General features: G+C 73.5%; 38 protein-coding genes and 5 tRNA genes (1 of these 43 running past the window's edge). 34 read left to right on the top strand and 9 right to left on the bottom strand.

All coding sequences use genetic code 11. The features are described from left to right. A partial coding sequence (locus tag SM793_RS15930; RefSeq protein WP_320438835.1) for a nitrate- and nitrite sensing domain-containing protein occupies window positions 1–4,020 on the bottom strand: 4,020 nt, incomplete at its 3' end. Window positions 4,021–4,650: 630 nt separating this feature from the next. On the opposite strand from SM793_RS15930, the gene SM793_RS15925 reads away from it, so the two are divergent. The 8 genes from SM793_RS15925 (at window position 4,651) to SM793_RS15890 (ending at window position 8,170) form a co-directional block, all read left to right on the top strand. Continuing rightward, a complete protein-coding gene (locus SM793_RS15925; RefSeq protein WP_320438834.1) occupies window positions 4,651–4,872 on the top strand; it encodes a hypothetical protein in 222 nt (73 codons plus the stop codon). Between the two features lie 229 nt (window positions 4,873–5,101). Beyond that, entirely contained in the window at window positions 5,102–5,902 is an 801-nt protein-coding gene (locus SM793_RS15920; RefSeq protein WP_320438833.1) for a fumarylacetoacetate hydrolase family protein, read from the top strand. Then, window positions 5,895–7,400 (top strand): glutamate--tRNA ligase, encoded by a 1,506-nt coding sequence (gene gltX / locus SM793_RS15915; protein ID WP_320438832.1) that lies wholly within the window; start codon window positions 5,895–5,897, stop codon window positions 7,398–7,400. The genes SM793_RS15920 and gltX overlap by 8 nt, the downstream gene beginning before the upstream one ends. Window positions 7,401–7,663: 263 nt before the next feature. After that, window positions 7,664–7,735, top strand: a tRNA-Gln gene (locus SM793_RS15910). Window positions 7,736–7,775: 40 nt separating this feature from the next. Next, a tRNA-Glu gene (locus tag SM793_RS15905) sits at window positions 7,776–7,848 on the top strand. A gap of 27 nt (window positions 7,849–7,875) precedes the next feature. After that, a tRNA-Glu gene (locus SM793_RS15900) sits at window positions 7,876–7,948 on the top strand. A 26-nt stretch (window positions 7,949–7,974) separates the two neighbouring features. After that, window positions 7,975–8,047 (top strand) — tRNA-Glu (locus SM793_RS15895). Between the two features lie 48 nt (window positions 8,048–8,095). Beyond that, window positions 8,096–8,170, top strand: a tRNA-Gln gene (locus SM793_RS15890). A 197-nt stretch (window positions 8,171–8,367) separates the two neighbouring features. Here the strand turns inward: SM793_RS15890 and SM793_RS15885 are convergent. After that, window positions 8,368–9,081, bottom strand: coding sequence for an IclR family transcriptional regulator (locus SM793_RS15885; protein ID WP_030306825.1), 714 nt, complete (start codon window positions 9,079–9,081; stop codon window positions 8,368–8,370). A 231-nt stretch (window positions 9,082–9,312) separates the two neighbouring features. On the opposite strand from SM793_RS15885, the gene leuC reads away from it, so the two are divergent. The 4 genes from leuC (at window position 9,313) to SM793_RS15865 (ending at window position 12,736) form a co-directional block, all read left to right on the top strand. Beyond that, a complete protein-coding gene (leuC, locus tag SM793_RS15880) occupies window positions 9,313–10,734 on the top strand; it encodes a 3-isopropylmalate dehydratase large subunit (RefSeq protein WP_320438831.1) in 1,422 nt (473 codons plus the stop codon). Window positions 10,735–10,739: 5 nt separating this feature from the next. Then, window positions 10,740–11,336 carry a 3-isopropylmalate dehydratase small subunit gene (leuD, locus tag SM793_RS15875; RefSeq protein WP_320438830.1) on the top strand — a complete coding sequence of 199 codons (597 nt, stop codon included), beginning with the start codon at window positions 10,740–10,742 and terminating at the stop codon, window positions 11,334–11,336. Window positions 11,337–11,520: 184 nt separating this feature from the next. Then, window positions 11,521–11,868 (top strand): hypothetical protein, encoded by a 348-nt coding sequence (locus tag SM793_RS36430; protein WP_375979800.1) that lies wholly within the window; start codon window positions 11,521–11,523, stop codon window positions 11,866–11,868. Between the two features lie 133 nt (window positions 11,869–12,001). Next, window positions 12,002–12,736, top strand: a complete 735-nt coding sequence (locus SM793_RS15865) for an HU family DNA-binding protein (RefSeq protein WP_320438829.1) — start codon at window positions 12,002–12,004, stop codon at window positions 12,734–12,736. Window positions 12,737–12,897: 161 nt separating this feature from the next. Here the strand turns inward: SM793_RS15865 and SM793_RS15860 are convergent, their stop codons facing one another. Together SM793_RS15860 and cofC are read right to left on the bottom strand one after the other, a co-directional pair. Further along, window positions 12,898–13,119 (bottom strand): hypothetical protein, encoded by a 222-nt coding sequence (locus tag SM793_RS15860; protein WP_320438828.1) that lies wholly within the window; start codon window positions 13,117–13,119, stop codon window positions 12,898–12,900. Between the two features lie 42 nt (window positions 13,120–13,161). Continuing rightward, window positions 13,162–13,881, bottom strand: coding sequence for a 2-phospho-L-lactate guanylyltransferase (gene cofC / locus SM793_RS15855; protein ID WP_320438827.1), 720 nt, complete (start codon window positions 13,879–13,881; stop codon window positions 13,162–13,164). A gap of 212 nt (window positions 13,882–14,093) precedes the next feature. On the opposite strand from cofC, the gene SM793_RS15850 reads away from it, so the two are divergent. The 3 genes from SM793_RS15850 (at window position 14,094) to SM793_RS15840 (ending at window position 17,170) form a co-directional block, all read left to right on the top strand. Further along, on the top strand, window positions 14,094–14,918 hold the full coding sequence (locus tag SM793_RS15850; RefSeq protein ID WP_320438826.1) for a lysophospholipid acyltransferase family protein: 825 nt from the start codon (window positions 14,094–14,096) through the stop codon (window positions 14,916–14,918). After that, window positions 14,915–15,916, top strand: coding sequence for an NAD(P)H-dependent glycerol-3-phosphate dehydrogenase (locus SM793_RS15845; protein WP_320438825.1), 1,002 nt, complete (start codon window positions 14,915–14,917; stop codon window positions 15,914–15,916). Before SM793_RS15850 ends, SM793_RS15845 begins: the two co-directional genes overlap by 4 nt. Window positions 15,917–16,027: 111 nt before the next feature. Then, window positions 16,028–17,170 (top strand): D-alanine--D-alanine ligase family protein, encoded by a 1,143-nt coding sequence (locus SM793_RS15840; protein WP_320438824.1) that lies wholly within the window; start codon window positions 16,028–16,030, stop codon window positions 17,168–17,170. A 100-nt stretch (window positions 17,171–17,270) separates the two neighbouring features. Here the strand turns inward: SM793_RS15840 and SM793_RS15835 are convergent, their stop codons facing one another. Together SM793_RS15835 and SM793_RS15830 are read right to left on the bottom strand one after the other, a co-directional pair. Continuing rightward, window positions 17,271–17,783, bottom strand: coding sequence for a DUF3515 domain-containing protein (locus SM793_RS15835; RefSeq protein WP_320438823.1), 513 nt, complete (start codon window positions 17,781–17,783; stop codon window positions 17,271–17,273). A 20-nt stretch (window positions 17,784–17,803) separates the two neighbouring features. Further along, window positions 17,804–18,037 (bottom strand): Lrp/AsnC ligand binding domain-containing protein, encoded by a 234-nt coding sequence (locus SM793_RS15830; RefSeq protein ID WP_320438822.1) that lies wholly within the window; start codon window positions 18,035–18,037, stop codon window positions 17,804–17,806. Between the two features lie 215 nt (window positions 18,038–18,252). Here SM793_RS15830 and SM793_RS15825 point away from each other — a divergent pair, with 215 nt between their 5' ends. The 3 genes from SM793_RS15825 (at window position 18,253) to thiD (ending at window position 21,231) form a co-directional block, all read left to right on the top strand. Continuing rightward, window positions 18,253–19,218, top strand: a complete 966-nt coding sequence (locus SM793_RS15825; protein WP_320438821.1) for a thiamine-phosphate kinase — start codon at window positions 18,253–18,255, stop codon at window positions 19,216–19,218. Between the two features lie 171 nt (window positions 19,219–19,389). After that, window positions 19,390–20,415: a 6-phosphofructokinase gene (locus SM793_RS15820; RefSeq protein WP_320438820.1), complete on the top strand. Its 1,026-nt coding sequence runs from the start codon at window positions 19,390–19,392 to the stop codon at window positions 20,413–20,415. An 18-nt stretch (window positions 20,416–20,433) separates the two neighbouring features. After that, the gene (thiD, locus tag SM793_RS15815; RefSeq protein WP_320438819.1) at window positions 20,434–21,231 is read left to right on the top strand and encodes a bifunctional hydroxymethylpyrimidine kinase/phosphomethylpyrimidine kinase; all 798 of its coding nucleotides are present in this window, start codon (window positions 20,434–20,436) and stop codon (window positions 21,229–21,231) included. A 184-nt stretch (window positions 21,232–21,415) separates the two neighbouring features. On the opposite strand, the gene rpmB is transcribed toward thiD, so the two are convergent. After that, window positions 21,416–21,601, bottom strand: coding sequence for a 50S ribosomal protein L28 (gene rpmB / locus SM793_RS15810; protein WP_073813963.1), 186 nt, complete (start codon window positions 21,599–21,601; stop codon window positions 21,416–21,418). Between the two features lie 283 nt (window positions 21,602–21,884). Here rpmB and SM793_RS15805 point away from each other — a divergent pair, with 283 nt between their 5' ends. From SM793_RS15805 to mutM, 10 genes are all read left to right on the top strand, one after another. Continuing rightward, the gene (locus SM793_RS15805; RefSeq protein WP_320438818.1) at window positions 21,885–23,516 is read left to right on the top strand and encodes a DAK2 domain-containing protein; all 1,632 of its coding nucleotides are present in this window, start codon (window positions 21,885–21,887) and stop codon (window positions 23,514–23,516) included. Between the two features lie 80 nt (window positions 23,517–23,596). After that, the gene (recG, locus tag SM793_RS15800; RefSeq protein ID WP_320438817.1) at window positions 23,597–25,828 is read left to right on the top strand and encodes an ATP-dependent DNA helicase RecG; all 2,232 of its coding nucleotides are present in this window, start codon (window positions 23,597–23,599) and stop codon (window positions 25,826–25,828) included. A gap of 138 nt (window positions 25,829–25,966) precedes the next feature. Then, a complete protein-coding gene (locus SM793_RS15795; protein ID WP_045941252.1) occupies window positions 25,967–26,500 on the top strand; it encodes a hypothetical protein in 534 nt (177 codons plus the stop codon). Between the two features lie 114 nt (window positions 26,501–26,614). Continuing rightward, window positions 26,615–27,199 (top strand): 16S rRNA (guanine(966)-N(2))-methyltransferase RsmD, encoded by a 585-nt coding sequence (rsmD, locus tag SM793_RS15790; RefSeq protein ID WP_320438816.1) that lies wholly within the window; start codon window positions 26,615–26,617, stop codon window positions 27,197–27,199. Between the two features lie 52 nt (window positions 27,200–27,251). Beyond that, on the top strand, window positions 27,252–27,743 hold the full coding sequence (coaD, locus tag SM793_RS15785) for a pantetheine-phosphate adenylyltransferase (protein ID WP_320438815.1): 492 nt from the start codon (window positions 27,252–27,254) through the stop codon (window positions 27,741–27,743). A 227-nt stretch (window positions 27,744–27,970) separates the two neighbouring features. Continuing rightward, window positions 27,971–29,185, top strand: coding sequence for an ATP synthase F0 subunit B (locus tag SM793_RS15780; protein ID WP_320438814.1), 1,215 nt, complete (start codon window positions 27,971–27,973; stop codon window positions 29,183–29,185). A 170-nt stretch (window positions 29,186–29,355) separates the two neighbouring features. Continuing rightward, on the top strand, window positions 29,356–30,000 hold the full coding sequence (locus tag SM793_RS15775; RefSeq protein WP_320438813.1) for a DUF177 domain-containing protein: 645 nt from the start codon (window positions 29,356–29,358) through the stop codon (window positions 29,998–30,000). Between the two features lie 2 nt (window positions 30,001–30,002). Beyond that, window positions 30,003–30,176, top strand: coding sequence for a 50S ribosomal protein L32 (gene rpmF / locus SM793_RS15770; protein WP_030056747.1), 174 nt, complete (start codon window positions 30,003–30,005; stop codon window positions 30,174–30,176). Window positions 30,177–30,196: 20 nt separating this feature from the next. After that, window positions 30,197–30,985 (top strand): ribonuclease III, encoded by a 789-nt coding sequence (rnc, locus tag SM793_RS15765; RefSeq protein ID WP_320438812.1) that lies wholly within the window; start codon window positions 30,197–30,199, stop codon window positions 30,983–30,985. A gap of 57 nt (window positions 30,986–31,042) precedes the next feature. Beyond that, window positions 31,043–31,936 carry a bifunctional DNA-formamidopyrimidine glycosylase/DNA-(apurinic or apyrimidinic site) lyase gene (gene mutM / locus SM793_RS15760; protein ID WP_320438811.1) on the top strand — a complete coding sequence of 298 codons (894 nt, stop codon included), beginning with the start codon at window positions 31,043–31,045 and terminating at the stop codon, window positions 31,934–31,936. Between the two features lie 35 nt (window positions 31,937–31,971). Here mutM and SM793_RS15755 read toward each other — a convergent pair whose 3' ends face one another. Further along, the gene (locus tag SM793_RS15755) at window positions 31,972–32,895 is read right to left on the bottom strand and encodes a hypothetical protein (RefSeq protein WP_320438810.1); all 924 of its coding nucleotides are present in this window, start codon (window positions 32,893–32,895) and stop codon (window positions 31,972–31,974) included. Between the two features lie 306 nt (window positions 32,896–33,201). Between SM793_RS15755 and SM793_RS15750 the strand changes: the two genes are divergently transcribed. The 5 genes from SM793_RS15750 (at window position 33,202) to ftsY (ending at window position 40,866) form a co-directional block, all read left to right on the top strand. Then, a complete protein-coding gene (locus SM793_RS15750; RefSeq protein WP_320438809.1) occupies window positions 33,202–34,554 on the top strand; it encodes a hypothetical protein in 1,353 nt (450 codons plus the stop codon). Between the two features lie 139 nt (window positions 34,555–34,693). Next, window positions 34,694–34,993 carry an acylphosphatase gene (locus SM793_RS15745; protein WP_320438808.1) on the top strand — a complete coding sequence of 100 codons (300 nt, stop codon included), beginning with the start codon at window positions 34,694–34,696 and terminating at the stop codon, window positions 34,991–34,993. 413 nt (window positions 34,994–35,406) lie between these two features. Next, the gene (locus tag SM793_RS15740) at window positions 35,407–35,610 is read left to right on the top strand and encodes a hypothetical protein (protein WP_320438807.1); all 204 of its coding nucleotides are present in this window, start codon (window positions 35,407–35,409) and stop codon (window positions 35,608–35,610) included. A gap of 196 nt (window positions 35,611–35,806) precedes the next feature. Next, window positions 35,807–39,370 carry a chromosome segregation protein SMC gene (smc, locus tag SM793_RS15735; protein WP_320438806.1) on the top strand — a complete coding sequence of 1,188 codons (3,564 nt, stop codon included), beginning with the start codon at window positions 35,807–35,809 and terminating at the stop codon, window positions 39,368–39,370. A 293-nt stretch (window positions 39,371–39,663) separates the two neighbouring features. Further along, a complete protein-coding gene (gene ftsY, locus SM793_RS15730) occupies window positions 39,664–40,866 on the top strand; it encodes a signal recognition particle-docking protein FtsY (protein WP_320438805.1) in 1,203 nt (400 codons plus the stop codon). Window positions 40,867–41,110: 244 nt separating this feature from the next. On the opposite strand, the gene SM793_RS15725 is transcribed toward ftsY, so the two are convergent. Further along, on the bottom strand, window positions 41,111–41,782 hold the full coding sequence (locus SM793_RS15725) for a bifunctional DNA primase/polymerase (protein ID WP_320438804.1): 672 nt from the start codon (window positions 41,780–41,782) through the stop codon (window positions 41,111–41,113). A gap of 577 nt (window positions 41,783–42,359) precedes the next feature. Here SM793_RS15725 and SM793_RS15720 point away from each other — a divergent pair. Beyond that, a protein-coding gene (locus tag SM793_RS15720; RefSeq protein ID WP_320438803.1) for a hypothetical protein crosses the window boundary here: on the top strand, window positions 42,360–43,093 show its 5' portion. It continues 721 nt past the right edge of the window; 734 of the gene's 1,455 nt are visible here — the first part of the coding sequence; its start codon is at window positions 42,360–42,362; its stop codon lies beyond the right edge, outside the window.

Raw genomic sequence — 43,093 nt, 5'->3', positions numbered from 1 at the left:
ATCTGCGGCGTTGCCGTCGTTCCGGCCCCCGAAACTGTCGAACCCGGGCTGCTGGGGACCATGGTGGGATCCGGCCGGGTCGGCCGGCTGCTGGCCCGCGGCCTGCTCGGCACCGGCCCGGCGGCCCTGCTGGATGCCGCGGCGCAGGTTGGTGAGACGGCCGCGGACCTCCTCGGGCGCGCGGGACACCTGCGGGCCCGTCAGCGGGGACGACTCGGCGGTTCCGGAGACCAGGTTGGCCTGCGGGGTGCGCCGGGGGAGACCCGACATGGTGACCCCGCTGGTCGAGGGCTCGCGGACCTGCTCGGCCCGGCGCCAGCGCTCGTCGTTGGCGGACGGGCGCCACGGGGCCTCGCCGGGCTGCTGCTGGCCCGGGGCCTGCTGCTGGGCCTGCGGGGGCGCCTGCTGCTCGGGCCGCGACTGCGGAGCCTGGGCCTGCGGGACCTGCTGCTGAGCCTGCTGCTGGGGTGCCGGCCGCTGGGCGTGCGGCTGCTGGGCCTGCGGAGCCCGCTGCTGCTGCGGGGCCTGGGCCTGCTGCTGCGGCTGCCGCTGCTGCGGTGCCTGCTGCTGCGGGCCCTGCGGCCGGCCCTGGGGGGCCTGCCGCTGACCCTCCTGCGACGGCGGGAAGCCCGGGGCCGTGGTCCCGGGACGGCGCGGCTGGTACGCCTGCTCGCCCGGGCGGCCCTCCTCGCGGTACCAGCCCTGCTCGGCCGGCGCCCCGCCCTCGGACGGGCCGGACGGCAGCGCCATCGGCTCCTGCCGCGCGGGCGGCTGCTGGACCTGCGGCTGCTGGACCTGCTGCTGCGGGGCCTGCGGCTGCTGGACGTTCCGCTCCGGACGGACCGGGGTCGGCACGCTCGGCAGCACCGGCTCGACCAGGCCGAGGCCCAGCGGGTCGCGCGGGTCGATGTCACTGGCCTCGAACCGGGGCCGGGCGAACTGCTGGGTGCTCTCCATCGAGGTGTCGGCCGCCGGCAGCGGCTGGGGCTGCTGGGCCTGCGGCAGCGGCTGCTGCCGGCCCGGCTGCGGACGGCTGCCCTGGGCGGGCTGCTGCGGACGGCCGCCCTGACCCTGCTGCGGGCCCTGGGGACCCTGCGGCGGCCGGCCCTGCGGACCGGGACGGCCCTGGCCGGGGCGCTGGCGCTGCGGCAGCCCGTCCTGCGGACGCTCGCCCGGGCGGGCACCCTGCGGTGCCGGCGCGCCGGGGCGGCCCGTCTGGTCGGCCCAGCCGTGCTGCGGCTGCTCGCCGCCGCGGGCGGCGGGGGCGGCGGGGGCGCCGGCGCCCTGCGGGCGCTCCTGGCCGGGGCGGCGTGCCCCGGGACCGCTCTGCTGCGGGCCGCCCTGCTGAGGACCGCTCTGCTGAGGACCGCTCTGCTGCGGGCCGTTCTGCTGCGGGCCGTTCTGCTGGGGACCCTGGGGACCGCCGGGCTGCCGGTCGCGCCGGGGCAGACCACCGGGGGCGCCCTGCTGCGGGTCCTGACGGCCCGGGGAGCGCTGCGGGAGGCCGCCCTGCTGGTTCGGGGCGCCCTGCTGCGGCGGGGCCTGCCGGCCCGGAGCCGGTCGGCCCTGGCCGCCCTGGCCGCCCTGCCGGTTCGGGCCCTGCTGGTTGGGCGCCTGCGGGTTCGGGCCCTGCTGGTTGGGGCCCTGCGGGTTCGGCGTGCCCGGACGACCGGCCTGCGCCGGGTTCTCCCGCAGCGACTGGCCGATCTGGCGGGTCGGCAGACCGCCGGCGGGGGCGCCGGGGGCACCCTGGCCGCCGGACGGGCCGGGGCCGCCCTGGCCGAGCTGCGGCCGGCCCTGCGGGGCACCGCCCGCCGGAGCCTGGCCGAGCGCGGCCCGGTCGCCGGCGCGGCCGCCCTGGCCGGCCGGCATCTGGCGCTGCTGGCGCGGCGTCGGGGCGACCCCGCGCTGCTGCTTGGGCGGCTGGCCGCCGCCGGGGCGACCGGCGCCGCGACGGTCGGCGGAGTTGGTGACGTCCACCGGGAGCATGACCAGCGCGGTGGTGCCACCGGAGTCGCTGGGACGCAGCTGGATGCGGATGCCGTGTCGCAGGGACAGGCGGCCGACCACGAAGAGGCCCATGCGGCGGGAGACGGAGACGTCCACCGTCGGCGGGTTGGCGAGGCGCTCGTTGATCTCGGCGAGGTCGTCCGGGCTCAGACCGATACCGGTGTCGTGGATCTCGACCAGCACCCGGCCGTCCGGCAGGGCGTGGCCGGTGACCCGGACGCGGGTCTGCGGGCTGGAGAACGAGGTGGCGTTCTCCAGCAGCTCGGCGAGAAGGTGGACGAGGTCGTTGACGACGCGGCCGGCGACCTCGGCCGACGGCACGGCGGCGAGTTCGATGCGCTCGTACTGCTCCACCTCGGAGGCGGCGGCGCGGAGCACGTCGACCAGCGGGACGGGGCGGGTCCAGCGGCGGCCCGGGTCCTCACCGGCGAGGACGAGGAGGTTTTCGCCGTTGCGGCGCATACGGGTCGCGAGGTGGTCCAGCTTGAAGAGGTTGGCCAGCTGGTCCGGGTCCGCCTCGCGGCTCTCCAGCTCGGAGATGAGCGACAGCTGGCGCTGGATGAGGCCCTGGCTGCGGCGCGAGAGGTTGGTGAACATCGCGTTGATGTTGCCGCGGAGGAGGGCCTGCTCGGCGGCGAGGCGGACGGCCTCGCTGTGCACCATGTCGAAGGCGTGGGCCACGTGGCCGATCTCGTCCGTGGAGTCGACGCCGACCGGTTCGACGGCGACGTCGACGTCGTGCGGGTCGGTCTCGGAGAGCGTCTTGACCAGCTCGGGCAGTCGCCGCTCGGCGACGTCCTCGGCCGCGGACTGGAGCCGGGTCAGCGAGCGCACCATCGAGCGGGCGATCAGACCGGCGCCACCGAGGGCGACGAGCAGCACGAGTGCCACGGCGGCACCGATGATCAGGGCCTCGGTGTCGGCCTGGGACTGGAGCTCCTGGGCCTTTCCGTCGAGGTCCTCGATGAGCTTGGACTCGATCCGGCGCTCGGCGGCGATCTTGGCGGTGGACTGCTCGTACCAGTCCTTGTAGCTGACGACCTCGCTCTGGTGGATACCGCTCTGCTGCAGGATCGAGCGCGCGTAGCGGTCGGCCGCGGCGACGACCGAGTTGTAGCTCAGCTGGCCGCGCAGGTTGTCCAGGTCGTGCGAGGTGTAGATGTTGTTGAAGCCGGTCAGCGCGTTGTCGTAGGACGACTTCAACCGGATGCCGAAGGACTCGTCGCTCAGGCTGAGGTCCGGGCCGGCCGGGTTGGCGAGCGCGGCGCTGATCAGCGCGCGCTGCTGCGAGGTGGAGTTCTTGGCGAGCGAGAACTGCTGCAGGGCGCGGGTCGCGCGGACCAGCTCGCGGTTGTTGGACGCGAGCGCGATGTCCTGGGTGATCGACAGCAGGTCGCGGATGATCACGTCGTAGGCGGTGATCGTCGCCTGGATGTTCTGGTTGTTCTGGTACGGGTTGCCACGCGCGTCGGAGACCGAGTTCAGGTCCTTGCGGATCTGGAAGAGCAGGGCCTTGCCGCCGGAGAGCTCGAGGTTCTCGAACTTGTCCGCGGACGCGGTGAAGGTGCGGCTGAGGTCGTCGGTGACCTTGCGGGCGGCGACGATGTCGTCGTCCAGCGGCGCGTTGGGCTTGTTGGTCATCGGACCCGCGCTGACGTCCCGCTCGCTCTGCAGGGCGTTGGCGAGGTCGGTCGCCTTCTTGGCCAGGTCGGAGAGGTTGGCCATCTGGGCCAACTGCTGCGAGGTCTCGAGCGAGGTCTGGATGCGCAGGCCACCGAGGACCAGCGCGACCATGACCGGGAGCGCGAGCAGGGCGATCAGCTTGCTGCGGATCCGCCAGTTGCGCATGGCGAGCCGGCTCATGCCCTTGGCCCGGCGGCGGGTCAGCGAGGACCGGAGCTTGCCCCGGGCCGACGTCCGCTCCGCGCCCTCGTCCTCCGGCCGTCCGATCACGTCGGGCGTCGGTTCGGCCGGACCGCCGGGGGCCGCCGCCGGCTGGGGGGCTGCCACCGGCTCACGCGACTCAGGGTCACCCGCGCCGCCGCTACCCCTTTTGAAACGTCCCTGCACTGGCGTCGCAACCTCTGGACCGGGCGTCCCGCCGCGTCGCCGCAGCCTGGACGGTGTGGAGTTTCCATCCGCACCCCGGCCGGTCCGGGAGAGCGGGTCACCGGGGTGGAGTACTCCCTACCCACGGTCCGTGGCATTCCAGCACAGCCGGGGAATCCCAACAAGGGCGAGCGGGGCACATCGGACGGCACTACCCACCGCGCGCGGAATCTCACGGTCTGTACGGCAACCGGACCCGAATACCGCCTTTTTCGGACACTCGTCAGATACATGCCAACCAGACCCGAGATCAACCGGATGCACGGCGCTTCGGGTATGACCGATATATCCGATATGCCGGTAAAAACTGATGCAGCGACATGTCGGATATCGGCGATATGTTCCGTGATTTGTGATGAAACTCACAGATGAATGTGTAGCTTTGGTCACGGTCCCTGTGGAAAGAGATCCGTAACCTTTGCGGTATCCGGAGCACGGCCCCGATTCAGCCTGCCCAGAATCCTCCCGAATCACTCAGGCCGGGGCCGATCGAGGTCGGTCGCCCGGCCACGACCTTGAGGTGCTGACGAGATGTCCCAGGCGAAGAAGGCCGCCGAGTCCACGCTGTCCGCCACGTCCACCGCGAACCCGCGCCGGACGACGCTGGCCTCGGTCGAGGACTTCGGCCAGATCCCCGGCGCCCGCAGGCCCGAGGCCGCCGCGACCTACCCGACCGACCTGCCGACCTCCACCGCCAACCCGCGCCGCACCCGGCTGATGGTCGCTCCGGTGGTGAACGTCCCGCAGGACTGAAGCGTTCCGCATACGCCCTGACGGGCCCCGCCACCCCGGTGGCGGGGCCCGTCGCGTCCCCGGGCGTCCCGGCCGGCGTCCGGACACCCCGGGCCGGTGGAGGGGCCGGGCCGGAGCCCGCGCGATAGCCTGGGCGGCGATTGAACGGGGCCGGGCCCGAAGCGGGACCGGCCTCCACCAGCGCCCGGGCGCGCCCCGGGCGGCCGACGACGCGAGGGGTGCCCGAGCCGTGCGCATTGCCAGGTTTTCCGTCCGGGAAGGGAGTCCTGCCGCCGGCAGCGTCTCCTTCGGTGTGGTCGAGGGGGACCCGGCGCGGCCCGAGTCGCTGGTGGTCCACGGGCTGGCGGGCCACCCGTTCGGCCAGCCCCGGCCGAGCGGTGAGAGCTACCGCTTCCAGGACGTCCGGCTGCTGAGCCCGATCCTGCCCAACAAGATCGTCGCGGTCGGCCGCAACTACGCCGCGCACGCCGCCGAGCTGGGCAACGCCGTCCCGGACGTCCCGCTCACCTTCTTCAAGCCCTCCACCTCGGTGATCGGGCCGACCGAGAGCATCGCCTACCCGCCGTTCTCCTCGGACGTCCAGCACGAGGCGGAACTGGCCGTGGTGATCGGCCGGATGTGCCGCGAGGTGCCGCTGGAGCGGGTCCCCGAGGTGATCCTCGGCTACACCTGCGCCAACGACGTCACCGCCCGCGACGTCCAGCAGCGCGAGGGCCAGTGGGCCCGCGCCAAGGGCTTCGACACCGCCTGCCCGCTCGGCCCCTGGATCGAGACCGACCTCGACCCCTCGGACCTCGCCGTCACCTGCACGGTCAACGGCGAGCTCCGGCAGACCGGCCGCACCTCCCTGATGGTCCGCTCGGTCGCCGAGCTGATCGTCCACATCTCCGAGGCCATGACGCTGCTGCCCGGCGACGTCGTCCTCACCGGCACCCCCGCCGGGGTGGGCCCGATCCAGGTCGGCGACGAGGTCGCGGTCACCGTCGAGGGCATCGGCACCCTCGCCAACAAGGTGGTCAAGCGTGGCTAGCGAGCCCGCCGGACCGGCCGTCCGGGTGCGCTTCTGCCCCTCCCCGACCGGCAACCCGCACGTGGGCCTGGTCCGCACCGCCCTGTTCAACTGGGCCTTCGCCCGCCACCACGGCGGCACCCTGGTCCTCCGGATCGAGGACACCGACGCCGCCCGCGACTCCGAGGAGTCCTACGGGCAGCTGCTCGACGCGATGCGCTGGCTCGGCCTGGACTGGGACGAGGGCCCGGAGGTGGGCGGCCCGCACGCGCCGTACCGGCAGTCGCAGCGGCTGGACGTCTACGCCGACATCGCCCGCAGGCTGCACGAGGCGGGCCACGCCTACCACTGCTACTGCTCCACCGAGGAGCTGGACGCCCGCCGCGAGGCCGCCCGCGCGGCCGGGAAGCCGTCCGGCTACGACGGCCGCTGCCGTGACCTGACGGACGACCAGGTGGCCGTCCACCGGCTGGAGCGACGGGAGCCGGTGCTGCGCTTCCGGATGCCGGACACCACGATCACCTTCGACGACCTGGTCCGCGGCACCCTGTCCTTCGAGCCCGGGAACGTGCCCGACTACGGCATCGTCCGGGCCGGCGGCGCACCGCTCTACACCCTGGTCAACCCGGTGGACGACGCCCTGATGGGCATCACCCACGTCCTGCGCGGCGAGGACCTGCTCTCCTCCACCCCCCGCCAGATCGCGCTCTACGCCGCGCTCGCCGACATCGGCGTGGGCGACGGCGGCACCCCGAGGTTCGGCCACCTGCCCTACGTCATGGGCGAGGGCAACAAGAAGCTCTCCAAGCGGGACCCGCAGGCCTCGCTCAACCTCTACCGGGAGCGCGGCTTCATCCCCGAGGGGCTGCTCAACTACCTCTCGCTGCTGGGCTGGTCGCTGGCCGAGGACCGCGACGTCTTCACCGTGGACGAGCTGGTGGCGGCCTTCGACGTCACCAGGGTGAACGCCAACCCGGCCCGCTTCGACCTGAAGAAGTGCGAGGCGGTCAACGCCGAGCACGTGCGCCGGCTGGCCCCGGAGGACTTCGTCCGCCGGTTGGTGCCCCACCTCCAGGGGGCCGGCCTGCTGCCGGCCGAGCCGACCGCCGAGCAGCTGGAGCTGCTGGCCGCGGTCGCGCCGCTCACCCAGGAGCGGATGGTCGTGCTGGGCGAGATCGTGGCGATGGCCGGCTTCCTGTTCGTCGCCCCGGAGGACTTCGCGCTCGACCCGGACGACGCCGCCAAGGTGCTCACCGCGGACACCCGACCGGTGCTGGAGGCCGGGATCCGGGCCCTGGCGGCGCTCGACGGGTTCACCGCCGAGCCGATCCAGGCCGCGCTGCGCGAGGCGCTGGTGGAGGGGCTGGGCATCAAGCCGAAGTTCGCCTTCACCCCGCTGCGGGTGGCCGTGAGCGGCCGCCGGATCTCCCCGCCGCTCTTCGAGTCGATGGAGCTGCTCGGCCGCGCCGAGACGCTGCGCCGGTTGAACGCGGCCCTGGCCGGCCTGCCCGGGGCCTGACCGCGGCACCGCTCCGACCGGCCGCCGGACATCGGCGGCACCCCGCGGGCCCGGCCTCGGCGCCGGGCCCGCGGCGCCCCCGGAGGTCACCGGACGGCCCCCTTCCCGCTGCCTGGGGTTATCGATTTTGGAGCCGGGGCGGACGTCGGGTAATGTTCTTTCTGCGCCGCCCGGGAGGGCAACGACGCGGGAGTCAAAGCCCCCGCCGGAGCCGAGCGGGAGGCGCGAGCCCGAGAGGATCCCCGACAGGGGTTCAACTCTGGTGGGGTATGGTGTAATTGGCAGCACGAGTGATTCTGGTTCATTTAGTCTAGGTTCGAGTCCTGGTACCCCAGCGCAGTACCCCGCGGTCCAGACCGCGACAAGTGAAGACAAGCCCCCGTTGTGTAGCGGCCTAGCACGCTGCCCTCTCACGGCAGTAGCGCCGGTTCGAATCCGGTCGGGGGTACTGGTCCCGCAAGGGACCGCCTGGAAAGCCCCCGTTGTGTAGCGGCCTAGCACGCTGCCCTCTCACGGCAGTAGCGCCGGTTCGAATCCGGTCGGGGGTACTGGTTCCGCGAGGAATCGCCAGGATGCCCCCGTTGTGTAGCGGCCTAGCACGCTGCCCTCTCACGGCAGTAGCGCCGGTTCGAATCCGGTCGGGGGTACTGAAGCAGGAAGCCGATGGGGTAGCTCATCGGCTGATTGCTTTGTTTTGGGGTATGGTGTAATTGGCAGCACGAGTGATTCTGGTTCATTTAGTCTAGGTTCGAGTCCTGGTACCCCAGCCAGAAAAGAAAGGCCCCGGCCCCCGGGGTCTTTTTTGATTTACCGGACCATCCGGAATTCATCCGGAATCCATCGGGAGCCCCCGTCCGAAGGGCCCCGCTCGACCACGAGCGGGGCCCTTCACGGTTTCTCGGTGGGGGAGAGTGCGGGGGAGTGGGGGGAGGCGGGGAAGGCGTGGGGGCGGGCGGGGGCGGGCGGGTCAGCTGCGGCGCAGCGCCTCGGTGAGGCGGTTGGCGGCCTCGATGATGGCCTGGGCGTGCAGTCGCCCGGGGTGGCGGGTCAGGCGCTCGATCGGCCCCGAGACCGAGACGGCGGCCACGACGCGGTTGGAGGGCCCGCGGACCGGCGCGGAGACGGAGGCGACGCCCGGCTCCCGCTCGCCGATCGACTGGGCCCAGCCGCGCCGCCGGACCCCGCTCAGCGCGGTGGCGGTGAACCGGGCGCCCTGGAGGCCGCGGTGCAGCCGCTCGGGCTCCTCCCAGGCCAGCAGGACCTGGGCGGCCGAGCCGGCCTTCATCGGCAGGGTGCTGCCGACCGGGACGGTGTCCCGCAGACCGGAGAGCCGCTCGGCGGCCGCGACGCAGATCCGCATCTCGCCCTGGCGGCGGTAGAGCTGTGCGCTCTCGCCGGTGACGTCGCGCAGGTGGGTCAGGACCGGGCCCGCGGTGGCGAGCAGCCGGTCCTCGCCCGCCGCGGCGGAGAGTTCGGACAGGCGCGGGCCGAGGATGAAGCGGCCCTGCATGTCCCTGGTGACCAGACGGTGGTGTTCGAGTGCGACGGCGAGTCTGTGGGCCGTGGGGCGCGCCAGACCGGTGGCGGCGACCAGCCCCGCCAACGTGGCGGGGCCCGACTCCAGTGCGCTCAGCACCAGAGCGGCCTTGTCGAGCACGCCGACGCCGCTAGAGTTGTCCATGCGCTAAGACTGCAGTCTCATTCCGCGAGACGCAAGTTCAATCTTCTGCGAAAAGCGCCACTCTGGATGCAGCAGCCCGGGAGACATCCAGGATGCGACCCCGCCGAGGTGTCCGCATCGTGGACACCGATCCGGTGTGCAGGTCGCTCGTCGCGGACCGGACCGGCCCGCGGCAGCTTCGACCTCGACGACACGAGAAGGCCGGCAACGCGGCCGGCTGGAGGGAATCCGATGGGACGGACACTCGCAGAGAAGGTCTGGGACGACCACGTCGTGCGGCGCGCGGAGGGCGAGCCCGACCTGCTCTTCATCGACCTGCACCTGCTCCACGAGGTGACCAGCCCGCAGGCCTTCGACGGCCTCCGGCTGGCCGGCCGCACGGTCCGCCGCACCGATCTCACGATCGCCACCGAGGACCACAACACCCCGACCCTGGACATCGACAAGCCGATCGCCGACCCGGTCTCCAGGGTCCAACTGGAGACCCTGCGCAAGAACGCGGCCGAGTTCGGCGTCCGGATCCACTCCCTCGGCGACATCGAGCAGGGCGTCGTGCACGTCGTCGGCCCCCAGCTGGGCCTCACCCAGCCCGGCACCACCGTGGTCTGCGGCGATTCCCACACCTCCACCCACGGCGCGTTCGGCGCGCTGGCGTTCGGCATCGGCACCAGCCAGGTCGAGCACGTGCTCGCCACCCAGACGCTGCCGCTGGCCCCGTTCCGGACCATGGCGATCACCGTCGAGGGCGAACTGCCCGAGGGCGTCACCGCCAAGGACCTGATCCTGGCGATCATCACCCGGATCGGCACCGGCGGCGGCCAGGGCTACGTCCTGGAGTACCGGGGTTCGGCGATCCGCGGCCTCTCCATGGAGGCCCGGATGACCATCTGCAACATGTCCATCGAGGCGGGCGCCCGGGCCGGCATGATCGCCCCGGACGAGACCACCTTCGCCTACCTCAAGGACCGCCCGCACGCCCCGCGGGGCGAGGACTGGGACGCCGCCGTCGAGTACTGGCGGACCCTGGGCACCGACGAGGACGCGGTCTTCGACCACGAGATCTTCATCGACGCCGCCGAGCTGACCCCCTTCGTCACCTGGGGCACCAACCCCGGCCAGGGCGCCCCGCTCGGCGCCTCGGTGCCGGACCCGGCCTCCTTCGCCGACCCGCAGGAGCGGACCGCCGCCGAGAACGCCCTCGCCTACATGGGACTGGAGGCCGGTACCCCGCTGCGCGAGGTCGCCGTCGACGCGGTCTTCGTCGGCTCCTGCACCAACGGCCGGATCGAGGACCTGCGCGCCGCCGCCGACCTGCTGCGCGGCCGCCGGATCGCCGACGGCGTGCGGATGCTGGTCGTCCCGGGTTCCGTCCGGGTCGCCCTCCAGGCCGTCGAGGAGGGCCTGGACAAGGTGTTCACCGCGGCCGGCGCCGAATGGCGGCACGCGGGCTGCTCGATGTGCCTGGGGATGAACCCGGACCAGCTCGCCCCCGGCGAGCGCTGCGCCTCGACCTCGAACCGCAACTTCGAGGGCCGCCAGGGCAAGGGCGGCCGCACCCATCTGGTCTCGCCCCAGGTCGCCGCCGCGACCGCCGTCCTGGGCCGCCTCGCGGCCCCCGCCGATCTGGTGGCCGACGCCGCCGTGGAGGTCTGAGCAGCATGGAGAAGTTCACCACCCACACCGGGCGGGCCGTGCCGCTGCGCCGCAGCAACGTCGACACGGACCAGATCATCCCCGCCCACTGGCTGAAGAAGGTCACCCGTTCCGGTTTCGAGGACGGCCTGTTCGAGGCCTGGCGCCGGGACGAGTCGTTCATCCTCAACCGGCCCGAGCGGCAGGGCGCCACCGTCCTGGTGGCCGGCCCCGAGTTCGGCACCGGCTCCTCCCGCGAGCACGCCGTCTGGGCCCTGCAGAACTACGGTTTCCACGCCGTGATCTCCTCGCGCTTCGCCGACATCTTCCGTGGCAACTCGCTGAAGAACGGCCTGCTCACCGTGGTCCTCCCGCAGGAGACCGTGGAACGGCTCTGGCAGCTGACCGAGGCGGACCCGACGGCGCCCGTCACCGTCGACCTGGAAGCCCGCGAGGTGCGGGCCGAGGGCATCACCGCGCCGTTCGAACTGGACGACAATCTCCGTTGGCGGCTGCTCAACGGGCTGGACGACATCAGCATCACGCTGCGGAACGAGGCCGACATCGCGGCCTTCGAGAAGGGCCGGCCGTCGTTCAAGCCGCGCACCCTGCCGGCGGCCTGACCTCCCGTTCTGAACAAGCATTCTGACGAACCGCCGGATGGCCCGCCTCCCCCCTCGGGGGGGCGGGCCATCCGCCGTTCCGGGGCGGGAGTTGTGCCCGTCCGCGGGCCCCGGATTGGCGATTCGGTTTTGCGGCGGAGGGCCCCGCGCATGCACAACTGCGCGTAGATGGCACAATCAGAGCATGCACCGGCACCATGAACCTCCGTACGCGGGCGGCGAACCCGCGTCACCGGAGTCCACGGGCCGGGGATCCGAACGCCGAATTGACGATCGGCCGGACGCCGCCACCTCACCTGCTGAGGGGCCGGACGACCCGGAAGTCGCAGCGCTCTTCGCGCTTGTGGCCGAGCGGTTGAAGCAAGCTCACGACCGCGTGCATGCGCTGAACGTGTCTGCCGATGCAAAGACCGCTCTCACCCGTCAACTGCTGATCGTCACCGAGGCCGCCAAGCGCGATCTTCCGGAGGCGGCGCGGCGGTTGAGTCGCTTTGTGCAGGACCTCGACGAGGGGCGCCCGCCCGTCGTCTGAGGTCGCCGACGCGCAAATCCATTGCGACACTAGGGTGATTCGCGCGTTTGGTAATTGAAAGTCCGCAGATACATACCTAACGTGCGAAATGAACGGATGGAATCATCCGGCGCCCGTTTCTGAAGGGGAAGACGTGAACAAGGCTCAGCTTGTCGAAGCGGTGGCCGAGCAGCTGGGCGGTCGCAAGGCTGCCGCAGAGGCCGTCGACGCAGTACTCGACACCATGGTGCGCGCCGTCGTGGCCGGCGACCGTGTTTCGGTCACCGGTTTCGGCACCTTTGAGAAGGTGGAGCGCTCCGCGCGCTTCGCCCGTAACCCGCAGACCGGCGAGAAGGTCAAGGTCAAGAAGACCTCGGTGCCGCGCTTCCGTCCGGGCCAGGGTTTCAAGGACCTGGTCAGCGGCGCCAAGAAGCTGCCGAAGGAAGGCCCCTCGGTGAAGAAGGCGCCCAAGGGCTCCCTCACCCCGGGCAAGAGCGGTGTCGCCGCCACCCCGGCCGCCAAGCGTGCCGCCACCAAGCGCGCCGCCACGGCCGCTGCCGCCGCCGCTGCCGCCACCCCGGCGAAGAAGGCCGCCGCCAAGAAGACGGCCACCAAGGCGACCGCCACCAAGGCCGCCGCCAACAAGACGGCCGCGACCAAGAAGACGGCCGCCGCCAAGAAGGCGACCACCACCGCCGCCGCGAAGAAGACCACCGCGACCGCGACCAAGAAGACGGCCGCGACCGCCAAGAAGGCGACCACCGCCGCCGCCGCGAAGAAGACCACCGCGACCGCGACCAAGAAGACGGCCGCCGCCGCCAAGAAGACGGCACCGGCGAAGAAGACCACCACCCGCAAGACCACCGCGCGCAAGACCACCGCCAAGTAGTCGGTGCGCGTCGTCGTCGGACGACCTTCGCGAGCCGTGGCGCCGCCCTCCTCCGGGAATTCCCGGCGGGGTGGTGCCACGGCTTATCGCTTTTCCGGAATTACTCCCCGCGGTCGCGGCTCCCGGTGGCTCCGCGACTCCTGAGCGCGCCGCCGGCCCGGTCAGCCGGCGGCCGGGTCCGGGAAGGTCTGCAGCGTCAGGAAGACCACCCGCCGGGCGTCGCCGGCGCCCTCGGTGCGGATCCGCACCCGCTGGCCCGGGCGCAGCAGCCGCAGCCCGCCGGCGTCGAAGGCGGCGGTGTCGAACGGCACCGGGGTCCCGTCGTCGAGCAGCACGGAGCCGGCCCGGGTGGCGGGGTCGAAGGTGAACGCGGTGGCCTGCATGCCAGCAGCATAGCGAGGGGCACCGACAGCCCCGGTGGTGTGTCAGCCGGGCAGCGGTGCGTCGGACGGCCCCTGTCGCGGCAGGTATCCGAGCCGGACGGCCAGGGCGCGGGTGTGCGGTCCGACGCCGAGCGCCAGCGCCTCGGCCAGGTCCTCGCCGGTGTCGACGTCGCGGCGGACCGACTCCACGCCGGACAGCCGCAGTTCGCGGGCGCCGCCGGCCGCGTGCCGGGCCCGCGAGCCGTCCCCGAACGCGGGGTCGAGCGGACTGCCCGGGGCGCAGGCCAGCAGAGTGGTGCCCAGCCCGGGCGCGTCCGGCAGGAAGGCCCGGCCGGTCGCCGGGACGGCGGCCAGCACCCGGCCCAGCTCGGCCGGGCGCAGGGCCGGCAGGTCCGCCGAGAGCGCGGCCAGCGGCGCGTGGGGTGCGAGGGCCAGCGCCGCCGCCGCGCCGTGCGCCAGTGCCTCGTTGAGGCCGCCGCCGGGCTCGTCGTCGACCACCAGGGCGCCGAGCGCGGCCAGCCGCGCCCCGGCCCCGGCGTCCCGGGTGACCACCAGCACCCGGCCGGTCCCCGGAGCGGCCAGCGCGGCCGTGACGGTGTCGAGGGCGAACGAGAGTGCGAGGTCGGGGCGGTGCGGGCCGGCGAACGGGGCCAGCCGGGACTTGGCCCCGGCGAGCCGTTTGAGCGGCAGTACCAGCGACCAGTCGGCGGCGGGTGCGGCGGGCGCGACGGGGCTGCCGGGGCGTACGGTGTCCTGGGTCATCGGCGTCATTGTGACGCCGGTCCCGGAGCCCTCGCCAGGCCGTCCGAACTGTGCGGACGTGCGTTTGATCACGCCCGCCGGACGTCCGGGCGGGGTCGCTCGACAGCCGGTGAGCGGTCGGGCGACACTGTTCCGCGCCCGCGCCCCGAGAGGCGGCGGAAGCGAGATCGACCGCGGCACCCCACGTGCCGCACGAATGAGGAGGACCTGGGGTGGCCCGCCGCTCGTACGCCAGCTTCGGCAACGCCGACTACGGCTTCTGGTACCGCTTCGCGGCCGTGCTGGTGAAGCCGGTGAACACCGCGCTGGTCAAGCCCGACTGGCGAGGCTGGGAGCACCTGCCGAAGCGGGGCGGCTTCATCACCGCGGTCAACCACAACTCGATCATCGACCCCGTGGTGTACGCGCACTGGCAGTACAACAGCGGGCGGCCGCCGCGGATCCTCGGCAAGTCCTCGCTGTTCTCGATCCCCTTCATCGGGTTCATGCTCCGCAAGACCGGCCAGATCCCGGTGTTCCGCGAGTCGACCGACGCGGCGCAGGCCTTCCGGTCCGCCATCGACGCGGTCAACAGCGGCCAGTGCGTGCAGTTCTACCCGGAGGGAACGCTCACCCGGGACCCGGGCCTGTGGCCGATGACCGGCAAGAGCGGGGTCGCCCGGGTGGCGCTGATGACCGGCGCGCCGGTGATCCCGGTGGCCCACTGGGGCGCGCACGAGATCATCCCGCCGTACGGCCGGGGCAGCGGGGGACGGAGCAGGTTCAACCTGTTCCCGCGCCACCGGGTGACCGTGGCGGCCGGGCCGGCCGTCGACCTGAGCAAGTACCAGGGCCAGGAACTCACCGCCCAGGTCCTCAGGGACGCCACCGAGGACATCATGACCGCGATCACCGCCGTGCTGGCCGACATCCGGGGCGAGGAACCGCCCGCGGAGCGGTACGACATGCGGGAGGCGGCCCGGCTCCGGGCCGCCGCCGCGGCCCGCCGCGGGAGCGGCGGCCGTGGCAACGACCAGGCAGGGGAGGAAGTCAAGTGACCCGCTGCGCCGTGTTCGGCACCGGTTCCTGGGGTACCGCGTTCGCGATGATCCTCGCGGACGCCGGCTGTGAGGTGACCCTCTGGGGCCGCCGCCAGGAGTTGGCGGACGCCGTCAACGCCACCCACACCAACCCGGACTACCTGCCCGGGGTCCGGCTGCCGGACGGCGTCCGGGCCACCACCGACCCCGCCGAGGCGCTGGCCGGCGCGGACTTCGCGGTGCTGGTGGTGCCCTCGCAGACGCTGCGCGAGAACCTCGCCGCCTGGGCGCCGCTGCTGGAGCCGCAGACCGTCCTGGTCAGTCTGATGAAGGGCATCGAACTCGGCACCGCGAAGCGGATGAGCGAGGTCGTCGCCGAGGTCGCCGCGGTCGGCCAGGAGCGGATCGCCGTGGTCAGCGGGCCCAATCTGGCCCGGGAGATCGCCAACCGGCAGCCCGCCGCGAGCGTGGTCGCCTGCACCGACGAGGCGGTCGCCAAGCGGCTCCAGGCGGCCTGCCACACGCCGTACTTCCGGCCGTACACCAACACCGACGTGATCGGCTGCGAGCTGGGCGGGGCGGTCAAGAACGTGATCGGCCTGGCGGTCGGCATGGCCGACGGCATGGGCCTCGGCGACAACACCAAGGCGACCCTGATCACCCGGGGGCTCGCCGAGACCACCCGGCTCGGGCTGGCGCTCGGCGCCGACCCGTACACCTTCGCGGGCCTGGCCGGCATGGGCGACCTGGTGGCCACCTGCTCCTCCCCGCTCTCGCGCAACCACACCTTCGGCACCAACCTGGGCCGGGGCATGTCGCTGGCCGAGACCATCGCGGCCACCCGGCAGACCGCGGAGGGCGTCAAGTCCTGCGAATCGGTGCTCGACCTGGCCCGGCGCAACGGTGTCGACATGCCGATCGTCGAGGCGGTGGTGGACGTCGTGCACAACGGGCGCCCCACCCAGGAGGCACTGCGGGCGCTGATGTCCCGTTCGGCCAAGCCCGAACGGCGCTGACGGCCCGGTCCGGCCGGGCGCCGCTCGGGCTCCGGCCCGGGCCCGGCCGGCTCGGGCCGGCCGGGTCGGTCACTGTCCCGAAACCAGCCTCGGGGTACCCTCTGTCGCGATATGAGCATCGAACAGACCTCCCAGAACCCGTCCGCGAAGCCGCGGGTCGCCGTCGTGTTCGGCGGCCGCAGCTCCGAGCACGCCATCTCGGTCTCCACCGCGGGCAGCGTGCTGAGGGCGATCGACCGCGACAAGTACGAGGTGCTGCCGATCGGCATCACCCACGAGGGCCGCTGGGCGCTGGCCAGCGACGAGCCGGCCCGGATGGCGATCACCGACGGCCGGCTGCCGGACGTCGACCACGTCGCCGAGTCCACCGAGGGCCGGGTCGCGCTGCCGGTCGACCCCGGCAGCCGCGAGGTGGTCTGGAGCGAGCCCGGCGCCGCCCCCAAGGCGCTCGGTGAGGTGGACGTGGTCTTCCCGCTGCTGCACGGCCCGTGGGGCGAGGACGGCACGCTCCAGGGCCTGCTGGAACTCTCCGGCGTGCCGTACGTCGGCAACGGCGTGCTGGCCAGCGCGGCGGGCATGGACAAGGAGTTCACCAAGCGCCTGCTGGCCTCGCACGGCCTCGGCGTCGGGCGGTACACCGTGGTCCGGCCGCGCGAGTGGGAGACCGAGGAGGGCCGGGCCGCCGTCCGCGAGCGCGTCGCGGGACTCGGCCTGCCGCTGTTCGTGAAGCCCTGCCGGGCCGGCTCCAGCATCGGCATCAGCAAGGTCAAGGACCTCTCCGACCTCGATGCCGCGATCGAGGAGGCGCGCCGCCACGACCCCAAGCTGATCATCGAGGCGGGTGTCTCCGGCCGCGAGCTGGAGTGCGCGGTGCTGGAGTTCGAGGACGGCCCGCGGGCGAGCGTCCCGGCCGAGGTCCTGGTCGGCGGCGGCTACGAGTTCTACGACTTCGAGGCCAAGTACATCGACTCCTCCGAGGTCCGGATCCCGGCCGAGCTCACCGCCGAGCAGACCGCCGAGATCCGCCGCCGGGCGATCGAGGCCTTCGAGGCGCTCGGCTGCGAGGGTCTGGCCCGGGTGGACTTCTTCCTGCTCGACGACGGCAGCTGGATGGTCAACGAGGTCAACACCATGCCCGGCTTCACCCCGATCTCGGCCTACCCGAAGATGTGGGAGGCCAGCGGGATGTCGTACCCGGAGCTGGTCGACCGGCTGCTGCAGGCGGCGCTGCGCCGCTCGACCGGCCTGCGGTAACCCGCGCCGGCGGCGTGACGGGGCGGTCCCGGGAACCGGGCCGCCCCGCTCGCGTGCCGGTCGGGCCGGGCCGGGTCAGGTCGGCTCGGGTCGGGCCGGTTCAGGGGATGGTGACGGCGACCACGGGGGAGAGCGCGGCGACCACGTCCATCGGGTTGGCGAACGAGCCGTCGGGAACGGTGAGCTCCACATAGGCCTTGCGCATCGTGGTGGTGTAGCGGTAACCGCCGTCCCCCAGCTGCTGCGGCCACCAGGTCACGTCGTCGATCGTCGGCGCGATGTCCGTGGCGGCCGGGCCGTTCAGGGCCTCGGGCCGGTCCACGCCGCAGCGCAGCACCACCTTCGGCGAGCTGGCCCAGGCGGCCACGAACGGCGAGGCGGGGGCCGGGTCCTTGCGCGGGTGGCCGTACAGCTCCTGGGGGAGCGCGTCGGCGAGGGCCCGGCAGTAGCCGGCGGCCTTGGGGGCCGGGTCCGGCGTCTCGATCTTCTCGGGCGTGCTCCAGCTGCCGACCAGCACCACGACGGTGCAGGTGAGCGCGGTCGGCACCGCCAGCCACCGAACGGGGGCCGGCAGTGCCGCCAGGAAGCGGGGGGCGCGGAGTTCTCGGGTCACCCGCCGATGGTATGCGGGTCTTACAGGTGGACCACGGGACAGGTCAGGGTGCGGGTGATGCCCTCGACCTGCTGGACCTTGGCGACGACCAGACGGCCGAGGTCGTCCACGGTGTCGGCCTCGGCCCGGACGATCACGTCGTACGGGCCGGTGACGTCCTCGGCCTGGAGGACACCGGGGATCTTGGCGATGGACCCGGCGACGGCGCTGGCCTTGCCGACCTCGGTCTGAATCAGGATGTAGGCCTGTACCACGGGGACCTCCGGGCGGCTGGGTACGGGGATCGCGGCCGTGCCGGCCCGGTCGGGTGTCGGGTGGCGAACGGGCTCACGGCAGACTGATCACCACGCTACCCTCCGGCGGGCCGGGTAGGGGAGACCTCTGCGTCCTCGGAGGGCGTACGCTGCGCGCGAGGCGGCGTGGCCGCAGGACGTAGGCGCCCGACCGGGCGCGACCGGGAGGACGGCAGATGCAGGGGACCGTGGGCGAGCTCGGCGAGTTCGGACTCATCAGGGAGCTGACCGCCCGGGTGCCGCTCACCGACGCGGTCGACCTCGGCCCGGGCGACGACGCCGCCGTGGTGAAGGCCCCGGACGGCCGGGTGGTGGCGACCACCGATGTGCTCATCGAGAACCGGCACTTCCGCCGGGACTGGTCCACCGCGTACGACGTGGGCCGCAAGGCCGCCGCGCAGAACCTCGCCGACGTGGCCGCGATGGGCGCGGTCCCGACCGCGATCCTGCTCGGCCTGGTCGCGCCGGCGGACCTGCCGACCACCTGGGCCACCGAGCTGATGGACGGACTGCGCGACGAGTGCCAGGTGGCCGGCGCGACGGTGGTCGGCGGTGACGTGGTGCGCGGGGACACCATCATGCTGGCCATCACGGCGCTCGGGGACCTCCAGGGGCGCGCGCCGGTGACGCGCGCCGGTGCCCAGGTGGGCGACGTGGTCGCGGTCACCGGCTGGCTCGGCTGGTCGGCGGCGGGCCTGACGGTGCTGCAGCGGGGCTTCCGCTCGCCGCGGGCGTTCGTCGAGGCCCACCGCCGCCCCGAACCGCCGTACCACGCGGGGCCGTCCGGCGCGGAGCTCGGCGCCACCGCGATGATCGACGTGAGTGACGGGCTGGTGGCCGACCTCGGGCATGTGGCGCTGGCGAGCGGGGTGGACATCGACCTGCGGGCGGCGGACTTCGACGTGCCCGCGCAGATGGCGGACATCGGCCAGGCGGTCGGGGTCGACCCCATGGTGTGGGTGCTGGCCGGGGGAGAGGACCACGCGATCGTGGCGACCTTCCCGCGCGGGGTCCAACTGCCCGCCCGCTGGCGGGTGGTGGGCGAGGTCGTCGGCCGCTCGCGGGCGGCCAGGGGCGGCCGGGTGACGGTGGACGGCGAGGCCTGGGACCGGGTCGGCGGCTGGGACCACTTCTCGGAGTGACCGGGCGTACGACGGGGGCGCGCGACGAGGGCGCGCGACCCTCCCGGGTGCCCGCGCGAACCCGTCCCCGACGGGCTGTGTGCGTAGGCTTGGCCCACAGCCGGCCACCCGTCCTACGATGAGTGGTCTGGACCACTGTGGTCTGAACCATTTGGAGCGGGAGGCACCGGCATGCGCATCGGAGTCCTGACCAGCGGCGGCGACTGTCCCGGCCTGAACGCGGTGATCCGCTCCGTGGTGCACCGTGGCACCGATGTGCACGGCGACGAGATCGTCGGCATCGAGGACGGCTTCCTCGGACTGATCGAGGGCCGCACCCGCCCGGTCTCGCACGACGACGTCACCGGTCTGCTCACCCTCGGCGGCACCGTCCTCGGCTCGGCCCGGGTGCAGCGCGAGCGGATCGCCTGGGCGGTGGAGAACGCCAAGACCCTCGCCCGGGACATCGGCATCGACGCGCTGATCGCGATCGGCGGCGAGGGCACCCTCACCGCCGCCGGACTGTTCAGCGAGGCCGGACTGCCGGTGGTCGGCGTCCCGAAGACCATCGACAACGACATCGACGCCACCGACGTCACCTTCGGCTTCGACACCGCCGTGCACGTCGCGACCGAGGCGATCGACCGGCTCAAGACCACCGCCGAATCGCACCAGCGGGTGATGGTCGTCGAGCTGATGGGACGCCACACCGGCTGGATCACCCTCACCGCCGGCATGGCGGGCGGTGCGCACGGAATCCTGATCCCCGAGCGGCCGTTCGACATCGAGGGTGTGGCCCGGATGGTGGAGGACCGCTTCGCCCGGGGCAAGAAGTTCGCCATCATCGCGGTCGCCGAGGGGGCCTCCCCGACGCCCGGCACCATGCGCTTCGACCACGGCGGGCTCGACCGGTTCGGGCACCGCACCTTCGGCGGGATCGGCAACCGCCTCGCCCACGAGCTGGAGGACCTGCTCGGCAAGGAGGCCCGCCCGGTCATCCTCGGCCACGTCCAGCGCGGCGGCACCCCGACCGCCCGCGACCGCGTCCTCGCCACCCGCTTCGGCTGGCACGCCGTGGAGGCCGTCCACCGGGGCACGTTCGGCCACTTCACCGCACTGCGCCGGGGCGACATCCGGATGGTGCCGATCGCCGACGCGGTGACCCGGCTCAAGACCGTCCCCGAGGAGCGCTGGACCGAGTCGGAGGCCGTGCTCTGACCGCGTAGGTTGGGGGCCATGTCCTCCACCGCACCCCCCCGCGTGCTCACCGTCGCCGGCTCCGACTCCGGCGGCGGCGCCGGCATCCAGGCCGACCTCAAGGCGATGCTCGCCCTCGGCGTCCACGGCATGAGCGTCGTCACCGCCGTCACCGCGCAGAACTCGCTCGGCGTCCAGGGCTACTGGGAGCTGCCCGCCGAGGCCGTCCGGGCCCAGTTCCGCAGTGTGGTCGACGACATCGGCGTCCAGGCCGTGAAGACCGGCATGCTCGCCTCGATCGAGTTGGTCGAGACCGTCTCCGAACTGCTGACCGGTGTCGGCGCCCCGGTCGTGGTGGACCCGGTGGGCGTCTCCAAGCACGGCGACGCGCTGCTCGCCGCCGAGGCCGTCGCCACTGTCCGGGAGCGGCTGCTGCCGGTCGCCACCCTCGCCACACCCAACCTGCACGAGGTGACGCAGCTCACCGGCCGGACGGTCGAGGGCGAGGGGCAGATGCTGGACGCCGCCAAGGCGCTGCTCGACCTCGGGCCGCGCTGGGTGCTGGTCAAGGGCGGTCACCTGGCCGGAGAGGCGGCCGACCTGCTGTACGGGGGCGCGGGGGAGGAGTACTGGTACCGGGCGCCGCGCTACGACAACCGGCACACCCACGGCACCGGCTGCACCCTGGCCAGCGCGATCGCCTCGGGCCTGGCCAAGGGCGAGGAGCTGCCGGCGGCGGTGGCCTCGGCCAAGGAGTACATCACCGGCGCGATCGCCGGCGGCTTCGCGCTCGGCGCCGGGATCGGCCCGGTGGACCACGCCTGGCGGTGGCGCTAGGCGCTGCCCCCGGAGGTGTCTCCGGTCACGCCTCCGGAGGTGTGTCCGGAGGTGTGTCCGGACATGCCTGTGGGCGGGCCCGAGGGCCCGCCCACAGAAGGTCGGTTGGATACCGGAACAACAGAAAGCCGGTTCACCCGGGGATGAACCGACTCACTGGAGGACCGGCATACCGGTCTGCGCGTCAGCGCGAGACCTTACCGGCCTTGATGCACGAGGTGCAGACATTGAGCCGCTTCGGCGTCCGCCCAACCACAGCGCGCACCGTCTGGATGTTGGGGTTCCAGCGACGGGGGGTACGGCGGTGCGAGTGGGAGATGCTGTTGCCGAAGCCCGGCCCCTTGCCGCAGACGTCGCAGTTGGCAGCCACAGGAGTCACTCCAAGACTTCAGATCATTTACGTGAGACAACCCGCCGGACCAGCGGAGCACTCACGTGAACCGAACCGGACCAAGGGGAGAGCCCGGAATTGTTCCAGGCAACCGGAAGAGCATACAACGCTTGCTTCCGTTCGACGAAACTACCATGACCGGCCGGGTGATCGCTCCGGCCGCCGTGTCGGCCGCCGCCGTCCGGGCCCCGATAACCTGCCCGTACCACCCCTCGCCGTTCACCCTCAGGCCATCACGGCGTCCCACTCCGGAGGAGACCTGGTGCTGCACACGCTCGACGCCCCGGCCGTGCGCAGTTGGTGCCAACTGGCGCTGCGGGCGCTCGGCCAGGCCCGCGAGGAGATCGACGCACTCAACGTCTATCCCGTCCCGGACGGCGACACCGGCACCAACCTGTACCTGACCGTGGAGTCGGCCGCCGCCGCCGTCGAGAGCCGCTTCGCCGAACCGGGCCCCGGCCCGGCACCGAGCCTGGCGGAGACCGTCCGGGCGATGGCCCGCGGCGCGCTCGTCGGCGCCCGGGGCAACTCCGGGGTGATCCTCGCCCAGTGGCTGCGCGGCACCGCCGAGGCCCTCGCCGGGGGCGGCGGCGCCGACCAACTGCGGGCCGCCCTCCAACGGGCCGCCGACTCCGCCTACCAGGCGGTCGCCGAACCGGTGGAGGGCACCCTGCTGACCGTCGCCCGGATCGCCGCCGGGGAGGCCGCCCGGGCCGGCGGCGGTCTCGGCCAGGTCGCCGAGGCCGCCCACCGGGCCGCCAGGGAGGCCCTGCGGCACACACCCGAACAGCTCCCCGTCCTGGCCGAGAACGGCGTGGTGGACGCCGGCGGCCGGGGCCTGGTCGCCGTCCTCGGGGCGCTCGCCGACGCCGTCGCCGGCCACCAGCCGATGGGCCCGGTCGCGCTGCGCGACGACCTCCGGCCGGTGGAGAGCTGCCGGCTCCAGGTGCGCCCGCCCGGGCCCGGCCACCCCGCCTTCGAGGTGATCTACCTGCTGGACGCGCCCGACGAGGCACTGCCCGCGCTGCGCGAACGGCTCGCCGGGCTCGGGGACTCGCTGGTGGTCGGCGGTGGCGACGGCCTGTGGAACGTGCACGTCCACGTCGACGACGCGGGCGCCGCCGTCGAGGCCGGGGTCGGGGCCGGGCGCCCGCACCAGATCCGGATCACCCACTTCGCCGAGGCCGCCGCCCGCTCCGGCGCCGCCGCCGGCCGGGGCGAGACCGAGTGGCGGGCCCGCGCGGTGCTCTCGGTGGTCTCCGGCGCGGGCCTCGCCGAACTCTGCGAACAGGCCGGCGCGGTCGTGCTGCACGCCGAGCCCGGCCGCCCGCCGGCCAGCGCCGAACTCACCGCCGCCGTGCGCCGCGCCGCCGCCCGCGAGGTGGTGCTGCTGCTCAACGACCCCGAGCTGCGGGCCGCCGCCGGGGCCGCCGCCGACCAGCTGCGCGAGGAGGGGGTGCGGATCGCGGTGCTGCCCACCCGCTCGCCGGTCCAGGGGCTGGCCGCGCTCGCCGTGCACGAGTCCGGCCGGCGCTTCGACGAGGACGTGGTCGCGATGACCTCGGCGGCCGGTGCCACCCGGTACGCCGAACTGGCCGTCGCCGAGGGCGAGTCCTGGACCATGGCCGGGGTCTGCCAGGCCGGCGACGTGCTGGGGCTGATCGACGGGGACGTCGCGGTGATCGGCGCCGGACTGGCCGAGGTCGGCGCCAGCGTGCTGGACCGGATGCTCGGCGGCGGCGGCGAGCTGGTCACCCTGATCCTCGGCGAGGGCGCCCCCGGGGGCCTCGCCGAACAGCTGGCCGCCCACGCCCGGCACAGCCGCCCCGAGGTGGACGCGGTGGTCTTCCACGGCGGCCAGGAGTCGGCGCCGCTGCTCATCGGCGTCGAGTGAGCCGGGTGAGTGTCGGGTGAGTCGGGTGAGCGGGCCGTGTGCGGGCCGCGCTGTCGGTCCGGTGGTGTAGACAAGGGCTGATGGGCGCTCTCGATGAACCACTGACCAAGCTCGTCGGCGACCGGACCGCCAAGGTGCTCGCCGACAGCCTCAAGCTGCACACGGTCGGGGACCTGCTGCACCACTATCCGCGCCGCTACGTCGAGCGGGGCCAGCTCACCAGTCTGGACGAGCTGGAGGTCGACGAGCACGTCACCGTGCTGGCCCGGATCGACAAGGTCACCCTGATCCCGTTCCGCGGCCGCAAGGGCGACCGGCTGGAGGTGGTGGTCACCGACGGCCGCAGCCGCCTCACGCTGGTCTTCTTCAACCAGGGCTGGCGGCAGAAGGAGCTGCGACCGGGCACGCAGGGCCTGTTCGCGGGCAAGGTCGGGGTGTTCAACCGGGCCCGCCAGCTGGCCTCCCCCGACTACCAGCTGCTCGACGACGCGGACGGCGACGGCGCCGCCGCCCGGTTCGCCGGCCGGCTGATCCCGGTCTACCCGGCCAGCGCCCAGATGCCCAGCTGGAAGCTCGCGCTCTGCGTGGAGACGGCGCTCACCAAGCACGTGTCCGACGTCGGCGAGCCGCTGCCCGCCGAACTCCGCGACCGGCACGGCCTGATCGGGCTGCCCGAGGCGCTCGAACTGATCCACCGCCCGCCGAGCCAGGCCGACCGCGAACGCGCCCAGGACCGGCTCCGCTGGGACGAGGCCTTCGTGCTCCAGGTCGCCCTCGCCCGGCGCCGGGCCGCCGACTCCGCCCTGCCCGCCAAGCCGCGGGTGGCCCGCCCCGGCGGCCTGCTGGACGCCTTCGACGCCCGGCTGCCGTTCACCCTCACCGAGGGGCAGCACAAGGTCTCCGCCGAGATCGCCGCCGACCTGGCCGACGAGCACCCCATGCACCGGCTGCTCCAGGGCGAGGTCGGTTCCGGGAAGACCCTGGTGGCGCTGCGGGCCATGCTGGCCGTGGTCGACGCGGGCGGGCAGGCGGTGCTGCTCGCGCCCACCGAGGTGCTGGCCCAGCAGCACCACCGGTCGATCGTCGGGATGATGGGCGACCTCGCCGAGGGCGGCCTGCTCGGCGGCTCCGACCTGGGCACCCGGGTGGCGCTGCTCACCGGGTCGATGGGCGTGCCGGCCCGGCGGCAGGCGCTGCTCGACATGGCCTGCGGGGACGCCGGCATCGCGATCGGCACCCACGCCCTGATCGAGGACAAGGTGCAGTTCCAGGACCTCGGCCTGGTCGTGGTCGACGAGCAGCACCGGTTCGGCGTCGAGCAGCGGGACGCGCTGCGGGCCAAGGGCGAGCAGCCGCCGCACCTGCTGGTGATGACGGCCACCCCGATCCCGCGCACGGTCGCGATGACCGTCTTCGGGGACTTGGAGACCTCGGTCCTGGACCAGCTGCCGGCCGGGCGCTCGCCGATCTCCACCCATGTGGTGCCGGCCGTCGAGAAGCCCAACTTCCTGGCCCGGGCCTGGGAGCGGGTCCGCGAGGAGGTGGCCAAGGGCCACCAGGCGTACGTGGTCTGCCCCCGGATCGGCGACGAGGAGCCGGAGCCGGCGAAGGGCGCGAAGCGCAAGCGGCGGCTGGCGGACCTCGAGGAGCTGCTCGACGACGCGCCGGACGAGGGCGCGGCCGCCGACGGCGACCGGCGGCCCCCGCTGTCCGTGGTGGAGACCACCGCGAAGCTGGTGGCGGGCCCGCTGGCCGGGCTGCGGGTGGAGATCCTGCACGGCCGGCTGGCGCCGGAGGCCAAGGACGAGGTGATGCGCCGGTTCGCCGCCGGCGAGGTGGACGTCCTGGTCGCCACCACGGTGATCGAGGTCGGGGTGAACGTGCCGAACGCGACCGCGATGGTGATCATGGACGCGGACCGGTTCGGCGTCTCCCAGCTGCACCAGCTGCGCGGCCGGGTCGGGCGCGGCTCCGCCCCCGGACTCTGCCTGCTGGTCACCGACATGGCGGCGGCGAGCCCCGCCCGGGCCCGGCTGGACGCGGTGGCGGACACCCTGGACGGCTTCCGGCTGTCCCGGATCGACCTCGAACAGCGCCGCGAGGGCGATGTGCTGGGCCAGGCGCAGTCCGGGGTGAAGTCCTCGCTCAAGGTGCTCTCGGTGCTGGAGGACGAGGAGGTCATCGTGACCGCCCGGGCCGAGGCCACCCGGCTGGTCGCCGAGGACCCGGACCTCACCGCCCATCCGGACCTGCGCACGGCCCTGGCCAGCCTGCTGGACGAGGACCGCGCGGCCTACATGGAGAAGGGCTGACCGGCGTGGAGAAGGGCTGACGGGCCTGCCCGCGGGGCCCGCGGCCGGGCCCGATTGTCAGACCCCCGGGAGAGAATGAAGGTGTTCGGGACGCACCCCCAAGGTGCGCTCCTGACACGACACTTGGGGGTTTAGCCAATGGCATTCCGTCATCTCAACGAGCTCCCGCTGGGCGACAAGGTCTTCCGGATCGAACTCGCCAGCGACGACGACCGCGAGGTCACCCTCACCCTGGCCGGCTGGCGCGAGGGGGCCGCCGCCACCCCGCTCGCCTCCGGCAAGCTGCGCCTCCCGGTCGAGGACGTCGCCTCGCTGCGGATCGCGCTCAACCGCGCGCTCCGGGCCCTGGCGATCGTCGCCGACGTCTCCGAGCCCATCCCCGACCGCGACGTGCTGCGCGAGCTCTACCCCGGCCACGGCGCCCCCTGGGTGCCGCAGCACGAGGAGGAGCTGGTCCGGCGCTTCCACGAGAACGAGACCGTCGCCCGGATCGCCGCCCGCTTCGGCCGCACGCCCGACTCCGTCCGCACCAAGCTCCGCGAGCTGGGCCACGACCCGCGCCGTCCCGAGTACTGCCCGCCCGACGGCTGCCTGTCCTGGTCCCGCTACGCCTCGCCCTCGCTGCTCGGCGCGGCCGCCCCGGACCGGGCGGCCGGCTCCGAGGCGAGCTGAACCGACCGGGGGCGGCACCGGAGGGGCGTCCCACGCGGGCGCCCCTCCGGCGCGAGCGGAGGGCGGTGATCGGGATAGCGTGGTCGGGCAGCGACGAAAGGACCCTCCACCACCATGACCCGCGTGATCGCCGGGGCGGCCGGCGGCCGCCGACTGGCCGTACCGCCCGGCCGGGGCACCCGACCGACCTCCGACAAGGCCCGCGAGGCGATGTTCTCCACCCTGGAGGCGCTCCGCGGCACCCTCAACGGCGCCCGGATGCTGGACCTGTTCGGCGGATCGGGCGCGGTCGGCCTGGAGGCGCTCTCGCGCGGGGCGGCGCACGTGCTGCTGGTCGAGGCCGACGCCCAGGCGGCCCGGGTGATCCGGGAGAACGTCCGGACGGTCGGCCTGCCGGGCGCACTGGTGCAGGCGGCCAGGGCCGAGAAGGTCGTCGCCGGGCCGCCCCCGGAGCTGCCGTACGACCTGGTCTTCCTCGACCCGCCGTACGTGGTGACGGACGACGAGGTCCGGGAGATGCTGATCACACTGTCGGCCGGGGGCTGGCTCGCGGAGGACGTACTCGTCACCGTGGAGCGCAGCACCCGCGGTGGTGCGTTCGGCTGGCCGGAGGGTTTCGAGGAGCTGCGCTCCCGCCGCTACGGCGAGGGCACGCTCTGGTACGGTCGCGCCGCCGACGAGACCCGCGACCACCGCTAGCCGGGCCCCGGCCCACAGCATTCACGTCACCCCACGAGGGAGCACCCACGCCATGCGCCGCGCCGTCTGCCCCGGGTCCTTCGACCCGATCACCAACGGTCACCTCGACATCATCGAGCGGGCCTCGAAGCTGTACGACGTGGTGCACGTCGCGGTGATGATCAACCGCAGCAAGCAGGGCATGTTCAGCGTCGAGGAGCGGATCGCGCTGATCGAGGAGACCACCGCCCAGTACGGCAACGTGGTGGTCGAGTCGCACCTGGGCCTGCTGGTGGACTTCTGCCGCGAGCGGGACATCCCGGCCATCATCAAGGGCCTGCGTGCGGTCAGCGACTTCGACTACGAGCTGCAGATGGCCCAGATGAACCACGGCCTGACCGGCGTCGAGACCCTCTTCGTGCCGACCTCGCCTACCTACAGCTTCCTCTCCTCGACCCTGGTGAAGGAGGTCGCGTCCTACGGCGGCGACGTCTCGCACCTGCTGCCGGAGACCGCGCACCGCCGGCTGGTCGAGCGGATCGCCGAGCGGCGAGCCGAGCAGTAGGCGGCGGTCCGGAGGAGGGCGGGCGGTGACCGGCGAACGGTGACCGCCCGTCCGTTTCTGCCGGTTCGTCACGGTATGCCCGAACAGGTGGCGGGGCGGCCCGGTCCGGGCGTTGTGAGCTCGCCCGGCGCTGGCCGTACAGTCTGTATTCCTGCCCTGCGGTGACGTCCACCGCGCCGGGCGCTGCCTCCGCCGGACCTCGGCGGCACACGGAAAGACGAATCCCCGTGGACGTGCAGAACAAGGTCGACGAGATCGTGGCGGCCGTCGAGAACGCCCGCTCGATGCCCATGTCGGCCTCCTGCGTGGTGAACCGTGCCGAGCTGATCAGCCTGCTCCAGGACCTCAGGTCCGCCCTGCCGGCCGAGCTGGCCCAGGCCCGGTCGGTGGTGGCCGACCACGAATCGATGGTCGCCGGCGCCCACGCCGAGGCCGACCGGATCATCCAGGGCGCGCACGCCGAGCGCGGTTCGCTGATCTCCGACACCGAGGTGGTCCGGCGCGCCCAGGCCGAGGCGGACCGGATCCTCGCGGAGGCCCGCGCCGAGGTCGACACCAAGCGCACCGAGGCCGACGACTACGTGGACAGCAAGCTGGCCAACTTCGAGGTCGTGCTCACCAAGACGCTCGGCGCGGTCGGCCGCGGCCGCACCAAGCTGCGCGGCGACGGCAGCGTCTTCGAGGTCGAGTACGAGACCGAGGCCGACGGCGAGGAGTTCCGGCCGCAGCGGATCAGCCCCAGCCCCGAGGTCGACGAGTACGTCGATGTGAAGCTCGCCACCCTGGAGAACGTGCTCAGCGCGACCCTGGAGGCGGTCGGCAAGGGCCGCGACAAGCTGCTCGGCAAGCGGCCGATCGACGATCTGGGCGCCTACCTGGCCGCCGCCGACGAGGCGCAGCAGGCCAAGGAGCGCGCCGAGGCGGTCGCGGCCGGCTTCGCCGGGGACTCGGAGGGCAGCGAGCTGGCCTGGTACCGCGAGGAGGTGCCGCAGCAGCAGACCTGGCCGGAGCAGACCCCGGCCGCGGCCGGCTGGCAGGCGCCCGGCGCGGACCAGTACGCGGTGGCCCAGCAGGGCGGTGCCCAGTACGCCGACGTGTACGGCGGCGGCTTCGACCCGGCCGCCGGCCAGGGCGCGGACCCGTACGGCGGCCAGTGGGGCCACCAGGGTCCGGAGACCGGCGGGTACCCGCAGCAACAGCAGCAGGGCTACCCCGACGGCCAGCAGGCCGGCTACGGCTACCCGGCCCAGCAGCAGGGCTACGAGCAACAGCAGCAGCAACAGCAGCAGCAGTACGGTGGCGGCGGCTACGACTACCCGCAGCAGCCGGTCAACCCGCCGGCGCCGGTGCCGCAGCAGAACCAGGCCGGACTGGACGAGACCAGCTTCTTCGACACCAGCATGATCGACATGACCCGGCTGCGGGAGCTCGGCGGCCGGTAGTGGGGTGTGCTCCCGGCTCCCGGCCCCGCGGCCGGGAGCGAAGTTGGGCCTGACGGGAGACTCGGGTAGTCTGACCACTCCGGCCTCTCCGTGTCGGGCCGCAGGTCTGCCCGCGAATCGCCCGACGAGCAGTGCCGCGCACCAGATCCCCCTCAGGAAGTCAGGACATCTTGAACCGCCTCGACCACCGCGACCCCCTCGTGTTCGACACGCACGAGCTGGGCCGTCGTCCGGGTGCGCTGCGCAAGGTGTCCCGCACCCTGGAGGCCCCCGAGGGCCTGGGGATCATCGACGTGATCGGTGTCCCGGAGAAGAGCGAGATCGAGCTGGACCTCCGCCTGGAGTCCGTGGTCGAGGGCGTGCTGGTCACCGGCACCGCCGCGACCGTGGTCGAGGGCGAGTGCGTCCGGTGCCTGGAGCCCGTCGAGTTCGACCTCGACGTGGACTTCCAGGAGCTGTACTACTACCCGGAGTCCGACGAGCGCCACCGCGCCCGGAGCTCCGGGACCGAGGACCTCGACGAGGACTCGGAAGACGAGACTTACCGCCTGGAGGGCGATTTCTTCGACCTCCGGCCGGTGCTGCGTGACGCGGTGGTGCTCGCACTGCCGCTGCAGCCGGTGTGCCAGGAAGACTGCCTGGGTCTGTGCTCCGAATGCGGGGCGCGCCTGAGCGACGACCCGGCGCACCACCACGATGCCGCCGACCCCCGGTGGGCGGCTCTGCAGGGACTCTCCGCCGCCCCCGGCGACGAGGGTGACGGAACCAAGAACAGCGGTACCCGTGAGGGTCTCGCCGAGAACCAGGAGAAGTAGCCGTGGCTGTTCCGAAGCGGAAGATGTCGCGCAGCAACACGCGCCACCGCCGTTCCAACTGGAAGGCCGTTGTCCCGGCCCTCGTGGCGTGCGACCGCTGCCACGAGCCGAAGCTGGGCCACATCGCGTGCCCCAGCTGCGGCACGTACAACCGTCGCCAGGTCCTCTCGGTCTGATCGGCGGGGTGTACGGATCGATGTCGGACGGTAACCCTTCCCGCAAGGCGACCAGCGCACCGAAGACCCCTTCGGGCGGTGGGAAGGCCGGTGGGCCGGCTTCGACCGAATACGACGTTCTGGAAGGGCGCCTCGGGTACACGCTCGAGCGCGCCCTTCTGGTGCGTGCCCTGACCCACCGCTCGTACGCGTACGAGAACGGTGGCCTGCCCACGAACGAGCGCCTGGAGTTCCTCGGCGACTCGGTGCTGGGCCTGGTGGTGACCGACACCCTCTACCGCGTCCACCCGGACGTCCCCGAGGGCACGCTCGCCAAGCTGCGCGCCGCGGTGGTGAACTCGCGCGCGCTCGCCGATGTCGGCCGGGGTCTGGACCTCGGTGTGTTCATCCGGCTCGGCAAGGGCGAGGAGGGCACCGGCGGTCGCGACAAGTCGTCGATCCTCGCCGACACGGTCGAGGCGGTCATCGGCGCGGTCTACCTGGACCAGGGCCTGGACGCCGCGACCGACTTCGTCCACCGCCTGTTCGACCCGCTGATCGAGGAATCCTCTCAGCTGGGCGCCGGCCTGGACTGGAAGACCAGCCTCCAGGAGCTCACCGCCTCGGTGGGCATCGGAGTGCCCGAGTACGTGGTCGAGGAGTCCGGTCCGGACCACGAGAAGACTTTCACCGCGGCGGCCCGGGTGGCCGGCGAGGACTTCGGCAGCGGCGTCGGCCGCTCGAAGAAGGAAGCCGAGCAGAAGGCCGCCGAGAGCGCCTGGCGCGCGATCAGGGAGAAGCACGCCGACCGGCTGCCGAGCGGCGCCTGAGCACGCAGTAGCCTTCCTCCTGCAGAGCCGAGTCCGTTCCGCAGGAGGCGTGTTCCCGTGCCCGAACTTCCCGAGGTCGAGGTCGTCCGCCGAGGTCTGGCGAACTGGGTCGCCGGGCGGACGGTCGCCGGCGTCGACGTCCTGCACCCGCGCGCGGTCCGCCGCCAGCCGGCCGGTGCGGCGGACTTCGCGGCCCGGCTCACCGGCACCGTGTTCGGCGCCGCCCAGCGCCGCGGCAAGTACCTCTGGATCCCGCTGGCCGGCCCGGGGAGGCCGGCGGCCGGGGGAGGCTTCTCGATGATCGGCCACCTCGGCATGAGCGGCCAACTGCTCGTCCAGGACCCGTCGGTGCCGGACGAGACGCATCTGCGGGTCCGGCTGCGGTTCACCGACGGCGGGCGCGAGCTGCGCTTCGTCGACCAGCGGACCTTCGGCGGGCTGGCGGTCGAGGAGGCCGAGGACGGCGACGCCGAGGGCACCCCGGTCTCCATCGCGCACATCGCCCGCGACCCGCTCGACGCCCGGTTCGACGACGCCGTCTTCGTCGCGGCGCTGCGCGCCCGGCGCACCACGGTCAAGCGGGCGCTGCTGGACCAGACGCTGATCAGCGGGGTCGGCAACATCTACGCCGACGAGGCGCTGTGGCGCTCCCGGCTGCACTACGACCGGCCGTCCGCGACGCTCACCCGGCCGCAGGCGGCGCTGCTGCTGGCGAACGCCCGCGAGGTCATGGCGGCGGCGCTGGCGGTCGGGGGCACCAGTTTCGACAGCCTGTACGTCAATGTGAACGGCGAGAGCGGCTACTTCTCCCGGGACCTGGACGCCTACGGCCGGGAGAACGAGCCCTGCCGCCGCTGCGGCACCCCGATCCGGCGGGCCGCCTGGATGAACCGGTCCAGCTACTTCTGCCCCCGCTGCCAGCGCGTTCCGCGAGTGCGCGACGGGGGGTGAAGGGGCGGCGGGTGGTGGCACCGCCGCCCCCGGCGTCAGCGGTCGGCGAGTTCGGGCCGGGCCGGTTCGCCGTCGGGGAGGCCGCCGTGGGTGTCCTGGCCGAAGTACGCGACCCCGACCGCCGAGACCACCGCCAGCACGAAGCCGGCCACGCCGAGCCAGCCCAGCCCGGCCTTGGTGGAGTCGCCGAGCCACAGCACGCCGACCGCGCCCGGCAGCACCGTCTCACCGACCACCAGGGCGGCCGTGGCGCCGTTCACCGAGCCGATCTGCAGGGCCACGGTGTGCACGTACATGCCGCCGATGCCGCCGACCAGGATCGCGTACAGCGCCGGGTCCGAGAGCAGGCTGCCGAGGTCGAAGGGCTCGACGCCGTTCAGGATGCGCACGCCGACGCCGAGCGCGCCGAAGCCGAGGCCGGAAAGCAGACCGGCGACGATCGCGCCGTTGGCCCCCATCCGGCGCACCAGCAGGCCGCCGCCCACCAGCAGCACGGTGGTGATCGCCAGCAGCCACCAGTGGAAGGACATCTCGGCGTGGTGCCCGCCCTCAGGGCCGGCCGAGACGGCGAGCAGCACGAGCGCCGAGCAGAGCACGCCGATCGAGGCCCACTCCAGCTGCTTGAGCCGGATCCCGAGCAGCTTGATCGACAGCACCGCGGTGATCACCAGGTTGGCGCTGATGATGGTCTGGGAGAGGAACAGCGGCAGCAGCCGGGCGGCCAGCGCGCCGAGTCCGAAGCCGATGAAGTCCAGCACCGTGCCGAGGATGAACTCCCAGGTCACGGCGGCCTTGGCGGTGGAGGAGAGGCTCGGCCCGCCGTGCGCGGTGGTGCCGGTGGAGTCGCCGCCCTTGGCGGCCTCCTCGCGGGCGGAGCGCCGGGATCCCACGGCCTGCAGGACCGAACCGGTGCCGTAGCAGGCGGAGGCCGCCACAGCGGTGACGAGGCCGATGATCACACGTGCTCCGATCAGGAGGGATGGGGCAGGACGGTCGGGGTGCGGGTGACCGTTCGGCCACCACTATGCCTGGTCGCGCGGTACGGCCGGGACGCCCGGGGACGGGCTCCGCGCCCACCGGGACCCGCCGGGTGGTACGACCGGGCCGGTGGCCGGGTTCCCGCCCGGACCACGGTTCCGGGGCGGCCGGAGGAAAGATCATCCCGTGGAAGGGGGACCCACCCCGGCGGACGGTGGGGGTGCCGGTCCGCTCCGTACCCGGCCGGTATGCCCTGCCGGGGAGCCGGTCGCGGTAGCGTCGGTGGCATGAGAACCCTTGCTCGACGACGTTCCCGGGGCGCCGGGCCGTCGGCCCTGGTGGCGGTGCTGCTCGGGCTGCTGCTGCTCCTGGCGCCGGCCGCCTCCGCGGCGGGCGGCCTCGACGACGCGGCCACCACGCTCAAGCAGGGCCGGGTGTACGTCGACCCGGCGATGGCGGGCCGGTTCGGCCAGGCCCAGGCCGACGCGCTGACCGAGAAGATCCGCAAGGCGGACAAGCCGATCTTCGTGGCGGTGGTCCCGGCGGCCGACCCGTACGGCGCCTCGACCGTCTTCGACGACCTGCGGACCAAGGTCGGCGTCACCGGCACCTACGCGATCTGGCGCGGCGACCAGTTCCAGGCCCGCTCGGACAAGGCCGCGCTGCCCAGCGCGAGCGCCCAGCGGATCGCCGGCGCGTCCTTCCGCGCGCACCCCGGCGACATCGACGCCACCCTCAACGACTTCGTGGACACCGCCGCCCCCCAGGTCAAGGGGCACGGTGTGAACAGCAGGGCGGGCGGCGCCTCGGCTGCCGCGATCGCCGTCCCGCTGGCCCTGCTGGCGCTGGCCGGCACCGGGGTCTTCCTGCTGTTCCGCCGGTCCAAGCGGCGCAAGGAGGACCAGCGCCGGGCCGAACTGGCCCAGGTGCGCCGGGTGGTGGACGAGGACATCACCGCCTACGGCGAGGAGCTGGACCGGCTCGACTTCGTCCCGTCCGCGCCGGACGCCGACGACGTGCAGCGCGGCGACTACACCCACGCCCTGGACTCCTACGAGCGGGCCAAGCGGCTGATGGACGAGGCCAAGGGGCCGGAGGACGTCAAGCCGGTCGCCGAGGCGCTGGAGGACGGCCGGTTCGCGCTGGCCACCCTGGCCGCCCGCCGGGACGGGCACCCGCTGCCGGAGCGGCGTCCCCCGTGCTTCTTCGACCCCCGGCACGGCCCGTCGGTGAAGGACGCCGACTGGGCCCCGGCGGACGGCGCCGCCCGCGCCGTCCCGGTCTGCCGGGCGGACGCGGACCGGCTGGCGGCCGGGCAGGCCCCGGACATCCGGACCGTGCCGACCGAGCACGGCCCGCAGCCGTACTGGAACGCGGGCCCGGCGTACGGCCCCTGGGCCGGCGGCTACTTCGGCGGCTTCGGCGGCGGCGGTCTGCTGCCGGGCCTGCTGGTCGGCACCATGCTCGGCTCGATGATGGCCACCCCGGCGTACGCGTACGGCCCGGCGGACGCCGGCGCCGGCTACGAGGGCGGGGACCAGTCCGGGGCCGACTTCGACTCCTCCGACTTCGGTGGCGGCTTCGACGGCGGCGGCGGCGGGGACTTCGGCGGTGGCGGCGACTTCGGCGGCGGCTTCTGACCCCGCTTGTCTCGGCCCCACCCCGCCCCGGCCCTCGTGCCGCCCCCGCCCCCGGCCGGTCCCACGACCGGTCGGGGGCGGGGCGTCGTACCGGCTCCTCCGTGACGCGGGCCGCCGTGGCGGCGGATAGGGTCGGGGCATGCACGGTCGCGACGCCCACAGTGACGAGCCGGTCCGCGTCACCGCCTGGGTACGCGGCAAGGTGCAGCAGGTCGGCTTCCGCTGGTGGACCAGGGCGCGGGCGCTGGAGATCGGACTGACCGGCTACGCGAGCAACCTCGGCGACGGCCGGGTGCAGGTGGTGGCCGAGGGGCCCGCCCCGGAGTGCGAGCAACTGCTCACGCTGCTCAGGGGCCCGGACACGCCCGGCCGGGTCAGCGGGGTGACCGAGATCTGGACCGCCGTCGGCCCCGGCTACGGGAGCTTCGAGATCCGCTGAACACCCCCGCCGGCCAGGGCCCGGTGCGGTCGGTCGAAAACGGTCGTCAACCGGCGGTGTCGTACGGTTGCCATCCGGGCAGACTCGTGGTTGACTCCGCATCGAACGATGATCCACGAGCAGGTGAGGGACCCCCCTCGGTAGCCGCCGGGCGTGACGACACCGCCAGGCAGGTGACAGGGGCGCGGTAGCGTGCGGTGATCGTGTTGACCCGTACCGTCTTTGGTGAGACGCTGGAAACCCGCGCACACGACCGCGTTATTCCGGTAGGTGCATGCCCCCGCGAGCCCAGCTCACGGTGGTTGTGCCGTAGTGCCCAGCCAGCACTGCCGGTGCACGCCGCGCGTGCGTCCCCCTTCCCCCTAGACCTGTACCGTTCCGGTTCGGTCACTCAGCGTGGAGGACCATTCATCATGGCAAAGGCGATTCTCGGGTACGTCGGCGGCCCCGACCCGCGAATGCTCTCCGAGATGCGACGGCTGCAGCAGCGCGTCCAGGATCTCGAAGCCGAGCTCATCAGGATGCAGGCTGTGAACGACGCGCTCAGCGCCGTCGCCGGCGAGCACTCGTTGCTCAACAGCATCGATCTGGATCAGCGGGAGCCGGCTCTCACCTGAGTCCCGCCCGATCTCCTGGTCGACGCCGCTGTGCACCGAGCCGCCCCGAAAGGGACGCAGCTTGCAAGGGACGCCCCGAGTGGCGTCCCTTCGTCGTGTCCGGCCGCATCGCCGCAGGTCCCGGCGGGGCGGGCGGATACAGTCGCCGCAGGGCCCCGGCCAGGGCCCTGCGAGCGAGGGGCGAGGAGAGCGGCGCGTGCACCTGAAGAGTCTGACGCTGCGCGGGTTCAAGTCCTTCGCCTCCGCCACCACCCTGCGCTTCGAGCCCGGCATCACCTGCGTGGTCGGGCCGAACGGCTCCGGCAAGTCCAACGTCGTCGACGCGCTCTCCTGGGTGATGGGCGAGCAGGGCGCCAAGTCGCTGCGCGGCGGCAAGATGGAGGACGTCATCTTCGCCGGTACCAGCGGGCGCGCCCCGCTCGGCCGGGCCGAGGTCAGCCTCACCATCGACAACACCGACGGCGCCCTGCCGATCGAGTACGCCGAAGTGACCATCACCCGGACGATGTTCCGCAACGGCGGCAGTGAGTACGCGCTCAACGGCGACACCTGCCGGCTGCTGGACATCCAGGAACTGCTCTCCGACTCCGGCATCGGCCGCGAGATGCACGTCATCGTCGGGCAGGGCCGGCTCGACTCCGTCCTGCAGGCCGACCCGATGGGCCGGCGCGCCTTCATCGAGGAGGCGGCGGGCGTCCTCAAGCACCGCAAGCGCAAGGAGAAGGCGCTGCGGAAGCTCGACGCGATGCAGGTCAACCTCAACCGGGTCCAGGACCTGGTGGCCGAACTCCGGCGCCAGCTCGGCCCGCTCGGCCGACAGGCCCGGATCGCCCGCCGGGCCGCCGGGATCCAGGCCGACCTGCGCGACGCCCGGCTGCGGCTGCTCGCCGACGACCTGCTCGCCCTGCGCCGGGCCGTCGAGGCGGAGATCGCCGACGAACTGGCCCTGCGGCTGCGCCGCTCCACCGTCGAGCAGGAACTCGGCCGGGCGATCCAGCGCGAGGCCGTGCTCGAGGCGCAGGTCCAGCAGCTCGGCCCCGGCCTGGAGACGGCCCGGCAGACCTGGTACCGGCTCTCCGCCCTCGCCGAACGCACCCGCGGCACCGTCGGACTGGCCGGGGCGAAGGCCCGGCACGCGGCCGCCGACGGGCAGTCCGAGGAGCGGCACGGCCGGGACCCGGAGGAGCTGGAGCGCGAGGCCGAGCGGGTCAGGGAGGAGGAGGCCGCGCTGGCCGAGGCCCTGGAACAGGCCCAGGAGGCGCTGGACGAGGCGGTCGACGCGAAGGCCGGACTGGAGCGCGCCCTCCTCGCCGAGGAACGCCGGCTCAAGGACGCCGCCCGGGCCATCGCCGACCGCCGCGAGGGGCTGGCCCGGCTCCAGGGGCAGGCCGCCGCCGCCCGTTCCAAGGCCGGCGCCGCCGAGGCCGAGATCGGTCGGCTCGCCGAGGCCCGGGACGAGGCGCTGGTGCGCGCCGGGGCCGCCCAGGAGGAGTACGAGGCGCTGAAGGCCAGGGTCGACGCCGAGGCCGAGGACGGCGAACGGGCCGACACCGCGCACGAGGACGCCAGGGAACTGCTCGCCGCCGTCGAGCGGGAACTCGCCGCCGCCCGCGAGGCGGCCGCCGTCGCCGAGCGCGAGCGGGCGGCGCTCACCGCCCGGCGGGACGCGCTCGCGCTCGGCCTGCGCCGCAAGGACGGCAGCGGCGCGCTGCTAGCCGCCGGGGACCGGCTCACCGGACTGCTCGGCTCGGCCGCCGGACTGCTGAGGATCGCCCCGGGCCACGAGACCGCCGTCGCGGCCGCGCTCGGCGCCGCCGCCGACGCGGTGGCCGTCGACTCGCCCGGCGCCGCCGCCGAGGCGCTGCGGCTGCTGCGCGAGCAGGACGCCGGTCGGGCCGCACTGCTCATCGCCGGCGCCCCCGCGGCCGAGGTCCCGGCGGGGGAGTTGCCGCCGGGCGCCCGCTGGGCCGTGGACCTGGTGGACGGGCCGCCCGCGCTGCTGCCCGCCGTCGGCCGGCTGCTGGCCGGGATCGCCGTGGTGGACACGCTCGACCGGGCGGTCCGGCTGGTCGCCGCGCAGCCCGGGCTGAGCGCCGTCACCACCGAGGGCGACCGGCTCGGCGCCGCCTTCGCCCACGGTGGCTCGGGCGGTGCGCCCAGCCTGCTGGAGACCCGGGCGGCGGTGGACGAGGCCGCCCGGACGATCGCTGAACTCGACGTCCGCTGCGCCGAGTCGGCCGAACGGTTGGCCGAACTCACCGAGCGGCGCCGCGAGTCGGCCGCCGCCGTGGAGCAACTCGCCACCCGGCGGCGGCAGCTGGAACGCGAGCGGGCCGAGGTGGCGGGCACCCTCGGCCGGCTCGGCGGGCAGTCCAGGGCCGCCGCCGGCGAGGCCGAACGGCTGACCGCCGCCGCCGGTCGCGCCGAGGAGGGTCTCGACCGGCTGCTCACCACCGCCGAGGAGCTGGCCGAACGGCTGGCGGTGGCCGAGGAGACGGCCGCCGACGGGGAGGACGAGCCGGACGCCGCCGAGCAGCAGCGGCTGGCCGGGGCCGCCGCCTCGGCCCGGGCGACCGAACTGGAGGCCCGGCTCGCGGTCCGCACCCACGAGGAGCGGGTCCGCGCCCTGGCCGGGCGGGCCGATCAGCTGGACCGGGCCGCCCGCGCCGAACGCGAGGCCCGCGCCCGGGCCGCCGAACGCCGCCGGCGGGCCGAGCACGACGCCGCCGTGGCCGTCGCGGTCGCCGAGGGCGCCCGGCAGCTGCTCGCCTGCCTGGAGGTGTCGCTGGCCCGCGCGGACGCCGAACGGGCCGCGATCGAGCAGACCCGGGCGGCCCGGGAGGCCGAGCTGCGGGAGCACCGCGAGCAGGGACGCCAACTCAAGGACGAGCTGGACAAGTTGGTCGACGCCGGGCATCGCGACGAGGTGCTGCGGGCGGAGAAGCGGCTGCGGATCGAGCAGTTGGAGGGCCGCGCGCTGGAGGAGTTCGGCATCGAGGGCGGCGAACTCCTGGACTCCTACGGTCCCGACCGGCCGGTCCCGCCCTCGACCCCGGAGGAGGGGCAGGAGCCGGGCGAGCCCCGTCCGTACGTCCGCGCCGAGCAGGAGAAGCGGCTGCGCGCGGCCGAGCGGGCGTACCAGCAGCTGGGCAAGGTCAACCCGCTGGCGCTGGAGGAGTTCTCCGCCCTGGAGGAGCGCCACCGGTTCCTCGGTGAGCAGTTGGACGACCTCAAGCGCGGGCGGCGCGACCTGCTCGACATCGTCAAGGACGTCGACCAGCGGGTGGAGCAGCTGTTCACCTCCGCCTACCACGACACCGCCGCGCAGTTCGAGGGAGTGTTCTCGCGGCTGTTCCCGGGCGGCGAAGGCCGGCTGGTGCTGACCGACCCGGACTCCATGCTCACCACCGGGGTGGAGGTGGAGGCCCGCCCGCCCGGCAAGAAGGTGAAGCGGCTCTCCCTGCTCTCCGGCGGGGAGCGCTCGCTCACCGCGGTGGCGCTGCTGGTCTCGATCTTCAAGGCCAGGCCCAGCCCGTTCTACGTGATGGACGAGGTCGAGGCGGCGCTGGACGAGACCAACCTGCGCCGGCTGATCGCGATCATGGAGGAGCTGCGGGAGAGTTCCCAGCTCATCGTGATCACCCACCAGAAGCTGACCATGGAGTCCGCCGACGCGCTGTACGGGGTGACCATGAAGGGCGACGGCATCTCGCAGGTGATCAGCCAGCGGCTGCGGGACGAGCACCGGGAGCGTAGGTAAGCGGCGCCTCCTCGGCAGTCCGAGGAGGCTGCCGCCTCCGAGCCGATGGACCGATCCATCGGCCAGCCGGGGCAGATACCCGCGGACGACCCCCGATCACGGATACTGGGGGGGTTGTGACTCCTCCCTCTCGCGTGCGAGAGGGCTTCTCACTCAGCCGCTTGACGACCTCATGACGGCCAAGCCCTGACCGATGCCGAACGGCACGCGGCCAGCGTAAGGGAGGCGGCGGCGCTTCGTGCGCCGGTGACCGAAGGATCACTCTGTCGTGGGATCCAGCGAAGGAGATAGTTGTGGAATACGTGATCCTTGCCGTAGTCATCGCGGTGGTCGCCGTCGGCGCGATCGCCGGACTCGTCGTTTCCGGCAGACGACGCCAGCAACTGCCCCCGAAGTCGCAGGCGCCGGTCATCACGGCGCCCCCGACCCCGCGCGAGCCCGCCGTCGGCGAGGAGGCCGCGCCGCCCACCGAGGAACCGCGCCGCACCGTCGAGGAGGTGGAGCTCCCGGCCGCCCCCGAGGAGGAGGCGGCGGCGCCCGCCGAGCCGGCGGCCCCCTCCGTCGAGGTCCCCGAGCCCACCGCCGGCCGACTGGTCCGGCTGCGCTCGCGGCTCTCCCGCTCGCAGAACTCGCTGGGCAAGGGGCTGCTCTCGCTGCTCTCCCGCGAGCACCTCGACGAGGACACCTGGGAGGAGATCGAGGACACCCTGCTGACCGCCGACGTCGGCGTGGCCCCCACCCAGGAGCTGGTCGAGCGGCTGCGCACCCGGGTCAAGGTGCTCGGCACCCGCACCCCGGACGAGCTGCGCGCCCTGCTGCGCGAGGAACTGGTCGAGCTGATCGGCAAGGACGCCGACCGCGTCGTCCGTTCCACGAAGCACGAGGAGGGCCCCGCGGTCGTCCTCGTGGTCGGCGTCAACGGCGTCGGCAAGACCACCACCACCGGCAAGCTGGCCCGGGTGCTGGTCGCCGACGGCCGCAGCGTGGTGCTCGGTGCGGCCGACACCTTCCGTGCCGCCGCCGCCGACCAGCTGCAGACCTGGGGCGAGCGCGTCGGCGCCCGCACGGTGCGCGGCCCCGAGGGCGGCGACCCGGCCTCGGTCGCCTTCGACGCGGTCAAGGAGGGCATCGCCGAGGGCGTGGACACCGTGCTGGTGGACACCGCCGGGCGACTGCACACCAAGACCGGCCTGATGGACGAGCTGGGCAAGGTCAAGCGGGTCGTCGAGAAGCACGGCCCGGTGGACGAGGTGCTGCTGGTGCTGGACGCCACCACCGGTCAGAACGGGCTGGTCCAGGCCAGGGTCTTCGCCGAGGTGGTCGACATCACCGGCATCGTGCTGACCAAGCTGGACGGCACCGCCAAGGGCGGCATCGTGATCGCGGTCCAGCGCGAGCTGGGCGTGCCGGTCAAGCTGATCGGCCTGGGCGAGGGTGCCGACGACCTGGCGCCGTTCGAGCCGGGTGCGTTCGTGGACGCGCTGATCGGGGACTGAGGACCGCCGGTCCACCGATGAAGGGTCCGCTCCCGTGGGGGCGGACCCTTCGGCGTTCCCGCCCGCTCGCGTCGCGTGGGTCGGCCCGGCCGACGCGGCCGACCCGGCCGGGCCAAGCGCCTCCCGCCCCGAGCCGAAGGGGCGCGCCGGCGCCGAAAGGGAGGCGCGAGGGAGCGGAGCGAGGGAGCAACGACCGTCGGCGCCGGGTCGGAGCGCCCCGGAGGCGAGCGGGCGACGATACGGTTCAGGCGATCCAGGCCGGTTCGGAGATGCGCTCCCGGCCGCGGTGGCAGGCGTAGGCGAGGGTGCCCAGCAGCAGTCGGGCCTCAGGCGGGCAGCCCGCGTTGTCCCGGGTCGGCCGGCGCAGCCAGCGGACCGGGCCGAGGCCGGCCAGCACGGTGGGCGGCGCGGCGACGAAGCTGCCCTCGCCGTGGCAGGCGAGGTCGAGCGCGGCGTCGTCCCAGCCCATCCGGTAGAGCAGGTCGGGCAGTCGCAGCGCGGTACCGGCCGCGACCAGGAACTGCAGCCGCCCGGTGGGCGCGGCGAGCACCGGCCCGACCTGGGTGCCCATCCGCTCCAGCCGGACCAGCGCCTGGAGGCCGGCCTGCTCGGGGACGTCCAGGACGTCGAAGGCGCGGCCGGTGGGGAACAGCACCGAGGCGTCCGGTCCGGGGCCGGCGGCCGGGCCGGTTCCGGGGACGGGGTGCAGACCGGGGGCGGCGCAGCGCGGGGTGCCGCAGTAGCAGCGTTCCGGGGTGCCGGCGGCGCGGGCCGGCTCGCCGACGACGACGGCCCAGCCCCACCGGCCGGTGTACTCCGCGGCCGCCCGGCTCGCGGTGACGCGGGTGCGACGGCGCGCGCCCAGCGGTGCCAGCCGCAGGCTCCCCAGTCGAAGTTCGCCGAACAGGTTGTCCATGCCTCCCCCAACAGGTTCTGGTTGCCGATGGTTACGGGATGGTGACTTTGTGTTGATTGTCCGTTGCGTGGTGCGTTGTGCGGTGACGGCGCGCAGCGCCCGGTGTGCGCCAGTTGCGGTGGTGTGCCTCGGGCGCCGCCTTGTGGCGGGCGGTACGGATGCCGGATCGTCTTGTGCGCGGGGCGGCCGGTGATCGGTGCGGGTGGCGAAATCCCCTGTGGCGGCGGCAGTTCGCCCGAAGGGCCGGATATCCGTGAGGACTTGGCGGCCCGCATATGCCGGACCGTCGGGGACCTCCTAGTGAACCGTCTGTCGACACCCTGCGGTTCACTCCTGGGGGTGGCGAAAGGTGGCGTTTCGCCAGGGTCGCTCCCCGGGGCAGTACGCGGGGCATTACGTTCAGCACACGGACCTCGTCAGGAGGCCGCTCCGGGCGCTGGGGAGCCGGGAGTTGGGGAACTGACGGTTCGTCTGCGACGGCAGCGCCGCAGTTCGGTCACGGCACGGCTGGCAAGAGCCCGCAACCGTCGGGCGGTCACGATCGGGGCCCCGCGGGGGCCGGGCGGGATGGGGACCCATGGCAGAGAAGCAACCCAACGAGAAGCTGACCACGTGGTTCGCCCGCAGCGGCTGGTCCAAGGGGGAGTTGGCCCGCCAGGTCAACCGCCGGGCCAGGCAGATCGGCGCCCACCACGTCTCCACCGACACCTCGCGGGTGCGCCGCTGGCTGGACGGCGAGCAGCCCCGCGAACCCATCCCGAAGATCATGTCGGAGCTGTTCTCCGAGCGGTTCGGCTCGGTGGTCTCCATCGAGGACCTCGGTCTGCGCGCCGCCGTTCCGGTCTCCACCGTGGGCGGCGGCGTCGACCTGCCGTGGAGCGCGCCGCAGACCGTCCAGCTGATCAGTGACTACTCCCGCAGCGACCTCATGCTCAACCGGCGGGGCTTCCTGGGCACCTCGCTCGCCCTGACCGCCGGCGCCGCGCTGATCGAGCCGATGCAGCGCTGGCTGACCCCGGGCCCGAACGGCGCCCCCACGCCGATCCTGGCCGCGGCCAACGGCGGCGAGCCGTTCACCGGCCGGCTCTCCGAGCCCGAGCTGGAACTGCTGGAGCAGACCACGGTCATGTTCCGCCAGTGGGACGCGCAGAACGGCGGCGGCCTGCGCCGCAAGGCCGTGGTCGGCCAGCTCCACGAGGTCACCGACCTGCTCCAGGAGACCTACCCGGAGCTGACCACCCGGCGGCTGTTCCGGCTCACCGCCGAGCTCGCCCACCTGGCGGGCTGGATGTCCTACGACGTCGGTATGCA

The organism is Kitasatospora purpeofusca (assembly GCF_034043715.1).
In the GTDB taxonomy this organism is placed as follows: domain Bacteria; phylum Actinomycetota; class Actinomycetes; order Streptomycetales; family Streptomycetaceae; genus Kitasatospora; species Kitasatospora purpeofusca_A.
Note: the sequence above shows the minus strand (reverse complement) of the source record. Positions and strands in the feature narration are given on the sequence as shown.

Coding starts and splice junctions, on each gene's coding strand:
- coaD (WP_320438815.1), top strand. CDS start 27,252: ATGCGCCGCGCCGTCTGCCCCGGGTCCTTCGACCCGATCACCAACGGT.
- SM793_RS15825 (WP_320438821.1), top strand. CDS start 18,253: ATGCAGGGGACCGTGGGCGAGCTCGGCGAGTTCGGACTCATCAGGGAG.
- leuC (WP_320438831.1), top strand. CDS start 9,313: ATGGGACGGACACTCGCAGAGAAGGTCTGGGACGACCACGTCGTGCGG.
- SM793_RS15925 (WP_320438834.1), top strand. CDS start 4,651: ATGTCCCAGGCGAAGAAGGCCGCCGAGTCCACGCTGTCCGCCACGTCC.
- SM793_RS15725 (WP_320438804.1), bottom strand. CDS start 41,782: ATGGACAACCTGTTCGGCGAACTTCGACTGGGGAGCCTGCGGCTGGCA.
- SM793_RS15740 (WP_320438807.1), top strand. CDS start 35,407: ATGGCAAAGGCGATTCTCGGGTACGTCGGCGGCCCCGACCCGCGAATG.
- rsmD (WP_320438816.1), top strand. CDS start 26,615: ATGACCCGCGTGATCGCCGGGGCGGCCGGCGGCCGCCGACTGGCCGTA.
- SM793_RS15795 (WP_045941252.1), top strand. CDS start 25,967: ATGGCATTCCGTCATCTCAACGAGCTCCCGCTGGGCGACAAGGTCTTC.
- SM793_RS15885 (WP_030306825.1), bottom strand. CDS start 9,081: ATGGACAACTCTAGCGGCGTCGGCGTGCTCGACAAGGCCGCTCTGGTG.
- SM793_RS15820 (WP_320438820.1), top strand. CDS start 19,390: ATGCGCATCGGAGTCCTGACCAGCGGCGGCGACTGTCCCGGCCTGAAC.
- leuD (WP_320438830.1), top strand. CDS start 10,740: ATGGAGAAGTTCACCACCCACACCGGGCGGGCCGTGCCGCTGCGCCGC.
- recG (WP_320438817.1), top strand. CDS start 23,597: ATGGGCGCTCTCGATGAACCACTGACCAAGCTCGTCGGCGACCGGACC.
- SM793_RS15840 (WP_320438824.1), top strand. CDS start 16,028: ATGAGCATCGAACAGACCTCCCAGAACCCGTCCGCGAAGCCGCGGGTC.
- rnc (WP_320438812.1), top strand. CDS start 30,197: ATGTCGGACGGTAACCCTTCCCGCAAGGCGACCAGCGCACCGAAGACC.
- SM793_RS15750 (WP_320438809.1), top strand. CDS start 33,202: ATGAGAACCCTTGCTCGACGACGTTCCCGGGGCGCCGGGCCGTCGGCC.
- thiD (WP_320438819.1), top strand. CDS start 20,434: ATGTCCTCCACCGCACCCCCCCGCGTGCTCACCGTCGCCGGCTCCGAC.
- SM793_RS15745 (WP_320438808.1), top strand. CDS start 34,694: ATGCACGGTCGCGACGCCCACAGTGACGAGCCGGTCCGCGTCACCGCC.
- cofC (WP_320438827.1), bottom strand. CDS start 13,881: ATGACCCAGGACACCGTACGCCCCGGCAGCCCCGTCGCGCCCGCCGCA.
- SM793_RS15860 (WP_320438828.1), bottom strand. CDS start 13,119: ATGCAGGCCACCGCGTTCACCTTCGACCCCGCCACCCGGGCCGGCTCC.
- SM793_RS36430 (WP_375979800.1), top strand. CDS start 11,521: ATGCACCGGCACCATGAACCTCCGTACGCGGGCGGCGAACCCGCGTCA.